We start from the raw sequence: 41,375 nt of genomic DNA on the forward strand, positions 1-41,375 counted from the left end.
TTGCGAACCCATCTTAAACGGTTGACCCGCAAGACTATCTGCTTCTCAAAGTCAGAAGAAATGCACGATAAGATCATCGGATGGTATCTGACGATCAATCATTACCACTAAATCTGCGTCACGACCTTTAATTGAAATAAATGACAGAAAAACTATTAGTGTGATGTGCCTCAAATAAAATCTTTATAACCAAAAAAATCATTAAAATTTTTGACTAACTGGTTTTAACCAACGCTGTTCATTAATCTGGAATAAGTCAAACTTAATATGAAAGACTCTTTCTAATTGTTGAGTTGACATCACTTCTGCTGCCGTACCTGAAGCGATCAGTTGCCCCTGGTATAGTAACCAGACCTCATCGGCATGGTGTAGCGTATGATTTAAATTATGGGCGCTGACAATAGCACTGGCACCCTGTAAACAAAACTGTGAGAGCAAATTATCCAATGTCGCCTGCTGTGCCACATCAAGGCTGTTCATTGGTTCATCAAGCAACAGCAACCTGGCTTCCGGATTCAAAGCTGGCCAAACCTGTAAAAATACCGCAGCCAGTCGCACTCTTTGCCATTCGCCACCAGAGAGCTGGCTTAATGGTCGGCTAAGCTTATCGGTTAATTCCAGCTGTTCCGCTAAAAACATCACGACTGCTTCAGCATCTGTTGATGTTGCCATTTTAGGTTGATGCAGGGCGATATACTGAAAAACCTGCATCATTGCTCTGTTGTCCTGCTGTTGGCTGAGGTAAGCCCGCATGCTGGTCAGTTTTATCGCCGGATAATCATGAATATTTTGTTGCTGCAATTCAACTGTCCCTTGATAAGGCAGTAGTCCTGCAATTGAGGCTAACAGAGAGCTTTTTCCTGCGCCGTTTGGCCCTATTACATGTATCAACTTTCCCGAACCCGCTGAGACGGTTATTCCGGATAAACGGGAATTAATTGAGATATCAGTAAGTTTTAGCATGCCGTAATAACATCCAGATAAAAAGCGGTGCACCAATAGTTGAAGTAATAACGCCAATAGGTAACTCGGCAGATGTCATGGCAACCCTGGATGTTAAATCCGCCATCAACAAAAGCGTTGACCCCGTCAGAGCACAACCTGTTAGCAAGTAACGATGATCGGTAATGCCAGCCAGCCTTAATATATGGGGAACAATTAACCCAATAAATCCAATAATTCCGGCCAGAGCAACACTGGTGCCCACAATCCAGGCGATAATCATGACAAAAATATTACGCCAGACCACTAATGGCACCCCTAACTGACGTGCCTGATCTTCCCCTAAAGAGAGCAAATTAAGTTTATCGCCCTGATAAATCAGCCAAACCAGTGCCGGAACTAACGCCAATATTAACCATTTTTGCTGCCAGCCAATGCCGCCAAAGCTGCCCATCAACCAATACAATAACTGACGTAAATCCATACTGGAGCTGAAATAGACCGCCCAGGTCATAATAGCGCTACAGGCAATTCCTAAAGCAAAGCCAATCAGCAACAGTCTGGCCCCCGGCAGCAGTTTGCGCCGGGATAGCCCTAATAAAATCAATGTAAGTATTAATGCACCCAAAATAGCATTCATACTCAGCAACCAAACGGGTAACAAACCACCACCCAGTAAAATAGTCAGCACCAGCGCAACACCCGCACCGTTAGCAACACCCAGCAATCCGGGTTCTGACAGTGGATTATCAAACAGTGATTGCATGACCGCCCCCGACATTGCCAGCCCCGCCCCTACGGCGACCACCGCCAATGTTCTGGGAAGCCGCAATTGCCAGACAAACAACCGAGCCTGCTCACTAAACCACTGCTGAGGTGGTAGCCAGATATCCCCGGCTGACAGGCTGATAAAAATGGTGATGATTAAAAGCAGCGCAAGCAAACAGAGTTTTATTCTGTCTGTACGCTGTTGTCTTTGCTGAAGCTGAGTAAAACGCAATCCCATGTCGTTACAGGGTTCTCGGATAGTTAATATGAGTTGATGATACAAAAGAAAAAGGCCGCGTGCGCGGCCTTTTTAGGTCTGATGTCTTATTCTTTCGGCGTAGCGTTCTCAACCCGGCTCTTTAACTTCTGACCCGGACGGAAAGTGACTACCCGGCGTGCGGTGATAGGAATATCTTCGCCAGTTTTTGGGTTACGCCCCGGGCGTTGACTCTTATCCCGCAAGTCAAAATTACCGAATCCGGAAAGTTTGACTTGCTCACCATTTTCCAAAGCTTTACGAACTTCTTCAAAAAACAGTTCAACGAGATCTTTTGCATCACGTTTACTCAGGTTAAGCTTTTCGCACAAGTGTTCAGACATTTCAGCTTTAGTAAGCGCCATAGGTTCAATCTCTCAAGGATGCTTGGAATCGCTGTTTCAATGCCTCTACGCATTCTGCAACGGTAGCGGCAATTTCCTCTTCTTCTAGCGTACGCGTGGTATCTTGCAATGTCAGACTGATAGCCAGGCTCTTATACCCCTCAGCGACACCCTTACCTCGATATACGTCAAATAAGTTTACGCCAACCATCTGATTTACGCCAACTTTTTTACATATTTCTAATACATTGGCAGCAGGTATGCTTTCAGCCACAACAATTGCAATATCACGACGGTTTGCCGGGAAGCGGGAAACCTCTCTGGCAAGCGGTATTCGACGCTCTGAAACCTTGTCCCACAACAGTTCGAATACCACTGTACGACCATTGAGATCGAGCTTACGCTCAAGCTCAGGATGCACTACACCAATGTATCCAATGCGTTCGCCACTTAAATAAATAGCCGCACTTTGGCCGGGATGTAGCGCAGGGTTTGCTTCGACTTTAAATTCAATCTCCGACAATTTACCCGTCAATTCTAGCACCGACTCAAGATCGCCTTTTAAATCATAGAAGTCAACTGCTTCACGCGTAAGGTTCCAGTGCTCTTCGTAGCGATTTCCTGCAATAACACCCGCCAGCATAACCTCCTGCCGGACACCAAATTCTGCTGCCGCATCAGGAACAAAGCGCAAACCGCTCTCAAACAGGCGTACACGACCCTGTTGGCGGTTCTGGTTATACACGACGGAAGTCAGTAAACCGCTCCATAAAGAGAGGCGCATAGCAGACATTTCAACCGAAATTGGGTTAGGTAAAATTAACGCATCCTGTTGAGGGTGCAGTAAATTTTGTACCTTAGGATCAACAAAACTATAGGTGATGGCTTCCTGATACCCTTTATCCACCAGTAATGCTTTTACCCGACGTAACGGCAGGTTTGCTTCACGATGGGGAGTCATCTCCAGATTGGCGCGTAGAGGGATATTTGGAATACTGTTGTAACCATAAACCCGGGCAACTTCTTCAATCAGATCTTCTTCGATTTCCATATCGAAACGCCAGCCTGGCGCAACGGCTTTCCAGTTAGCACCTTCACGAGAAACTTCGCAGCCTAAACGACTCAGAATATCGCTTACTTGTTCATCAGAAATAACATGGCCAATCAGTTTATCCAACTTTTCTCGACGCAGTACAATGGTCGCGCGTATCGGAAGCGTGGTTTTATCGGTGGTATCAATAACCGGACCCGGCTGACCACCACAAATATCCAGCAGCAAGCGAGTCGCTCTTTCTAATGCGGTTTGTTGTAACGCCGGATCAACCCCTCTTTCATAACGATGGGAGGCATCGGTGTGTAAGCCAAAACGACGTGCGCGGCCCGCAATAGCTAATGGGTTAAAGTAAGCGCTTTCCAGGAAGACATCTTTGGTCTCCTCGTTAACACCAGAATGCTCACCGCCAAAAATTCCACCCATCGCCAATGGCTTTTGACGATCGGCTATTACTACAATGTCCTGACCCAGTTTCACTTTATTACCATCCAGTAAAACCAGTTCTTCATTCTCTTTTGCCATACGTACAACGATACCGCCGTCAATACGCGCTAAATCGAACGCATGCATTGGATGGCCCAGTTCCAGCAGAACGTAGTTAGTAACATCCACAACCGGATCGATAGAGCGAATACCGCAACGGCGCAGCTTTTCTTTCATCCATAACGGGGTAGCCGCTTTCACGTTAATGCCTTTAACTACCCGGCCTAAATAACGTGGACAAGCTTCACTGGCATCCACCTGAATGGAGATAACATCCTGAATGGTTGGTGCCACAGGAGACATATCAGGCTGGTTTAGCGGTAGCTTATTAATCACTGCCACATCGCGGGCAACACCGATAATGCCTAAACAGTCGGCACGGTTTGGCGTTACGCTGATTTCAATGGTGGCATCATTTAATTTAAGATATTCCCGTACATCCTGACCGATTGGCGCATCTTCCGGCAGTTCAATAATGCCGCTGTGATCGTCACTGATACCCAGCTCAGAGAAAGAGCACAACATGCCTTCAGAAGGCTCTCCGCGCAGTTTGGCGGCTTTAATTTTGAAGTCACCCGGCAGTACGGCACCCACGGTGGCACAGGCTACGGTTAATCCCTTACGGCAGTTAGGTGCACCGCAAACGATATCCAACAGGCGATCGCCACCCACATCCACTTTCGTTACGCGCAGCTTGTCCGCATTTGGATGTTGACCGCACTCTACAACCCGGCCAATCACTACACCGGTAAATTCACCGGCGACCGGTTCCACGCCGTCTACTTCCAGACCGGCCATGGTAATTTGTTCAGACAATTGGTCACGACTAATCGCAGGGTTAACCCATTCACGCAACCAGGATTCACTGAATTTCATGTTTTGGCTCCTGCTATTATTTAAATTGTTTTAAGAAACGAAGATCGTTTTCGAAGAAGGCACGTAAATCGGTGACACCGTAACGAAGCATAGCTAAACGCTCCATACCCATACCGAAGGCAAATCCGGAGTAAACTTCAGGATCAATACCAACGCCGCGCAATACGTTTGGATGCACCATGCCGCAACCCAGTACTTCTAACCATTTGCCATTTTTACCCATCACATCGACTTCAGCTGAAGGCTCTGTAAACGGGAAATAAGATGGGCGGAAACGTACCTGTAAGTCTTCTTCAAAGAAATTCTGCAGGAAGTCGTGAATTGTTCCTTTCAGATTGGTAAAGCTAATGTCTTTATCAACAATCAGCCCTTCCATTTGATGGAACATCGGGGTATGCGTCTGATCGTAATCGTTACGATATACGCGACCCGGAGCAATAATACGAATAGGCGGCTGCTGCTGATTCATGGTACGAATCTGTACGCCAGAAGTCTGGGTACGCAGTAGACGCTTGGCATCAAACCAGAAAGTATCGTGATCCGCACGTGCCGGATGGTGGCCCGGGATATTTAGTGCATCAAAGTTATGGTAGTCATCTTCAATTTCAGGGCCGTTAGCCACGGCAAAGCCCAGCTCACCAAAGAAGTCCGCAATGCGGTCAATGGTACGGGTTACCGGATGTAATCCACCATTCTCCATGCGACGGCCAGGCAGAGAGACATCAATGGTCTCTTCTGCCAGACGGGCATTCAGTGCCGCTGATTCCAGCGTATGCTTACGGGCGTTCAGGGCATCTTGAACTTCCTGCTTGGCCTGATTAATAACCTGCCCTGCGGCAGGGCGATCTTCTGCTGGAACATCGCGCAACGATGTCATTTGCAGCGTCAGGTGACCTTTTTTGCCTAAATATTCCACGCGAACTAAATCTAACGCGGCAACATCATGGGCTTCTTCTATAGCCGCCTTTGCATTGGCAACCAGTTCAGCGAGATGTGGCATTATTTTCCTCTTCTTCCGGCTCTGGAGTTCCGATATCTGGTAATGAAACCCGGTTTATAAAACAACGATACTGTTAATTATCAATATTACTTCAGGCAACAAAAAAGCCTCCATCAGGAGGCTTTTGGCGCTAGTTTCCGTTTCTTCTCTTACGCGCAAGCCTCCCGGAGTCAGGAGCTAAAGTAAAAGAAGAAACGGAAAATAGCAGAATTCATACTTGCGTTACCTTGTTATTATTCTGGTTAGTGTTAAAAATCAAGCTTATAAAAGGCATTGAAACTGACCATACTACGTATGCCGTTTAATTTCACGTATTTAAACAAAAAAAGTAAAAGAGGGAGTTTTCACCCCCTCTTTCATCTGACTTACGCCAGAACTGATTTTGCTTTTTCAACTAAAGCAGCAAATGCCACTTTGTCGAATACGGCGATATCAGCCAGAATCTTACGGTCGATTTCAACAGAAGCCTTTTTCAGGCCATTGATGAAACGGCTGTAAGATAAACCGTTTTGACGGGCAGCAGCGTTAATACGTGCAATCCACAGCTGACGGAACTGACGCTTACGTTGACGACGGTCACGGTAAGCATATTGTCCTGCTTTGATTACTGCCTGGAAGGCAACACGATATACGCGCGAACGGGCACCGTAGTAACCTTTCGCTTGCTTCATTATTTTCTTGTGACGTGCACGTGCGATTACACCACGTTTTACGCGAGCCATATGCTCTCTCCTATCGACTTATTATCTGAATTAAAAGTTATGCGTATGGCAGACATGCCACGACCAGACCCAGATCCCCTTTGGAGACCAGACCTTTCGGACGCAGGTGACGTTTACGCTTAGTAGCTTTTTTAGTCAGAATATGACGTAGGTTGGCATGCTTACGCTTAAAACCACCAGAGGCGGTTTTTTTAAAGCGCTTCGCTGCGCCACGCACAGTTTTGATCTTTGGCATTTTAAATATATCCACTTCGCATTGTTAATAAAACGAACCAGTTGGGCGAATAAAATCCGGATGGGATTAACCACCCGGGCATTATTACTTGTATGCCTTACTGTTTCTTCTTAGGGGCGAGCACCATCACCATCTGACGTCCTTCAATCCTACTTGGGTAGGATTCAACAACGGCCAGTTCGGCGAGATCGTCACGGACGCGGTTAAGCACTTCCATACCGATCTGCTGGTGAGCCATCTCACGACCGCGGAAACGCAGTGTGATTTTAGCTTTATCACCCTCTTCCAGAAAGCGAACCAGGCTGCGGAGTTTTACCTGATAGTCGCCATCATCTGTACCAGGTCGGAATTTAATTTCCTTGATCTGGACAACTTTTTGTTTTTTCTTCTGCTCTTTCGTAGCCTTACTCTTTTCATAGAGGAATTTACCGTAGTCCATGACCCGGCAAACTGGCGGCTCAGCATTTGGGCTGATCTCTACCAGATCAACACCAGCTTCTTCTGCTTTTTGCAGTGCTTCATTCAGACTAACAATTCCCAATTGCTCGCCATCGATGCCTGTTAGTCGCACTTCACGGGCGCGAATCTCGTTGTTAATGCGATTAGGACGCGCTGTTTGAACTCTTTTTCCGCCTTTAATACCTTATTCCTCCAGTTGATTAAGACTACGACTGCGAATTTCTTGTTGCAGTTTTTCAATCACGTAACTTACGTCAAGACTGCCTAAGTCTTTGCCACGGCGGGTACGAACGGCAACTTTGCCGACTTCTACCTCTTTATCGCCGCAGACTAACATATATGGCACACGTCGTAGAGTATGTTCGCGGATTTTAAAGCCTATTTTCTCATTTCTCAAGTCTGCTTTAGCACGAATACCAGCAGCCTGCAGTTTTTTCGTTAATTCTTCGACATATTCGGCCTGACCGTCGGTAATATTCATTACCACTACCTGCTGCGGAGCCAACCATGTCGGGAAGAAACCTGCACATTCTTCAGTCAGAATTCCGATAAAGCGTTCTAATGAACCTAAAATGGCACGGTGAATCATTACCGGCACGTGACGCTCGTTATCTTCACCAACAAAAGAAGCGCTTAAACGCTCTGGTAATGAAAAGTCGAGCTGCACAGTACCACACTGCCATGCACGATCCAAACTATCATGCAAAGTAAATTCAATTTTAGGACCGTAAAACGCCCCTTCGCCCGGCTGATAATCAAATTCCAGACCGTTAGCCGTCAGTGCTTCTGCCAGATCGTGCTCGGCTCTGTCCCACATAACATCAGTACCAATACGCTTTGCAGGACGAGTGGACAGTTTCACACTGATATTTTCGAAACCAAAAGTGCTATACAGATCGTAAACCATTTTAATACAGTTGGTTACTTCCGCCCTCACCTGTTCTTCAGTACAGAAAATATGTGCATCGTCCTGAGTAAAGCCACGAACTCGCATTAAACCATGCAGAGAACCTGAAGGCTCATTACGATGACAGCTACCAAACTCAGCCATTCTCAACGGCAGGTCACGATATGATTTTAGACCCTGATTGAAAATCTGCACGTGTCCCGGACAGTTCATTGGCTTAATGCAATATTCACGGTTTTCTGAGGACGTGGTGAACATGGCTTCTTTATAGTTTTCCCAGTGCCCGGTTTTTTCCCACAGCACGCGGTCCATCATAAATGGCCCTTTCACTTCCTGATAATCATATTCTCTGAGCTTCATGCGTACAAACGCTTCCAGCTCGCGGAAAATCGTCCAACCATCATTGTGCCAGAACACCATACCTGGCGCTTCTTCCTGCATATGGTACAGGTCAAGCTGCTTACCAATACGGCGATGGTCGCGCTTGGCAGCCTCTTCCAGACGCAGCAAATAGGCCGCTAATTGCTTTTTATCGGCCCATGCGGTGCCATAAATACGTTGCAGCATTTTATTATTGCTGTCGCCGCGCCAGTAAGCACCGGAAACTTTTTGCAGCTTGAAGTTATGACAGAAACGCATGTTCGGCACGTGAGGACCACGGCACATGTCGATATATTCTTCATGATGATACAGCGCCGGATGTGCGTCACGGCTGATGTTTTCATCAAGAATACGTAATTTATAAATTTCACCACGGGCTTCGAAAGTATCCCGTGCTTCTTGCCAGCTAACTTTCTTCTTGATGACATCGTAATCTTTCTTAACCAGCTCCATCATTCGCTGTTCAAGCTGATCGATATCTTCCTGATTTAACGTTCTGTCGATATCAACATCATAGTAAAAACCATTGTCGATAGTTGGACCAATTGCCATTTTGGTATCAGGCCAAAGCTGCTTAATCGCATGGCCTAACAGATGCGCACATGAGTGGCGGATAATTTCCAGACCATCGTCGTCTTTGACGGTAATGATTTCCAGATTCGCATCGTTTTCAATCAGATCGCAAGCGTCAATACGCTCACCGTTAATACGACCGGCGATACAGGCTTTAGCCAGGCCGGGACCGATATCACGAGCAATATCCATAACTGAAACGGCATGGTCGTACTGACGTCGACTTCCATCAGGAAGAGTAATAACTGGCATGATAATTCCTTAGTTACAGTGGTGACCCATACGCCAGATCACATGCAAATAATATTTTTTATATTTAAATCAATGGATTGATACCTTTCTCGACTCACAGTTATCGAACGGCCGCCCAATTGTGTACACACATTGATTTGTCGGTTTACGTTTTATAAAAACGAAGGGCGAATTTTAACACCGAGCGCAGTAACTGGATAGTACAAAATGAAAAAAGCCCTGCTGACTCAGTATCAATCGAGCATCACTAATCAACTACTCGGGGTGAGAGATAGATCTCTTCAGGATCCTGTGTCAATTCCACGCTGGCGATCGCCCATTCCGCCTGAGTTTCCATCCGGTATTTGGTATAACAGGCCCGCGTTTCGTCATATTCACAATCAAACGTGACTTTTCCGCTATACCAGAGCAAGTTCCACAATAATCGGGGAACAAACAGCGTTCATGAATCTAATGTTATTTCCAAAAACCAAATGAAGATAATCCTCAAAAAATAGCGGTGTCTGCACTATCGCCCCTGATATTCCGTGCTGGTAAACTAGAATGCCCGCCAAAAAGTTATTTTGACAGGCATTAATTGATAATTACAACTCATCCCCAAACAGTTGTGTTACCGCCTGTTGCGCGACGTTAATATGTTCATCACCAAACAGATTAGCCCGGTTTAACAGGTAATAGAGTTGATATAACGGCTGACGATCGATAAAACTGGCGGGTAATGGCCAAACGCTTTGATAACCGTCGTATATTTGCGGTGGCAAATCAGGATACAGCGGTAACATAGCCAGGTCACACTCACGATCGCCCCAGTAGCATGCCGGGTCAAAAATGATTGGCCCCACGGCGCTAACGCCGCAATTTGTCGGCCATAAATCACCATGAAGCAACGAAGGTTGTGGATGATGGCTTTTCAGGCGATGACTGACAATATCGATAATGGTATCAATATCCCCATAATTCAACCCTTTTTCAGCGGCCAACTGAAGTTGCCACCCGATACGTTGTTCTGCAAAAAACACATTCCAGTAGCGCTGCCAACGATTAGGTTGTGGAGTGGTAGTTAAATCGCTGTCAAAGTCCAGACCAAATTGTGGTTGATCGCTCCACTGGTGCAGTCGGGCCAGTTGCTGCCCCAGACAGTAAGCATGATGGGCATCCAATGGCTTTAACGGTAGGTATTCCAGCAGCAGAAAACTAAAATCACGATCGTAACCAACGCCATAAACCTCTGGCACCCGAACCGTACCACTCTTGGCTAATGCCGTTAGCTGATCGAACTCCGCATTAAAGATAGGCAGAATATCTCTTGTGTCATACTTGATAAAAACCTCTTTTTTGCCGTTGCTTACCCGACGAGCATGATGGATATCACCCCCTGACAACTCCTCCTTTTCAGTAATTGTATAAGTCTCACCCAGATACTCACTTAATAAACGACTGACGGATTGCCACATGACATCACCCCAAGATTATGATCAAGATAGACTCAGGTTAACCTTTTGATTCCAGCGAAACTTCGATCCAATGCACAGCTTTGGTCTAAAAATATCGCTACATGTTGATTTTTATATCGCAGGCCGCGTGAGACCTAAAGGTTAACCTACAGATCCGGTACAATTACCGGTCTGTAGTATTAAGCGTAGAAGGCAATGGGGGATTATTAAAGTCGATTGATCAGATACAGGATGATATAGATAAAAATACCCCAGAAAACCGGGGAAATGTATAGCAACCCGTATTGTGCAAAGATCGAAGTGTTGGGTATAGAGATCAGCTTCTCTAACTCTGCAAATGAGCGAGCTTCATCGCCATTCATCGCTTCCAGTATCGCTCTTTCTCTGATGCCTTCCTTCACGTTATACACGCGTTTAGCTAAACGCGCTCCGGAAGCCTGCAATGCCAAACCGATAAACATTAGCATGAAGATCACAATAAACCACAGGCTGCTACTGGCAGACCAATGGAGAATATCCGGTATCGGGGAATTCGCCCAAAAATACTCAAGGAATGAGGTGTACTGACGAACAATTTTAATAATGACCTGCAGAAAATCCATAATCGTCGCGGTCATCTCTTGCATGTTAGCTTTAGGTACAACCAAATACTTCAGTACAGATATAATTGTTGAAACGAATGCCGGAACAAAAATAATGATCCCCGCAATACGTTTGATCAACGCCACTGCACTGGCCTGTTGGTGAGTCATTCTGCCTCCATGTTGAAACACCGATTTTTCATCAAATCAATCACAAAAAAATTATGCTCCGGTTTAGTGGAACATAATCTGACAATGTCCAAACAGAGTAGTCATTCATTGATCTTTAATACCCTGTCAGAATGTATAAAACTCGATCCATATGATGAATCGAGCTTTTAATATATTAGTGAGTTACTGCAATTAAGCTGTAAGTAACGATAACAAATAAAGCGAAAACTACGGTACTCAGTGACCATCTCAATTCAGCAGACATATCTTTTTCCTTTACATAAACGTGATTAGACTCGGGCTCATTGTAAGGCGCTCAACAAAAATGTATACCCCAAAGCGATTTTTCCATGATATCTCTTGGACTTTTGTATCAAATGCGCCAAAATTCACCGCCTGTTATCACTGAAAGGTATATCAGCCACAAGCAGTGATGGTTAAAGGAATTCTACACCGTTTTGCTTTTAATGTGTAATGCGTTGGTTATAAACAAAGGCAAACGTTAACATATCAGCTTACACTGTATTTGATACCAGTATAAGCTCAGGAGTGCTCTGTTTCATGGCAACTATAAAAGATGTGGCAAAACACGCCGGGGTTTCAACAACTACGGTTTCCCACGTTATTAATAAAACGCGTTTTGTCGCCGAAGATACCAAAGCTGCCGTATGGGCAGCCATTAAAGAGCTTAGTTATTCTCCCAGCGCCGTTGCCCGTAGTCTGAAGGTGAATAACACAAAAACTATTGGTCTGTTGGCAACGGCCAGCGGTTTCCCCTATTTTGCTGAAGTCATTCAGGCCGTTGAAGAAGCCTGTTATAAAAAAGGCTATACGTTAATTTTATGCAACACACAAAATGATTTAGAAAAACAACAGGCCTATCTGGCGATGCTGGCACAGAAGCGTGTTGATGGTCTGTTGGTAATGTGTTCCGAATATCATCCCCCGCTGCTTTCACTGCTGGAAAATTATCACGCTATCCCGATGATGGTAATGGACTGGAACAAACACAGTGGTTTTACCGATAATATCGAAGATAACGGCTTTCATGGTGGCTATTTAGCTGCCCGTTATTTGATAGATCGTGGACACCGGGAAATCGCCACTATCACTGGCCAGTTAAATGAATTTACCGGTCGCGAGCGCCATAAAGGTTTTCTTCATGCATTGAAAGAAGCCAATATCGATATTCTTCCTGAGTGGATTATTGAGGCCGACTTCCAGCCGCAGGAAGGATACGATGGCGTAGTGGAGCTTATGAAGCTGAAAAAGCGTCCTACTGCCTTATTCTGCGGTGGTGATGTCATTGCCATGGGTGCTTTATGCGCTGCCGGAGAGATGGGTTTTCGTGTCCCGGAAGATATTTCGATTATTGGTTATGACAATATTCGCCATACCCGTTTCTATAATCCACCGCTCACCACCATTCAACAGCCAAAAGAGATCCTGGCGGTAATGGCACTGGATATGCTGTTAGACCGGATCATCAATAAACGCGAAACCTCACACTCTATTGAACTGCATCCTGAGCTGGTTGAACGAAAATCCGTAACTGACGGACCTTACTTAAAAAAATAGTCAGCGTCTAATCTTCTTGCTCCAGAATCATTTCTCGCCTGTAGATGGTGGTTTTGGAGCCTGTTCTTCCCTCTTGTTTTCACCCTATTTCCCCCATCCACAATCTGGTTCTATTGCCGTTAGTTTGATTCAGCCTGCGTATAGGCCTATATTTTAATAGCTGTATTAATCAGGTACAGGATATAAATCACCTATTCAGAGTCTGATAAAAGCATATACACAGTCTTTGAATCACAAGTGGTCACATTATGATATTTTCAACATTGTACTATCGCTTTCGCCCCCTGTTTTTCGGGATCCTTTTTACTTCACTCGGACTGACATTATCAGCCTGCTCTTTTATGCCTTCTCACGTTCGTATGAGTTCTGCTCAACTTAGCGTGACGGATAAAGCCAATGATGGAAAACCGCTTAATGTCGATTTTGTTGCTGTGCGCAGCGATAAATTAGTGAAAAAAATTGAGGGGCTCACCGCCAGCCAGTGGTTTGAGCAAAAACAGCAGTTGCTTAAGGAGAATTCCGGCAACTTAATCGTATGGCCAGTAAAAATGCTGCCCGGTTCGCAAATTACCGTTAAAGATGTTCCTATCTCTGGCAAACCGGCTGACTCTCTGATTCTGTTTGCCGGTTATAAGAGCAAAGGCGCTCATCGTTTAGTGCTGAATGAAATTCGTCATCCTAAATTAGAATTTCGCGATGATGATGTATATCTGTTTAACGATTAAAAAATCAGGGAGCCATAAGGCTCCCTGATTGCTTGCTGATATTCAATATTATATTTACTTCAGGTGGGTACCTGCACGTAATGCTTCAATACGTTTGTCTAGCGGAGGATGCGACAAAAACAGTTCACTAAAGGTTTTTGACTTACCGTTAATACAAAAAGCCATCATGGTTGACTCTTCCTGTGGCTCATAGCTGGTTTTCAGGCGTTGCAAAGCAGCAATCATCTTCTCTCGACCGACCAGTTTAGCGGAGCCGGCATCTGCCTTAAATTCACGATGGCGAGAGAACCACATGGTAATAATGCTGGCTAAAATACCAAATACCAACTCCAGTACCATAGACACCGCAAAATAAACCATGGTGTTGCCTGATGAGCTTTCGTTATCACGATTCATAAAACCAGCCGCTACCTGAGCAATCAGGCGTGAGGCAAAAATAACGAAGGTATTTACCACCCCCTGAATCAGAGTCATGGTCACCATATCACCGTTAGCAACATGGCTAATCTCATGAGCCAGAACCGCTTCGGCTTCATCACGGCTCATGTTTTGCAATAATCCGGTACTAACGGCAACCAGAGATGCATTTCGTCTGGCCCCCGTTGCAAATGCGTTAATGTCCGGTGCCTGATAAATAGCTACCTGAGGCATCGCAATACCCGCCTGTTGTGACTGACGTCTGACGGTTTCAACTAACCAACGTTCAACTTCATTGGCGGGCTGTTCAATCACCTGCCCGCCAACAGAACGTAATGCCATCCATTTTGACATCAGCAACGAGACAAATGCACCACCGAAGCCAAACAAACCGGCCATGATCATGAGACCCTGGACACTACGCCCCTGGATGCCGGTCAAACTCAACACTATGCCAAAAACCACCATAACTGCGAGGTTTGTTAATAAAAATAACGCTATACGCATCATAAAATGATAGTTTCCTCAGAGAAATAAAATGATGTTGTTACCTGACAGATCTTATGGGCTAATATCCAAAATTCAAGCCTAAACAACAGTCATATAACAATTAGATCATAACTTTACAATGACGGGTGATTAACTTCACACTTCATCCGTCGTTCACCGGCTTCGGTGGGGATAGAAAAGGCGCTCATTTTGAAGTGAGCGCCTTTTGCTTGTTGTTTTAAATACGTTGCCAGTTAATCTTTCTTCACTGGTTCCACCGCGACGGCTTGTGCAGCATCATTCTTTTCTAAATCGGCTAAATCTACCGCTATCAATACCGTTTCATCCAGATATGGATCGGCTTCTTTATAGTCTTTTGGTAGTTCTTCCAGTGATTTAAGCTTACTTTTACCTTCGCGCTCCAGACGGTCATTGATGCGTTTTAAACGAATAGCATCATCTTCACTGCTCTCTTTTTCACGTTTAGCATAGTTGAGTGAAATAGTAGCGCGTTTATCCTTATTAGCCTTATAACGGGCGATATCCTGCATAATGAACTGAAACTCAGGATCTTTAGCGATCCGCTCCTCATAGTCCTTCTTCAGGGTCGGAATATAGCGTGATTCATCACCTAACAGGGTGTATGTGGCTTTATCTACGCTGTCCCACGGTAGCGCGTTATCTTCAAAGCTCTCACCCGTTTCCACCGGGTCAATACCCGTAGGCATGATGATATCTGGCGTCACCCCTTTACGCTGGGTACTACCACCATTAATACGATAGAATTTTTGAATGGTGTACTGCACTGAGCCCAGCTCAGGCCAGTCGGGACGCAGCATCTGATCGTAAATACGATTTAAAGCACGGTGCTGTTGTACGGTACCTTTACCAAAGGTTGGTTCACCAACGATCAGGGCACGGCCATAATCCTGCATAGCAGCAGCAAAAATTTCCGATGCAGAAGCACTAAAGCGATCGACTAATACCACCAATGGACCTTTATAGTAAACAATGCCATCGGTATCACTGTCTTCACGAATTTTTCCGTTATTATCGCGAACCTGTACTACCGGACCACTTGGAATAAATAATCCGGACAGTGAAACTGCTTCGGTTAATGCCCCACCGCCGTTAGTACGTAAATCGATAATAATGCTGTCGACATTTTGTTTGATCAGTTTCTGCAGTTGCGTTTTAACATCTTCCGTCAGGCCAACGTAGAAACCCGGAATATCCAGTACGCCGACCTTCTTCTTACCGACAGTTTTCAGCGTCATCTTCACTGCCCGGTCTTCAAGGCGAATACGTTCACGGGTTAACACAACCGTCTTCGATTTAGCCCCTTTAGCCGCTGGCAGAATCTCCAGACGAACTTTACTGCCTTTTGGTCCCTTGATTAACGCAACCACATCATCCAAACGCCAGCCAATGACATCCACCATAGGCTTATCTTGCTGACCGACGCCAACAATTTTATCACCAACGGCAATGGATTTACTCTTGGCCGCAGGACCACCGGCAACCAGTGAGTTGATTTGCGTATAGTCATCCTCCATCTGCAATACGGCACCAATACCTTCCAGAGAAAGACTCATTTCCGTATTGAACTGCTCGGTATTCCGAGGAGAGAGGTAACTGGTATGCGGATCGATTTCACGGGCAAAAGCATTAATGAAAGACTGGAAAACGTCTTCACTCTTCGCCTGACTCAAACGCTTAATGGCTGACTGATAACGTTTGGTCAGAATATCTTTAATTTCTGGCCACTCTTTGCCCGCCAGCTTCAGGTTGAGCTCGTCATATTTGACTTTTTCATACCAAAGTTTATCCAGCTCTTCTACGCTGGTTGGCCATGGCGCTTTGCTGCGGTCAACTTCGATAGAATCATCACCGTCAAACGTCATTGGTTTATCCAGTAGCGTTAACGCATAGGTTAAACGCTCAAAGCGACGTTTCTGGGCATAGTTGTACAGATCGTAAGCTGTATTCAACTCACCGGACTTTAGTTCGTCATCCAACCTGGTCTTTCTGTCAGCAAACTTAGCGATATCAGAAGCCAGCAAAACATTGTGGCTAAAATCCAGCACGTTCAGATAACGATTAAAAATTTTCTCTGAAAATGCATCATCGAGGTCAAACTGACGATAGTGCGAACGCGTAAAGCGTGCAGTTACCCGTTCACTGACCGTGGCATGCTGCCCTTCCTGCGTTAAAACAGGAAGTTGATCAACACGGGTTATCGTCGTTTCCTTAGCATAACTTAATCCTGCGAGAAATAAGCTTGCAATGGCCGTTAACCGGATTAAGTTACTCATGCTTTAGCTGACCTCCAACTTAAAACTGTAAATGCTCTGCTCGAACCAGCATAGCTAAACCTGACGCAAGTTGAACCCGAACGCCATCTTTAGCGATTTCGAGAACGGTTGCATCCATGGCGCTCTGACCTGCACGTACTTTGACATTTTGTCCGGCTTTAAGCGCAGCAATATCCGCAGTTGAAGCCGGGCGGAATTTTTCGGTCAGTTTCACCACTGGCGCCGTAGAACGTGTTGGAGCAGGTTTCGCCTTCGCTTTTGGTTGAGCCGATGGCTGAACCACTTTGCTATCCGGCGTAGCTTTTTTAGCCGCCGAACGAGGACGACGCGCCTGAGGTGCTTCTCCTGATTCTTTACGCTGGGCTGCGCGCTGGGCCTGAACCCGGGCTTTCGCCTCTTCCAACTGTTTACGCGCATGTTCTACGTGCTGTTCTTCCAACAGACCGCAATCCACACCGTCTAAATCAACACGCTGAGCATTTAATTTCAGACCGTGCAGATAACGCCAGCTGGAGGTATATAAGCGTAACGCAGTTCGTAGTTGTGTTTTACTGAACAGGATCTCTTCAGGCAGCCGGGTTACGACATCCTGAAAGATTCCAATTTTCAAAGGCCGGGCTTCACCCTCAAGGGTAAAACAAAGCGGGAATTTTTCTGCCAGATAGGCAATAACTTCTTTACTACTGTTCAACTTAGGTTGATTTTCCATGAAATATCCTGATTACAACGAACTCACCCAAAAGCGCAGGCGTAGATTACGCGCCATTATAATCACGCTTTCAGTAAAAGCTACGTTATCCGCACTTCAAGTTTAAACTAATGATGATAACCGTCTGTAAATATTAGCTGATATGCTGAGAAAGCAACGCAGTAATATTTTCCAAACCTCGTTGATCATCACTATCAAAACGACCAAATATCGTACTATCTATATCTAAAACAGCGATAATGCTACTTCCCTGATAAACAGGAAGCACTATCTCCGCATTGCTTGCGCTATCACAGGCAATGTGTCCTTCAAATTGATGAACGTCATCAATACGTTGAATTCTGTTTTCTTTCACTGCTGTACCGCAAACGCCCCGACCAACAGGTATGCGCGTACAGGCAATCTTGCCCTGGAAAGGCCCTAAAACCAGTACATCACCTTGCAACAGGTAAAAACCAACCCAGTTAACCGACGCCAGCCGCTCAAATAAAAGTGCGCTGGTGTTAGCAAATGTGGCTATCAGATCCGGTTCCCCTTCAATCAGAGCGGCCAGATCCCGGTGCAACTCGGTATAAAACGCTTTTTTATTCATTTTATCAACATAAACTATAAAACAGACTGCCAGAAATTTGACCGGGAAAGTGAGATATCATGCCAAAATTCCAGTATTTAAACTCAACCACCGGCCAGTTTAACTTTGAATCCTTTATATTCTAGCAGCACTTTTAACTCGTCGCGTTTATCACCTTGAATTTCAATCAGACCGTCTTTTACTGCACCGCCACACCCGCATTTTTTCTTGAGTTCAGCGGCCAGTTTCTGCAATTCAGTATCATCAAGGTCCAGGCCGCTAATAATACAGACACCCTTACCTTTACGCCCACTGGTTTGCCGTTGAATTCTGACAATACCATCCCCTTTAGGACGCTCAACTTTCACCTCTTCTGGTGCAATTCGCCCAGAATCAGTAGAATAGACTAAACGACTGTTATTATCTGTCATGATAGTGCCATAAAAATTATGCCAGGCTTTGCAGAATATCTTGCAAAGCCTGTGCAGGATTAGCGGATTGAGTGATAGGTCGACCGATAACCATATAATCAACACCCGCATCCAGCGCCTGTGGCGGCGTCATTACCCGACGCTGATCGCCCATATCGCTACCAACAGGGCGAATGCCCGGTGTCACTAACTGGAATGCCGGACCAAACAGTGATTTCAGATGGCGCGCTTCATGTGCTGAACACACCACGCCATCAAGGCCATTATCCTTTGCCAGACGAGCTAATCTTTCTGCATGCTCTTCCAGTGAAGAGGTAATACCAATGCCTCTTAAATCACTCTCATCCATGCTGGTTAATACCGTTACGGCAATTAGCTTAGGCGCTGAATCACCATAAGGCAAAAGCGCTTTTTTTGCTGCTTCCAACATGCGGGCTCCACCACTGGCATGCACATCAACCATCCATACGCCCAACTCGGCCGCCGCTGCGACGCTCTTCGCTACCGTATTGGGAATATCATGAAATTTCAGATCCAGAAAAACATCAAATCCACGCTGATGCAGCTCACGAACTAGTTCAGGGCCACAGAGAGAAAACATCTCTTTACCAATTTTCAGCCGGCAATCTTTTGGTTCTATTTTATCGGCCAGCTCAAGTGCTGAACGTTGATTATCATAATCCAGAGCAACAATTATGGGTGAAGTCGACATCGACATACTGTTTTCCTGTAATGCATTTTTACTAAAAAAGCCCGATCGCTATCAGGCTATCATCTGTTTATTGACCATCTAACCCACGAATAGGTTTTACCGTAGACCATGCACGGCAAGAAGGACAATGCCAATAAAGCGAATTGGCCGTTAGCCCACATTTTTCACAACGGTAGCGCGGGCGGATACGAATTTGTTCACCAACCATTTCTCGCAACACGAGCAGACTCTCTTTAGCGCGCCCTTCTTCTGCCTCTGCCAGTTGGTAATCCATCAGGCGATAGAAACCACGGGTAGTTGGATGAAGTTGCAGTTGGCGGTTAATATAGGTTTGAGCCACGTCCCGACCTTCAGTTTGCTCCAGCATATCTGCCAGTCTTAACTCTGCTTCAGAGCCGGTGTTTTCTGCTACGCAGCGTTTCAGATATTCCACCCAAGGTTCAGGTTGCTGTAAACGTTGATAGCACTCGTACAGCATGGTTATCGTTTCGCTGACAAAGTCTTTGTCCTGCTCGATCACTCGCTCAAGCTCAGTAATCGCTTTGGCATCATCACCGCGGGCAATCCAGATACGACCGGACATAATCGACACCCGGGCGCAGTTTTTATCGGCGGAAGCCGCTTTTTTCAACAACCCCATCGCTTTATCCAGATCGTCAGAGCCCATGGCCTGTAAGGCCAATTCGCAATAAAAATGGGCTATTTCAAGGCGAAACTCATCTTTTCCCGCTTTAACCAATTTTTCAGCCATCTCTATTGCCTGCTGCCAGTCGCTGGTTGCCTGATAAATAATCAGCAACTGCTTCAACGCCGGAACCCGGAAGTCTGCTTCATTGATTAACTGAATAAACATCTGTTCAGCACGATCGTAAAGACCTGCCGCCATATAGTCCCAACCCAATTGCTGGGTAACCAACAAACGTTGTTCAAACGTCAGGGAGGCACTTTCAATTAAAGACTGGTGAATACGAATAGCTCGGTCAACTTCACCCCGAGAACGGAATAAGTTGCCTAAAGTCAGGTGGGCTTCAAAAGCGCCGCCGTCCTCTTTTAACATATCGACAAAGAGATCAACGGCTTTATCTTGTTGGTTAGAAAGCAGGAAGTTCACTCCATCCACATAACCACGGGACAGTTTATTTGCTTCCTGCTGCCGCTCCTGTTGTGCGCCTCTCCGGCCCATATACCAGCCGTATGCGGCAGCCACGGGCAACAACAGAAACAGCAGTTCCAGCATACAGCCTTATTCCTTAATGGATTGCGGCAATGCCACAGGTGCAGGCTCACTGACCGGTGGCGGAGAAGAGGTTTCAGCTTGCTGTAAGCGCTTAATCTGACGTTCTGCCCGGCCCAGGCGCAAGCGTAAACGTAGATAAAACAGACCGCTGACCAGCCACCCCAGAATAAAACCGCCGCCGAATAATATTGCCAGTAAAGTGGATAATGCATAATCCCCTTTGGCAATCAGGAAGTTAAACGTAACGACCTGTTCATTATGTGCGCCTAAAGTTACTGAGATAACCAAAATAACAATGACGATAAGTCCAATTATTAAATATTTCACAATACTATCCAAATATAGAGATAAACGGATGAATTATACCAAGAATACTTGATTAGTGTTCTATAACTTAGCATTTCTACTCACAGATAGAAAATCTCTCTTTTTCTTCATGAGCTGTTTATCACTGACCTAATCTAATAATACTATCACATAATCTTACTGACTCTGACGAGCCGTGGCGAATAGTATTGTTTTGTATTCGTTATTCTTCACATTTTTTACCAACAATGACTATTGCAGGTTTGGGGGAAAATACCCAAAACCTTGCAATTTTACAGGCAAGAAAAGCCAATAAACCACTCAGTAACACTGAAACCATTAAATCTTCTGGCCAGTGCATTCCCAACAACAGTCGGCTACCCGCCACGGTAACCGCCCAGGCCATCAGAACAACAGCGCTGACATAGCGACGGCGTGGCCATAACATTCCTATCCCCAACAGCGCCCAGGTCGCAGTAAACAACGTATGGCCTGATGGAAATGAGTAACCGGTTTCTCGCTCCCAGTGTTTAGATAACCAGGGTGGAACCCGCTCCTCACCTTTAAGATGCTGCTCTACAATACGGGCACGTTCTTTACGAGGTAATGCATAAAACGCATTATCATCAATCTGATATTCATTCTCCATCCAGAGAACAAACGGACGGGATTCTTCTATGGTCTCTTTAATCGCTGATTTGATCCCTTGCCCACCAACAATAGTCACCGCCAGTATCGCTATCAGCAAAACACCCGGCTTAAACGCCAGCCGTAAACGCCAGACAAACCACAACGCCAACACCGCACTGGTGATTGCTCCCCAGGGAGAACTGGCGGTTTCTGTCATCCAGAACAAGGGCTTAAGAATAGGATTATCTTCATCCGGTGTCCATGTCCAGTCAATAAACCAGACAAATACCGGCATCACTAAAAGGAGTAAAACCCCAACAGATATTCGCTTTGCAAGCCCGTTTAACATCTTACTTCTCAGTTCTGGTATAATAACTGCGGTCTATAATCCCACAAAAACGGCAAAAAGAGTAAAAATACCTCCCCTGTCCGCTGATTTTTTCTTAACTATTCAGCAACAAAATTCGTTTGATTAGATTATACTGATACGTTTTATCTGACTGATAAAGTCATAAGCATTAGAATTACTGTTTATTTTCGTTGTTATATTGGCAAGAAACAGGATTCACAACGTAGCAATAGGTTATTGGAGAGTATCATGCAGCTAAAAAGAGTGGCAGAGGCCAAACTACCAACACCATGGGGCGATTTTCTTATGGTCGGTTTTGAAGAGCTGGCCACAGGGCATGACCATGTAGCACTGGTATTTGGTGACATTAGCGATCCAAAACCTGTATTAGCCCGAATTCATTCAGAATGCCTGACTGGCGATGCGTTATTCAGTTTACGCTGTGATTGTGGTTTCCAACTTGAGGCAGCATTGCAGCATATCGCGGAAGAAGGTCGTGGCATCCTGCTCTATCATCGCCAGGAAGGTCGTAATATTGGCCTGTTAAATAAAATTCGCGCCTATGCCCTCCAGGATAAGGGGGCGGATACGGTTGAAGCTAACCATCAGTTGGGTTTTGCCGCTGATGAGCGTGACTTTACGCTATGTGCCGATATGTTCAAATTGCTAAATGTTGAGTCAGTACGCCTGCTAACCAATAACCCGAAAAAAGTTGAGATTCTGTCCGACGCCGGTATCAATATCGTTGAGCGGGTACCGTTACAGGTTGGGCGTAATCCTAAAAACGAAAAGTATCTGGATACTAAAGCTGCCAAAATGGGGCATCTGTTGTCCAAATAACTCGCTTATCAGCAGGCATAAAGCCCGCCAAACTGGCGGGCTTTATCGTTCTGTCATTCTGAGATTATCTCACCGGTAACTCAATATTTTTAAATAGTGCATCAATCTCTTCCTGAGTTCTTGCGGCTACGGCTTTATCAACCACATCGCGGGTTAAATGGGGAGCAAAGCCCTCAATAAAGCTGTACATATAACTGCGCAGGAATGTAGTACGGCGGAAACCAATTTTAGTGGTGCTGTGAGAGAATATATGGCTGGCATCCAACGCAACTAAATCAGGATCTTCAACGGGATCTACCGCCATATTCGCCAGTACACCAACCCCTAAACCTAAACGCACATAAGTTTTAATCACATCGGCATCAGTAGCTGTGAAAACAATTTTCGGCGTGAGCCCGGCCCGGCTAAAGGCAATGTCCAGTTCCGAGCGTCCGGTGAAGCCAAAGGTATATGTCACTAACTGATATTCAGCCAGCTCTTTAATACTGACCTGCTTCTTGTTGGCTAATGGATGATCGGACTTCACAACGATTGCACGATTCCAGTGGTAGCAAGGTAACATAATCAAATCTTCATACAGATGCAGCGCTTCGGTCGCAATAGCAAAATCGGCATTCCCTTTTGATACCGCTTCCGCTATTTGAGTTGGTGACCCCTGATGCATATGTAATGAAACTTTAGGGTAGCGTTCAATAAAGGTTTTAATTGATTTTGGTAGCGCATAACGCGCCTGTGTATGGGTGGTGGCGACATACAGAGAGCCTTGATCGGGATAAGTATGCTCACCGGCAACTGATTTGATAGCGTCTATTTTAGATAACACTTCACGGGCAATACGTACCACTTCCTGTCCGGCAGGTGTCACTTCGGTTAAATGTTTACCACTGCGGGTAAAAATCTGGATGCCCAGTTCATCTTCCAGCATTCGAACTTGCTTGCTGATGCCGGGCTGCGAGGTATAGAGGCGCTCGGCTGTAGAAGAAACGTTAAGATTATGATTCACCACTTCAACAATATAGCGAAGCTGTTGTAATTTCATGCTTTACACCACCACTTAACAAGTATCTCAATACTGAAAATAAAAGGTTATATTCCATTGTCCAGTTCAGTGAAAACATCCCTCTCATCACACCACTGAAGGTTTGTTCGGATATTAAAGACGCTATCAGAAAATCTGACCTGTTTTATCCACCATCCGTCAGAAAAATAAAAACGCCCTGTTGTTAAATGACACACAGGGCGTTATATATCAAGTAATATTCTACTTAATCAGCAACTTTCGTTACTTTTTCGGTGCTTCAGCCCATTTACCGTCGGTGTAGAACACTGACCAACCGGTCGCTTTACCATTCTTTTCAGATGCCACATATTGTTGTTTAGTTTTACGACTAAAACGAACAATGGCTTTGTTACCTTCAGGATCGGCAACCGGCGCATCCGCCAGATAGCGAAGCTTCTCTGGTAAACGATCTTTAAAGCGACGCAATTCTTCTACCGTAGGTGCCCGCGTTTCACGAGATTTCGGAAAAGTGTTGGCCGCCAGGAATACACCTGCCGCACCGTCACGTAACACAAAATAGGCATCTGATTTTTCACAAGGCAATTCCGGTAATGGCACCGGATCTTCCTTCGGTGGCGCAATATCGCCGTTGCGTAAAATCTTACGGGTATTTTTACAGTCCGGATTGGTACAGCCCATGTACTTACCAAAACGCCCTACCTTCAGGTGCATTTCAGAACCGCACTTCTCACATTCAATTACCGGACCGTCATAACCTTTGATGCGGAACTCACCCTCTTCAATTTCATAGCCATCACATTCAGGGTTATTACCACAAACATGAAGTTTACGCTGATTGTCAATAAGGTAGCTGTCCATTGCTGTGCCGCACTTTTTACAACGATGACGAGCACGCAATGCATTGGTTTCTGCATCATCCCCTTCCAGCACGTTCAGCACTTCAGACTCAGGAATCAAGTTGATAGTTTGCTTACAGCGCTCTTTTGGCGGTAATGCATACCCGGAACAACCTAAGAACACACCGGTACTGGCAGTACGAATACCCATCTTACGGCTACAGGTTGGGCAATCAATTGAGGTCAGCACCACCTGATTCGGACGCATTCCCCCTTCTTCCGGTTCTTGCTCGGCCTTCTCCAACCGCTCATTAAATTCGCTAAAGAAATTATTCAGTACCGTTTTCCATGAGGCTTTATTTGTTGCCACACTATCCAGATCGCTTTCCATACGGGCAGTAAAGTCGTAGTCCATCAGGTCACGGAAGTTCTCTTCCAGACGATCGGTTACGATTTCACCCATTTTTTCCGCATAGAAACGACGGTTTTCCGTATGAACATAGCCCCTGTCCTGAATAGTCGAAATAATCGATGCATAGGTGGATGGGCGACCAATACCGCGTTTTTCCAATTCTTTAACCAACGAAGCTTCACTGAAGCGCGCTGGTGGTTTAGTAAAGTGTTGTCCCGGCAGTAACTGTTCCAGCTTCAGTGCCGTACCGACTGCGATTACCGGTAAGGTTTTATCCTCATCATTTTTGCGTAATGCAGGAAGGACTTTAGTCCAACCGTCAAAACGCAGCGTACGTCCTTTGGCTTTCAGCAGGAAGTCGCCCGCTTTGACCGTCAGCGTCGTGGAATCATATTTAGCCGGAGTCATCTGACAGGAGACAAACTGACGCCAGATCAGCTGATACAGGCGCTGGGCGTCTGCTTCCATATCTTTTAGCTGTTCAGCCTGAACATTCACATCAGAAGGACGAATTGCTTCGTGCGCTTCCTGTGAGTTCTCTTTGCTGCTGTATTGATTTGGCTGCTCAGGCAGATATTTATCACCAAAGTTATCGCTGATATAACCGCGTACCATCGCCAATGCATCCTGACTCAGATTGGTTGAGTCGGTACGCATATAGGTGATATGACCCGCTTCATACAGACGCTGGGCCATCATCATGGTTTTCTTCACCCCAAAGCCCAGACGAGTACTGGCAGCCTGTTGCAATGTAGAGGTAATAAATGGCGCGCCTGGTTTACTGCTGGTTGGTTTGTCTTCGCGTTCTAATACCTCATAATGCGCTTTTTCCAGCAGCGCAACCGCAGCATGAGTTTCATCACGGGTAACGGGTTTAAAGGCTTTATCATTAAAGTGAGTCACCTGCATTTGCAGAGGAACATCTTTACCGTGACTTAAATCGGCATGCAGTTCCCAATACTCTTCGGGAACAAAGGCCTTAATTTCACGTTCGCGTTCCACTACCAGACGCACGGCAACAGACTGCACCCGACCGGCCGATAAACCGCGGGCGATTTTTTTCCATAATAAGGGGGAGACCATATACCCTACGACGCGATCCATAAAACGACGCGCCTGTTGGGCATTGACCCTATCAATATTCAGTTCGCCCGGCTCTTCAAACGCCTGACGAATCGCATTCTTGGTAATTTCATTAAACACAACCCGACGATAGCGATTATCGTCACCACCAATAACTTCCCGCAGGTGCCACGCTATAGCTTCCCCTTCGCGGTCAAGGTCGGTTGCGAGATAGATGGTATCAGCTTTTTCAGCTAATGCTTTTAATTCAGCAACGACTTTTTCTTTACCAGGCAAAATTTCATAATGCGCCGCCCAGTCATGATAGGGATCGATTCCCATTCGGTTAACCAACGCCTGTTTAGCATCCTTTTTTACTTTGGTGCCTTTTGTTGCTGCGCTGCTTTTAGTGACCGAACCACTCGTTGGCAAATCCCGGATATGACCAACGCTGGACTTAACCACGTAGTCATTTCCTAAATATTTATTAATCGTTTTGGCCTTAGCCGGGGACTCCACAATGACGAGCGCTTTACCCATAATATTGTTTACCTAAATTAGTCCTTCTAAATGAAACTCAACATTTCAATTTCAGCAAAATGATGAGAAAGCATGGCTTCTATATTGTAGCGAAGATATAGGATCTCAACCTGTAACACCAAATTCAGAGTGATATTGATATTACTTACAATCAGTTAACACCGCTAAACATCATACTGACTCTGCTGTTGAAAGCCCATAACTGTACCTGATAAAAAGCGCTACGCAACAAAATTAGCATATTAATACCGTTTTTATCGGGATTAACTCATCCTGTCAAACCGGAAAAAATGTATTATTACAACCCATTTAACGCATTGCTCCGGCAGGCTCAGGTGACTAAAATAGCTCATTCGTAAAAATTGAATGGAGGTATTCATGCTTAACCAAACATCACCGATTTCTCGTCAGGCATTATTGACTGAAGCTAATGAAATTATTCGCAACCATGAGGATTTTCTTCACGGTATGGAAGCCACAGATGTAGAACAAAAAGGCGATGTGCTGGTTTTTCGGGGAGAGTTTTTCCTGGATAAAGATGGACTACCGACCCCGAAAACTACCGCCGTGTTTAATATGTTTAAACATCTGGCTCATGTGTTGTCCGGCAAATATCATCTGCAAGATTAATCTGATTCTGTTACCAGCAATCCGGCAAATGGGTTGCTGGTTAATCTGGCATCTGTGATATATCCATATACACTAATTCCCAAACATGCCCGTCCGGATCGGTAAAACCATGTCCATACATAAATCCATGATCCTCCGGCTGACGATAGATACTTCCACCGGCACTAACCGCTTTCGCTACCTGACTATCTACCGCTTCCCGGCTCTCACAAGAGAGACAAATCAACACTTCATTTGCTTCCTGACTATTACAAATAGCTTTAGGTGCAAAATCACTAAAACGCGCATGGGTTAGTAACATCACATAAATAGAATCGCTGACAATCATGCAGGTTGCATTCTCATCGGTAAATCGGGGATTAAAACTAAACCCTAACTGAGTAAAGAATTGAACGGAACGGGGTAAATCCCGAACGGCTAAATTGATAAAAATCTGCTGAGTCATAACACCACCTCCACGAGTCCAGTCTTTTCAGTGTAGTTGGTTTATAACGGTTGTGGCGGTTGTCCATCTCACTTTCTTTTTTTAACTAAATTTCTTACCTAAATCAATCAGAGAAAGATTTACAGACTGGCGCCTGCCCTTCGGAGCAACGCAAAACGTTGTCCATTGGGGTTGCCGTAAGGCCAACGATAAACAGGCGAAAGCCTGTTTGAACAGCACTTGCGCTGGCCCAAAAGTGTTTTGTAACAGCCCGTAGGAAATCCAGGTCCGATGCACTCCAATGCTGAGTACCCATGGTTTTCCGGCCGAGAACAAAGGTAATATAAGCTCTTTGTTTTTACGGTCGGAATATCTTCAAAAATCCAAAATAACAACTACACTAACGGCTTCTGCCCTCGCTGCCACCACCTTAGCAACAAGCGGTCGGCCCCTTCAGCAACACTACCCGTCAGACGATCCATCAGTTTTTTACGCTGAGCATAGGTAACACCAATCACATCACGATCTTTCATTTGAGCAATCACTAAATCATCGCTGGTACTAATATCATCAATCAGCCCCTTCTCTTTGGCCTGAATACCAAACCAGTGCTCTCCCGTAGCAACCTGATCGATATCCAGCGACGGACGCTGTTCACGCACAAAATCTTTAAACAGTTGATGGGTTTCATTCAGCTCTTCACGGAACTTCTCACGCCCCTGATCGGTGTTTTCACCAAACAGCGTCAGAGTACGTTTAAACTCCCCGGCGGTATGCAGTTCCACATCAATATCATTCTTCTTCAGCAAACGATGGAAGTTTGGCAACTGAGCAACAACGCCGATAGAACCAATCACCGCAAAAGGTGCAGCCACAATACGATCGGCTACACAGGCCATCATATAACCACCGCTGGCGGCAACCTTATCTACCGCAGCCGTCAGGCGAATACCGGCTTTACGTAAGCGATTCAACTGCGAGGCCGCCAGGCCGTATCCATGCACCATTCCTCCGGGGCTTTCCAGTTTCAATAATACTTCATCACCCGGTTTAGCGACTGCCAGAATAGCGGATACCTCTTCTCTTAAAGACTCCACTTCATGGGCATCAATACTGCCTTTGAACGATAAAACATAAAGGCATGGTTTCAGGGTTTCCTTTTCACCATTTTTGGCCGCCAGTTTGGCTTTTTTAGCCTCAGCTTTATCCTTTTTCTTTTGTTCTTTATGCCATAATTTCTGCTCTGCCGGTTGCAAACGGGCAAACTGCATATCTTCCTGCATATTGCGATACTGCTCGCCTAAATCAACCAGAGTTAACTCCCCTCGAAGTCCGGATTTACGCTGGCTCAGGCTTACCACCAGCAACGCCGCCGCCGCAACGACCACCACAAAAGTCACAATTTTTGCCAAAAAAAGACCATACTGAGAAATCCACTCCACAGACACATTCCTATATAGTTGAATCAAATCCGCAATGAACTAACATGATGAACAATAACTCATTAAGTATAGCTATACACTTTTGCTACTCATGCAAAAGTTTGTTTATACGCTACAATTCTATATTCGTTATGCCTGTCATCTGTTCGTGATACCGACAAATATACCGTAAGGAGAGTCTATGCACTACCAGCCACCGTCTAATTTACTCAATAACAAAATTATTATGATAACCGGTGCCAGTGACGGTATTGGCAAAGAAGCAGCTCTAACCTATGCACGCTATGGCGCTCAGTTACTGTTACTTGGTCGTAGTGAAACCAAACTTAAACAAGTACAGCAAGATATTGCTCATCAGGGTAACCAATCTGTACTGATTTTTCCCTTTGATCTACTAACGGCAAAAATCAGCGACTATCAGAGACTGACAGAAGAGATTGCCAGCAAGGTTAATCGTCTGGATGGATTATTACACAGCGCTGGCCTGCTGGGAGAGATCGCCCCAATTAGCGCACAGGACCCGGAAATCTGGCAACAGGTTATGCAGGTAAACGTCAATGCCGGTTTTATGCTCACGCAGGCACTGTTACCGTTATTGCTAAAATCTCCCAAGGCGTCGCTGGTGTTTAGCAGCTCTGGCGTAGGCCGTAAAGGTCGCCGCGGATGGGGGGCTTACTCAGTATCAAAATTCGCTACCGAAGGCCTGATGCAGGTTCTGGCGGACGAATATCAGGGTACTTCACTGCGGGTTAACTGTATTAACCCGGGAGGAACCCGTACCAGCATGAGGGCCTCTGCTTTTCCACAAGAAGATCCCGGTCTGTTGAAAACACCTGCCGATATTATGCCAACCTATTTATACGTTATGGGCGATGACAGCAGTAATGAGTCTGGCATCAGTTTTGATGCCCAGCCGAATCGAATACCCGGCGCAGCCAAATAGTTCAATCTGTAAACTTAAGAGACAAAAAAGCCGCCCGTAAAGGCGGCTCTTAATGACATCAATACGATGTTTATTTAGCCATCAGTTTTTGCAGACAGCCAATGAACAGATTTACAGCGGTTTCTAGCTGCTTCTCGTCAAAGTCAAACTCTGCCTGATGGTGACCCGCTTTCAGATCCGCACCCACAATAAAGTACAGTGATTTACCGCCGTGACGCTGAACGCGTTTAGCCAGTACGGTAGCATCTTCACTGCCGCCAAAGATGCGCTCAGGCACCACGGTCAGCGCAGGATTTTGCTTCACTACGCTGGTTAACAGATCGACCAGCTCTTTATCGTTTTGTAGATCAACCGCTTCACCCATAACTTCGCTTTCTAAACGTAAGTCAAAACTATGAGCCGCACCGGCAGCCATACGCTCTACCTGCTCTGCCATGAAGGTGTTAATAGATTCATCTTCACCGCGAACTTCAACCTGAAGCTCACCATAAGCCGGTACTACGTTACGGCCTTCACCGGCACGGATAACACCCACGTTAATACGGGACATACCTTTACCGTGACGGGAAATACCTAGCATTTGAGTCGCGGCGTGACAGGCGCCTGCCAGCGCATTACGACCTAAATGAGGCTCGGCACCGGCGTGAGCAGGCGCGCCGTAGAAACGGAAGTCATACTTGGTGGTGCAAAGGAAGCTGTTTGGATTAACAACGATCTCACCGGTTTTAGCAATAAAGCCAAGGTGCATTCCCAGGAAGTAATCAGCATCGTCAACAATACCGCTTTCTGCCATTGGTCTTGCACCGCGAACGCCCTCTTCAGCCGGTTGGAACAACAGCTTCACTTTACCACTCAGTGAACTGCCGTTCTCAACTAACCATTTGGCAATGCCTAAACCGATGGACATATGGCCATCATGACCACATGCGTGCATTAAACCCGCGCTTTTCGATGAAAAGCCCTCTTTATTAGGAACGTGCTCACCAACCGCACACTCCTGCACGTTAACGCAGTCAATATCAAAACGCAGAGCAACTGTCGGACCAGGTTTACCGCTGTCAAATGTTGCCATACAGCCGGTTAATTCATCCATCTCAGCTAACAGTGCTTCGTCAACACCTCTTTCTCTGGCCAGCTCCAACCCACGCATTACTACGTCAGCTTTACGACCACGAACAAACTCAGGGTTAATCACTTTTGGACCAGCGATAACGTCCAGCCCCATCTTGCGTAATTCAGTAATTAAACGTGCCGTAGTAGTAAATTCGGACCAACCGATTTCAGGAAAACGGTGAAGTTCACGACGCCATGTTACTAATTGGTTTAAATCAATAGTCGACATTACTCTTCCTTCCTTATTATCTGATAGTTACTGCATAACGGTTTACAACATAAACAGAGCCACGAAACATACTGCAATAAGCATACCCGGAGCTGTACGTTTGATTAACTCAACCGGGTTTGCCGCAGCTAAACCAGCACAAACGATAGTTACACCAGCAATTGGTGACATAGTACGACCTAATGCACCGGCGATAGCCGCCGCCATACCCAGGTCAGGAATGGTATATCCCAGATCGGCGGCATGACGGGTAACGGTTTCGTTAAAGGCTAATGCTGCAGCATCACCCGAACCGGTAATGATACCCATCAGGAATGGACCAATAGTACCGCCCCAGCGAGCCAGTTCAGGATGGTTAGTCAGGAAGAAAATGAAGCTGTCAATTAAACCAGACACTTTCAGACCGGCAGCAAACACGGCTGCTGCAATGATGATACCCAGAACATCACCGTATGCATTCCCCATACCGCTGAAGAATTGTTTGGTCATGGTTGTTGGATTGCAACGAGTAATCACCAGCGCATAAATAGCACCGATAACCATCGCTGATGGAACCGTTATTTTAACTGCGCCGAACCAGTTAGTTAAACCAGCAATCAACAGCAGCACTAATGGAACAAATGGCGCGGTAGCATACAGGTAGTTAGCTTTTGGCTTCTCTTTAACTTCAGCGCCTTGTTCTACGCCTTCAGCCAGCTCAACGCGGAACTCTTTACGTACCAGCGCCACAATTGACAGAGAAACAGCACCGATAACACCCACAGCAATACTGGTTGGCGCATGGTGTTTAATCAGATCGATAACTTCCATCTTGGTGAAACCTTCAGTACCCACCATCACTTCATTGTACAGGTTAGATACAAAGGCGTTATGGGACATACCCGGGCTTAAGAAAGAACCGATAGTACCACTCAGTACCGCAGCACCGGCAATGGCCGGGTGGATACGAGCACCAATCAGTAATGGAATTAACGTCGCCCCTACCGCTGCCGCACAGCCCGCTGCTGAAGGGATAGCGATGTTGATAAAATAGGTTACAACAACCGTCATTGGGATCAGGAAGAAACCCATGCGGCTCATCATTCCGGTTAAAGTACGTACCAGGTGCGTATCACACTCGGTGTACTTCATCACGTAAGCAAAACCCATACTCGCACAGATTGCCTGTATCAGACTACCTGAGGTCATACGTTCACTGAATGCGTCCAAACCCGCCATTGGTGTCAGTGCTAACAGGCACATTACCAAGCCGGAACCGATTAACACCATCCGCGTTTCATACTGTTTTATCAGTAAATAAATAGTGATTGCGACAACCACCAGGGAAATTATTTGTAGCATATTATACTCACCATCTGCTTTATTAAAATTACAATCACTTGATTGCTTCCACACTTAATTACAAATATATCAGAACTATAATTACCTAATACTTGGTACAAATAAACTATAATCTCAAATTTCTATTTCCGCACTACTGCACTATAACAATTGGCCCGCTGATATCGTTGATGAATGTCAAAAAAAAGAAATTCAATAACTAAAAAAAGTATGTGTATCAAAGATGTAAACGATTAACTCATTTCGAATAATGTAAGCGTGGTTATCATTTATTATTAACCACCTGTAATTTAATATTAAAAGAATAAATATACGGTGGTGTTTTCATGATGGAGGGCTACAACATGCCTATAACATTTCGATTTTTGCTGCCTGAGAAGTATGGGTATTAGTGATGTTCTGCACAATTTAGCAGAATAATTTATTTTTCATATTGAAAAAAGACAAACATGAATGTAGTGCAGTAATAAATAACCTTAATTCTCTTATGCCTTACTGATAAAAGTTATTAATTCCATTCATATTTCTATTAGCTTTTTCTGCCGGAGTTATAACGCGGATAGACAAAATACAACGAATTTGTATTACTCCCTATTATTTTTCCCACAGATTCATTAATAAATAGTAACGCTATGCACTTCGACCAAGGCTATCTTTTGCAATCACCTGAAAATCATTAAAACTCTTACTATTCAGTAGTCTTTTGGTGGCTTTTTCCCGCACGAAGGTAACAAATAGATCGTAAATTGCCATTGCCTCTTCATACTCAGCTTTACTGATCGCCAACAGAAATATCACATTAGCAGTCTCTTTCTTATCCTTACCCCACTCAATACCATTAGGAGCCAGTATGGTGACGACTACTGTTTTGTTCGCCAGCAGGCCCAGCGAATGCGGTAATGCAATGCCTTCACCCAACAGCGTTGAAACGATAGATTCCCGTTCAACCAAGGAAGGATAGAATTCCCTGGTGATATAACCATCGGCCTCCAGCTTTTTACACACGCGTTTAAATAAAGCTTCCTGAGTCATTTTCTCTTTTACGATCATAAAGTGTCGTTCATCAAAGAAACGCTCGAGAATATAAGGCTTGGTTCTGTCTATCATTGCCAGTCGCCCTACCTGTTCCAATTGATATGGCGTTGGGAATGGGGCTATTTTTACAATTGGTTTATCTTTTTCTGTTAGCCTGACCGTGGTGATAACAAAGTCCTCATCCACTGATGACAGCTCTTCGTACTCTTGCAGGTCGATCACCCGACTTAATTTAAGCTGAGGAAATTCCCGCACTATTTTCGCTTCGATCATTCGGATAGTTGAATTACCTGAATCTGTCACCACTAAGGCGTGAGGATGGCGGGTATATCCCACGCTGTAATTACGCTCCAGAGCAACACCAATGTGTACTGCCAAATATCCCAGCTCATCTTCGCTGATAGGATAAGGTAGTTTATGTTCAACATTGGCCATTGCACTTAGCGTAACGTCATAGGCAAAGGGATAATATTGCTTAATATCTGACAATAGCGGGTTCTTGCTATTAATTTGATAACGCACCCGGGTTAACATTGCCGCCAGATGGGTTGAGAGATCGGTTTTTAGCTTGATATCGTTACGCAAATCGTAATTGTAGGAATCATTGATATAGGTGAGAATATAATCCACCAGCTCATCGCTGTTACCTTCACTCTCTGGTTCTGTTGAGGCTACATTATTCGGAATACGGCGGGCGGAAATCTGTACGCTCAGGTACTCCTCTTCAGCAAACGAAACATCATTTCCCAAAAAGTAGACAAAACCTTTGGAGATTTCACTGGCAGTACTCTTAATTACGCTATCAATACCTTCGGCATCATAACTAACAATTTCATGACCGCGAGTAATGCGTAAAATAGAGACGGCACAGTTGATAATCAGATACTGACGCCCTTCATTAGTCAGGCGAATATCAAAGCGATTAACGCTGTTTTGTAGCACTTTTTCGATATAGTTAAGATCGATATTAGCCAGAATTTCCTGCTTAAAGTTATTCAGCGAGCGTTCGTTTTCCATAGAAAACTGATGCCATAAAATATCAGTAATACAGGCACGAATAGCCGACTCACCGCCCGTCAGCTTGATCCCCTGACGAGGAACCGTATCCAGCGTTAGCTGATATTTGCTTAACTGCTCTCTTACCGAGGTCATATCATGTTGCAGGGTTCCCCGACTGACGAACCATTCTTCGGCAATGTCATCCAGCTTAATCGGTAATGAAGCCATTAAAAACTTTAATAGCAAAGCATCTACCCGCTCTTTTGCCGTGCGGGGTATGCTTTTTACCTGATATTTCTGCATTGGTAAGGCAGCAAAGGCCTGTGGATCGTCCACTTTCAGGCGATAGCCCAATCTCCGTTCATAAGTCACGCTTGCACCATAGCCAGCCAGAACGTCATTCAATGCTGTAACATCAGTACGAATGGTTCGGGTTGATACATCAAAACGTTTAGCCAGCTCCTCCTGTGGCAGCGTTTCTGACTGTATGGCATCGAATAGATAAGCAAGTCGCTGATAGGGAAATAACGTCACGAATAGACCTTTTGCTTGAAATGAACTTCGTAGTTAAAAATAAAAAATCAGTCGTCAATAACTTTTGAAATCCGCGCCAGTGAATATTTGTATCTTAAACAGTGAGATGACAAGCTCCGACCGTAATAACAATATACCAATATTACCTTCGAACCCGGCCGGAAGACCGCTTGTACTTAAGCACGGAGAGCATTAGACCTAGTCTGCCTGCCCACGGCGGCCTCTCCCAACGATTAACTCTTAATGCATAAGAGCAAACGATCAGCCTATAAGCTTCTTAACCATCGCCAGTAATGTTTTCACATCGTCCGGACGGGTGTTGCCGGTTTCAGAATCGATGATGGAACTATAAATGTGTGGGATAATTTTTTCCACACCAGCGTCCAGTGCAATTTGCATAATCTCTTCAAAGTTTTCCAAATCAATTCCACCTGTTGGTTCCAGATAGAAGTGATTTTCAGCACAGGCTTTAGCGACATAGACAAACTCATCTTTATAAGTCAGGCCGCGCATATTGAAGAACTTAATCGAGCTGGCACCCATATCTTTCAGCATAGCGATTGCCGTTTCAACCGGCACGATCGCATCCGGGAAGGTGGAGCTTAATGGACCCGTAGAGATCTTAACCCAACCCACTTTACCCGTAGGAGAAACCAGCGCATTCACTACAGTTTCATTTTGTCCCAACAGCGCACGGCTAACTGGCGCACCGGTAAATACCTGATTGACATGCTGTGGCTGAATAACTTTTGAAATTTGAGAAACCATTTCTGACTGATTTGGATCTCCTGCGCCTAAACCAACGGAGATAGCATTTTCAATATCATTGGCATACTTCGTCATATCTGTAATGGCGCTGGCCAAATCAGGATAGCTTTTTGACAGTACGCCAACGACCACATGCTTTTCTGCCGCGGCATACACTTCACGGGCATTTTCTCTGGAACCTGCCAGAACGTTAAGACAAACGCGATCTTTATAATAATTAGGACTTAATTTCATTACTTATGCTCCGGTAACCAATTTACGAATAGAAGAAGAGATCACATTTAGTTGAGGAGCAGATACGCTACGTACATCCGCCTCAACTTTTCCTTCATTCGCTTTGTATTCGCGGAAATAAATGGCTGTATCACCCTGTTTTAGCAGTTTCATTATTTCAAATGTATTTTTGCCGATGGCTTTCTCATCAAAGGAGATTTCGGTTCTGGCAATATCACGTCCGGCAGCATCCCATACTACTTTGGCAGAAATACCCGGTATCGCATTCAGGTCATTAATAAACGGCGTCATTTTTTCCACCATTTCCTGACCGGTCTCTTTTTTCGCTGTCAGATAAAGCTCAATCGCCAGCGTCAGGCCAAGGATGCCCTCTTTCCCTACTTTCATCGCACGGCCAATACCGCTGCTTTGCTGTTTGACCCACTCAACATATTGCTGTTTGCCAATCACCAGGCCGCTGGTTGGTCCTTCAATCGCTTTCGCTCCGCTATAGATAACCAAATCAGCACCCATGTCGTAATAAATATTGAGTTCTTCTTCTGCCGCCGCGTCCACAATTAAAGGCAAGTTATGCTTTTTGGCTACGGCAGCAGCTTCAGCCACATTCAGCATACTTTTCTGTACCGTATGATGAGATTTGATATACAGAATAGCGGCAGTTTGCGGCGTAATTTTCGCTTCTACCTGTGCAGCACTACACTCATTAGCAAAACCAGCTTCAATCACTTTACCACCACCGAGAGAAATCATGGTGTCAACCGGTGCACCAAAGTTTACGTTGTGCCCTTTAGGGACAATGATTTCTCGAGGTACAACTTTGTCTGAACTATGCAGATTTAACAGCAGGTCACAATCATCTTTCACAATAACGGCGGCAACAGACTGGGCAATACCGGCAGAAGCGCAGGACACCACCACGGCATTTTCAACACCTAACAGTTTGGCAATATATTCGCCGGTCTTATTGACCAGATCTTTAATTTCAAAATATTGGTTAAGCCCGTAAGAAACCACATCAACCACTTCGGGTTTCGGGGTAGATACCCCCAATGCGGTCATTCTGCCTGAAGCGTTAATCACATTTTTTAAGTGATATTTCTCATAAATTGATTGCATATTCTGACTCACCTTCTTTAGTTGCAATACTTTCCCCCGCGACAATCGCCGCGATAGGAATAAATTTTTGAGTGCCGATTCTTACCTGACCTTCTGCATCAGAAAGTTCGATCCGCTCATCTTTAATATCGAAAATCGTTACATCACCGTCATAACCCACTTCCAGATGCCCTTTTCCTTCCAGATGGAGCAAATCTGCGGCTTTAACCGTGACGCAATCAAGAACCTGTTTCAAACTAAAGCCCATGCACAAAAATTTAGTCATTACGGCCGCCAGACTATAAACCGGCCCGTTAATACGATTTTTGTGATAGATATCTGAACTGATAATGTCAGGATAGGTACCAATTCTCATTGCCTGCTCGGCAACGGAAAAACTGAAGCTTTCACCGCCATGCCCCACATCGAGGATCACCCCGCGTGCTAATGCGCGTTGAATCGCGGGCTTAAGGTTACCGTCCTGATCGAGAATTCGGTTTGGTTTGCCGTTAAAGCAATGGGTGATAATGTCACCTTTCGTGAGTAAATCGGCAATTTCATCCAGATTAGGCGGGTTATTACCGATATGAACCATTAGTGGTAAACCGCTCTCTTTTTGCATTTCTTTAGCGCGAATCAACGGCAGAATGCCGTTCTCACCGACCACGCTCTTACTCATTCGGGCTTTGATACCCACCACGAAATCAGGATGACGCTTAATCGCCTTCTGCAAGCTTTCGTCGTCGATTTTGCTCATGTCCGAGAGTTCGTTTTGAGCGATGATGCCAATTCTGGCAATGTTCAAAAACGAATAGACGTTGGTCTTGGCCTTTTGCACCAGAGAATAGAAATGGTCAACATCATCAGCACCAACGCTGCCTGCATCAATCATGGTGGTAACACCACAGGCAGCACCGGCTAAATCCGGCTCATCAAAATAGATGGGGGAAGCCGGATAACAATGGGTGTGAGCATCAATCCAGCCAGCACTAATATAGTATTTTCCGTCGAGATCGATCTGTTTCTTTGCCGTCAGTCCATTACCTACTGACGCACCAATTTCACGGATTTTCCCCTCATTAATCACCACGTCCACCACGTCGCCATTAATAAGTTTTGCCTGCTTAATGATTAAATCGTTCATGATATCTGCTCACTTATTAAAACTATGACTTATGCTGCTACCAGCGGGAAGAAATAACCGAACACCATGGCACCCAGAATCGCACCACCGGCAACCGGCTTTTTCCATACGTAGAAGATCAGCGCACCAATCAGAGAACCAATACCAATTGGAATAGATGCAGCCATGGCAGCAAGAATAATCAAAGGGCCAAGGAAACGACCTGAAGTGTTACCTGCGCCCATCATTACATCAGCACCAAAGGTTGAATTACCTTGTCCTACGGTAAATTTACGCGCCAGAATAATCAGCAAACCTACCATCACCCCTAACACCATGCCGGTCACCAGCGAAGCGTAGAAGTTAGTGACCAGAAAGTCGAAACCACCGGCCAGCAACAGAGCAGGAACCCCTAAACCTAAGCCGGTCTGAATTGCACCGCCGATATCCAGAATGCCGACCAGAGAACCTTCGATAATCCGCGCAAACAGGAAGCTGGCACCAAACGCCGCTACCGCACCATAAACTCCGGTATCAATACCTGAACGTAACATGGCAACGAATGCCACTTCGTTAAAAGCACCAAAGCCGTGTACTACGTACATATGTGTACCGGCGAATACCCCGGCAGACAACAATCCTACAAACAGAGGGAATGTCCACTCTGCGTACCAAAAATCACTTTTCAATTCTGTATTCATCATCAAGTCCTGGTAATTACATTTACTGTCGTTGATTTATATGATGACCGAGAGAGCCAGTTCCTCATTGCCACACGCACCGAGGAGCTCATTCGACTTAATTATTTTCCACTTAATACGTTATGGATGTGCTGTAACCAGTCTGGTACGCCTAAGGCGAAAGACTGCAGCAACTTAACGTCGAAACCACGGAAGAAACCACTCAGGACGAACAGTAGAATCACTGCAATCATCATAGTACGAGTGATTTTGTTCCAGCCGTTGTCATCAACACCTTTACCAATCAGGATACCAAGCACTAAACCAGGAATAGCGTTACCCATGATTAACTGAGCACAACCACCAAACAGGGTGGCCCAGAAACCAGAACGACGACCCGCATCCATTGCCGCCAACCAGAAAATAACTGGCATCACGGTGTTAACCAGCAGGTTAGCCGCAGGAACCAGTACGTTAGTCGCTGTAGTTTGCAAAGAAGCCGGAACCGCAGATGCGGTGGTATTCAGGAAGGCAACCACCAGCGCACCGATAATTCCACAGGCAATCGCCATTTTTCTTGGGTTATGCAGTGTTTCAGTGACGTTACGATTTTTGATCATCAGAGCAGCAGCACCCCAGTTAGGGATGATGCGGTGATCAACGTCTTGAGTAAACGCACCGGCAGCAACAGAAGATGCCCAGGCGTTAAAGAAAAAGCCTAAACCAAAAGAGAAGTGAGAAGCCGGATCCCCTTCACAAGAGTTCAACTCCCCCAGGGTACGGAATGCACCCATTCCTTGAACCGTTGGAGCATGGAACATACGAGCAGCACCGGCACCCAGGCCGAAACCGCAGAGACCACCGATAATCAGGGACTTTATCAGTATCTCAAAAATAGAAACAGTGGTATTTGCATCCATTTGTTTTTCCTCTAAAACATTTCTGCCGATAATTAAACCGGATCGAAATGTATCTCTTGAACATTCAGCAAGGTCACATCTAAAGCAACATCTAAAACAACAGAGTAGAATTCACGTTTACGCGGCAGAAAGAAAAACAGGAACTTTTCGTTACTCACTTTCACCGTGGCGTTAACGATTTCGACATCTTGAGGTTCGATGCGCAGGATGATGTTGGTGCTCTCTTTCAGGACCTTATGTTGTACGGAGTTCAATGCGTCAGCGATGGCTTTTTGTTTCGTATCCCCCCGACCACTAACGCGAACTGATGTTTTAAGATGTTCTTTCATTATGCGTTGCCGTATTTTTTATTAAATGCTTTAACTAAACGCTCACCCAGCTCTTCTTTATCCATAAAACCAAAGCCCAGTACAGTGCAACCATCAGCAATAGCGGTTTCACCCTCTTCTACAGAGCGCATACCGTGACGCACTTTGTAGCCATATTTGTTTTGAGCAGTAATTGCACCTGCACCACCGCTTCCGCAGAAAGAGATCCCGATATCCCCCTGCTCTGCATTCATCACATCCCCCAGCTTCATATCCGCGGCGACACCAGGAATCACAATAGCTTTACCACCGGCCGCTTCAACGCCAGCAGCAACTTTTTGTCCTTTACCTAAACGGTCACCAATCACGACTACGATTTGTTTCATCTGTTCTATCTCCAATAGGATTAAGCGTTTGAACGCGCAATTTCAAAATGAACCGACAGCAGATAAGCTTCTTCAATCGGCAGGCCCGGCAGTGCATTTACTGCGCGCTCGGCCAGTGCCATTGATTCCGCAGAAATCTCATCAAACAGGGATTTATCTACTTCCGGCAGGGGTTCACCCGTTTTAGCCCTCAGGACCATTGCCTTGACGTGTGACTCCAGCATTTGCTGCTGAACGTCTGTGGTGTAAGCCCCTTCCTGTTTTAACCAACCATCAATCACCGTCAGAAGTTCACTGGTAACAACTTCAGGTTCCAGATTATCTTCCACCATGTTGAAACGAATATGACTCTCACTCATGCAACTTTATCTCTAATATTCAAGCTCATTAATTATGGACGAATATCGGGTCGTGACGCATATTTAGTGTTGTGGTATTCTTCGCCCTTTGGATGATTGATGGCAAAGATTGATGTAGTTTGTCCCCGCTGTTCTGAAACGAGTGATGTGATCCGAAACGGTCATTCCACCTCC

The 41,375-nt window shown here is 45.4% G+C and carries 44 protein-coding genes and 1 other annotated feature; of the genes, 7 read left to right on the forward strand and 37 right to left on the reverse strand.

The window, feature by feature from the left end:
• Positions 1–111 (forward strand): IS1 family transposase (locus LPW36_RS12130; protein WP_230607651.1); only part of this gene is annotated, 111 nt, incomplete at its 5' end.
• A 90-nt stretch (positions 112–201) separates the two neighbouring features.
• Here the strand turns inward: LPW36_RS12130 and btuD are convergent.
• The 13 genes from btuD to cydH form a co-directional block, all read right to left on the reverse strand.
• Positions 202–963, reverse strand: a complete 762-nt coding sequence (gene btuD, locus LPW36_RS12135; protein ID WP_230609954.1) for a vitamin B12 ABC transporter ATP-binding protein BtuD — start codon at positions 961–963, stop codon at positions 202–204.
• A complete protein-coding gene (btuC, locus tag LPW36_RS12140) occupies positions 947–1,948 on the reverse strand; it encodes a vitamin B12 ABC transporter permease BtuC (protein WP_230609956.1) in 1,002 nt (333 codons plus the stop codon). Before btuC ends, btuD begins: the two co-directional genes overlap by 17 nt.
• Before the next feature lie 86 nt (positions 1,949–2,034).
• Positions 2,035–2,331, reverse strand: a complete 297-nt coding sequence (gene ihfA / locus LPW36_RS12145) for an integration host factor subunit alpha (protein WP_029095030.1) — start codon at positions 2,329–2,331, stop codon at positions 2,035–2,037.
• A 4-nt stretch (positions 2,332–2,335) separates the two neighbouring features.
• Positions 2,336–4,723, reverse strand: a complete 2,388-nt coding sequence (pheT, locus tag LPW36_RS12150; RefSeq protein WP_230609958.1) for a phenylalanine--tRNA ligase subunit beta — start codon at positions 4,721–4,723, stop codon at positions 2,336–2,338.
• Between the two features lie 16 nt (positions 4,724–4,739).
• The gene (gene pheS / locus LPW36_RS12155; RefSeq protein WP_230609961.1) at positions 4,740–5,723 is read right to left on the reverse strand and encodes a phenylalanine--tRNA ligase subunit alpha; all 984 of its coding nucleotides are present in this window, start codon (positions 5,721–5,723) and stop codon (positions 4,740–4,742) included.
• A 97-nt stretch (positions 5,724–5,820) separates the two neighbouring features.
• Positions 5,821–5,943, reverse strand: a sequence feature (Phe leader region).
• On the reverse strand, positions 5,894–5,938 hold the full coding sequence (gene pheM, locus LPW36_RS12160; protein ID WP_157953066.1) for a pheST operon leader peptide PheM: 45 nt from the start codon (positions 5,936–5,938) through the stop codon (positions 5,894–5,896). It overlaps the preceding feature by 45 nt.
• A 145-nt stretch (positions 5,944–6,088) precedes the next feature.
• Entirely contained in the window at positions 6,089–6,445 is a 357-nt protein-coding gene (rplT, locus tag LPW36_RS12165; protein WP_027273088.1) for a 50S ribosomal protein L20, read from the reverse strand.
• Between the two features lie 37 nt (positions 6,446–6,482).
• Entirely contained in the window at positions 6,483–6,680 is a 198-nt protein-coding gene (gene rpmI / locus LPW36_RS12170; protein WP_029095034.1) for a 50S ribosomal protein L35, read from the reverse strand.
• 97 nt (positions 6,681–6,777) lie between these two features.
• Positions 6,778–7,320 carry a translation initiation factor IF-3 gene (infC, locus tag LPW36_RS12175; RefSeq protein WP_230610018.1) on the reverse strand — a complete coding sequence of 181 codons (543 nt, stop codon included), beginning with the start codon at positions 7,318–7,320 and terminating at the stop codon, positions 6,778–6,780.
• Between the two features lie 3 nt (positions 7,321–7,323).
• Positions 7,324–9,252, reverse strand: coding sequence for a threonine--tRNA ligase (gene thrS, locus LPW36_RS12180; protein ID WP_230609963.1), 1,929 nt, complete (start codon positions 9,250–9,252; stop codon positions 7,324–7,326).
• 584 nt (positions 9,253–9,836) lie between these two features.
• On the reverse strand, positions 9,837–10,706 hold the full coding sequence (locus LPW36_RS12185) for a fructosamine kinase family protein (RefSeq protein WP_230609965.1): 870 nt from the start codon (positions 10,704–10,706) through the stop codon (positions 9,837–9,839).
• Between the two features lie 206 nt (positions 10,707–10,912).
• Positions 10,913–11,458, reverse strand: a complete 546-nt coding sequence (locus LPW36_RS12190; protein WP_230609966.1) for a YniB family protein — start codon at positions 11,456–11,458, stop codon at positions 10,913–10,915.
• Between the two features lie 175 nt (positions 11,459–11,633).
• Positions 11,634–11,723, reverse strand: a complete 90-nt coding sequence (gene cydH / locus LPW36_RS17985; RefSeq protein WP_168189621.1) for a cytochrome bd-I oxidase subunit CydH — start codon at positions 11,721–11,723, stop codon at positions 11,634–11,636.
• Between the two features lie 296 nt (positions 11,724–12,019).
• Here cydH and purR point away from each other — a divergent pair, with 296 nt between their 5' ends.
• Both purR and LPW36_RS12200 read left to right on the forward strand, forming a co-directional pair.
• Positions 12,020–13,036: an HTH-type transcriptional repressor PurR gene (purR, locus tag LPW36_RS12195; RefSeq protein WP_230609967.1), complete on the forward strand. Its 1,017-nt coding sequence runs from the start codon at positions 12,020–12,022 to the stop codon at positions 13,034–13,036.
• A gap of 341 nt (positions 13,037–13,377) precedes the next feature.
• Positions 13,378–13,761: a hypothetical protein gene (locus LPW36_RS12200; RefSeq protein WP_230609968.1), complete on the forward strand. Its 384-nt coding sequence runs from the start codon at positions 13,378–13,380 to the stop codon at positions 13,759–13,761.
• A gap of 54 nt (positions 13,762–13,815) precedes the next feature.
• Here the strand turns inward: LPW36_RS12200 and htpX are convergent, their stop codons facing one another.
• The 9 genes from htpX to pgpB form a co-directional block, all read right to left on the reverse strand.
• Complete coding sequence (gene htpX, locus LPW36_RS12205) at positions 13,816–14,688, reverse strand: protease HtpX (protein WP_230609969.1); 873 nt, start codon at positions 14,686–14,688, stop codon at positions 13,816–13,818.
• Between the two features lie 233 nt (positions 14,689–14,921).
• Positions 14,922–16,982 (reverse strand): carboxy terminal-processing peptidase, encoded by a 2,061-nt coding sequence (gene prc / locus LPW36_RS12210; protein ID WP_230609971.1) that lies wholly within the window; start codon positions 16,980–16,982, stop codon positions 14,922–14,924.
• Positions 16,983–17,001: 19 nt separating this feature from the next.
• Positions 17,002–17,691 carry an RNA chaperone ProQ gene (proQ, locus tag LPW36_RS12215; protein ID WP_230609973.1) on the reverse strand — a complete coding sequence of 230 codons (690 nt, stop codon included), beginning with the start codon at positions 17,689–17,691 and terminating at the stop codon, positions 17,002–17,004.
• 133 nt (positions 17,692–17,824) lie between these two features.
• Entirely contained in the window at positions 17,825–18,283 is a 459-nt protein-coding gene (locus LPW36_RS12220) for a GAF domain-containing protein (RefSeq protein WP_230609975.1), read from the reverse strand.
• Between the two features lie 83 nt (positions 18,284–18,366).
• Positions 18,367–18,693 (reverse strand): stress response translation initiation inhibitor YciH, encoded by a 327-nt coding sequence (yciH, locus tag LPW36_RS12225; protein ID WP_230609977.1) that lies wholly within the window; start codon positions 18,691–18,693, stop codon positions 18,367–18,369.
• A gap of 16 nt (positions 18,694–18,709) precedes the next feature.
• Positions 18,710–19,411, reverse strand: a complete 702-nt coding sequence (pyrF, locus tag LPW36_RS12230) for an orotidine-5'-phosphate decarboxylase (protein WP_230609978.1) — start codon at positions 19,409–19,411, stop codon at positions 18,710–18,712.
• A 61-nt stretch (positions 19,412–19,472) separates the two neighbouring features.
• Positions 19,473–20,642, reverse strand: a complete 1,170-nt coding sequence (gene lapB, locus LPW36_RS12235) for a lipopolysaccharide assembly protein LapB (RefSeq protein ID WP_230609980.1) — start codon at positions 20,640–20,642, stop codon at positions 19,473–19,475.
• A gap of 6 nt (positions 20,643–20,648) precedes the next feature.
• Positions 20,649–20,969: a LapA family protein gene (locus LPW36_RS12240; RefSeq protein WP_230609983.1), complete on the reverse strand. Its 321-nt coding sequence runs from the start codon at positions 20,967–20,969 to the stop codon at positions 20,649–20,651.
• Between the two features lie 202 nt (positions 20,970–21,171).
• Positions 21,172–21,927, reverse strand: coding sequence for a phosphatidylglycerophosphatase B (gene pgpB, locus LPW36_RS12245; RefSeq protein ID WP_230609985.1), 756 nt, complete (start codon positions 21,925–21,927; stop codon positions 21,172–21,174).
• 249 nt (positions 21,928–22,176) lie between these two features.
• On the opposite strand from pgpB, the gene ribA reads away from it, so the two are divergent.
• On the forward strand, positions 22,177–22,767 hold the full coding sequence (gene ribA / locus LPW36_RS12250) for a GTP cyclohydrolase II (protein ID WP_230609987.1): 591 nt from the start codon (positions 22,177–22,179) through the stop codon (positions 22,765–22,767).
• Positions 22,768–22,831: 64 nt separating this feature from the next.
• On the opposite strand, the gene cysB is transcribed toward ribA, so the two are convergent.
• Positions 22,832–23,806, reverse strand: coding sequence for an HTH-type transcriptional regulator CysB (gene cysB / locus LPW36_RS12255; RefSeq protein ID WP_230609989.1), 975 nt, complete (start codon positions 23,804–23,806; stop codon positions 22,832–22,834).
• A gap of 243 nt (positions 23,807–24,049) precedes the next feature.
• A complete protein-coding gene (gene topA / locus LPW36_RS12260; RefSeq protein ID WP_230609991.1) occupies positions 24,050–26,638 on the reverse strand; it encodes a type I DNA topoisomerase in 2,589 nt (862 codons plus the stop codon).
• A gap of 378 nt (positions 26,639–27,016) precedes the next feature.
• Between topA and LPW36_RS12265 the strand changes: the two genes are divergently transcribed.
• The gene (locus LPW36_RS12265; RefSeq protein ID WP_230609993.1) at positions 27,017–27,268 is read left to right on the forward strand and encodes a YciN family protein; all 252 of its coding nucleotides are present in this window, start codon (positions 27,017–27,019) and stop codon (positions 27,266–27,268) included.
• 40 nt (positions 27,269–27,308) lie between these two features.
• Here LPW36_RS12265 and LPW36_RS12270 read toward each other — a convergent pair whose 3' ends face one another.
• Both LPW36_RS12270 and sohB read right to left on the reverse strand, forming a co-directional pair.
• Complete coding sequence (locus tag LPW36_RS12270; RefSeq protein WP_230609995.1) at positions 27,309–27,713, reverse strand: VOC family protein; 405 nt, start codon at positions 27,711–27,713, stop codon at positions 27,309–27,311.
• Between the two features lie 374 nt (positions 27,714–28,087).
• Positions 28,088–29,134, reverse strand: coding sequence for a protease SohB (sohB, locus tag LPW36_RS12275; protein WP_230609997.1), 1,047 nt, complete (start codon positions 29,132–29,134; stop codon positions 28,088–28,090).
• A 181-nt stretch (positions 29,135–29,315) separates the two neighbouring features.
• On the opposite strand from sohB, the gene LPW36_RS12280 reads away from it, so the two are divergent.
• On the forward strand, positions 29,316–30,077 hold the full coding sequence (locus LPW36_RS12280) for a YciK family oxidoreductase (protein WP_230609999.1): 762 nt from the start codon (positions 29,316–29,318) through the stop codon (positions 30,075–30,077).
• 70 nt (positions 30,078–30,147) lie between these two features.
• Here the strand turns inward: LPW36_RS12280 and LPW36_RS12285 are convergent, their stop codons facing one another.
• The 11 genes from LPW36_RS12285 to LPW36_RS12335 form a co-directional block, all read right to left on the reverse strand.
• Positions 30,148–31,419, reverse strand: a complete 1,272-nt coding sequence (locus tag LPW36_RS12285) for an amidohydrolase (RefSeq protein WP_230610001.1) — start codon at positions 31,417–31,419, stop codon at positions 30,148–30,150.
• A 42-nt stretch (positions 31,420–31,461) separates the two neighbouring features.
• On the reverse strand, positions 31,462–32,760 hold the full coding sequence (gene dcuC / locus LPW36_RS12290; protein WP_230610002.1) for a C4-dicarboxylate transporter DcuC: 1,299 nt from the start codon (positions 32,758–32,760) through the stop codon (positions 31,462–31,464).
• A gap of 630 nt (positions 32,761–33,390) precedes the next feature.
• Positions 33,391–35,328, reverse strand: coding sequence for a BglG family transcription antiterminator (locus tag LPW36_RS12295; RefSeq protein WP_230610004.1), 1,938 nt, complete (start codon positions 35,326–35,328; stop codon positions 33,391–33,393).
• Positions 35,329–35,589: 261 nt separating this feature from the next.
• Positions 35,590–36,330, reverse strand: coding sequence for a 2-dehydro-3-deoxy-phosphogluconate aldolase (dagF, locus tag LPW36_RS12300; RefSeq protein ID WP_230610006.1), 741 nt, complete (start codon positions 36,328–36,330; stop codon positions 35,590–35,592).
• Positions 36,331–36,333: 3 nt separating this feature from the next.
• Positions 36,334–37,446, reverse strand: a complete 1,113-nt coding sequence (locus LPW36_RS12305) for a DgaE family pyridoxal phosphate-dependent ammonia lyase (protein WP_230610008.1) — start codon at positions 37,444–37,446, stop codon at positions 36,334–36,336.
• Positions 37,430–38,569 carry an amidohydrolase/deacetylase family metallohydrolase gene (locus LPW36_RS12310; RefSeq protein WP_230610010.1) on the reverse strand — a complete coding sequence of 380 codons (1,140 nt, stop codon included), beginning with the start codon at positions 38,567–38,569 and terminating at the stop codon, positions 37,430–37,432. The genes LPW36_RS12305 and LPW36_RS12310 overlap by 17 nt, the downstream gene beginning before the upstream one ends.
• Positions 38,570–38,598: 29 nt before the next feature.
• Positions 38,599–39,249 carry a DUF4310 family protein gene (locus LPW36_RS12315; protein WP_130593627.1) on the reverse strand — a complete coding sequence of 217 codons (651 nt, stop codon included), beginning with the start codon at positions 39,247–39,249 and terminating at the stop codon, positions 38,599–38,601.
• A gap of 101 nt (positions 39,250–39,350) precedes the next feature.
• Positions 39,351–40,148, reverse strand: coding sequence for a DUF4311 domain-containing protein (locus LPW36_RS12320; protein ID WP_230610013.1), 798 nt, complete (start codon positions 40,146–40,148; stop codon positions 39,351–39,353).
• A gap of 32 nt (positions 40,149–40,180) precedes the next feature.
• Entirely contained in the window at positions 40,181–40,477 is a 297-nt protein-coding gene (locus LPW36_RS12325; protein ID WP_230610015.1) for a DUF4312 family protein, read from the reverse strand.
• Positions 40,477–40,842, reverse strand: a complete 366-nt coding sequence (locus tag LPW36_RS12330) for an SFCGS family glycine-rich protein (RefSeq protein ID WP_130591121.1) — start codon at positions 40,840–40,842, stop codon at positions 40,477–40,479. Before LPW36_RS12330 ends, LPW36_RS12325 begins: the two co-directional genes overlap by 1 nt.
• Before the next feature lie 20 nt (positions 40,843–40,862).
• Positions 40,863–41,201, reverse strand: coding sequence for a transcriptional antiterminator (locus tag LPW36_RS12335; RefSeq protein ID WP_130591120.1), 339 nt, complete (start codon positions 41,199–41,201; stop codon positions 40,863–40,865).
• Between the two features lie 99 nt (positions 41,202–41,300).
• Here LPW36_RS12335 and LPW36_RS12340 point away from each other — a divergent pair.
• Positions 41,301–41,375: IS1 family transposase (locus LPW36_RS12340; protein WP_338085967.1), on the forward strand; the 75-nt coding region annotated here is incomplete at its 3' end.

It is taken from the genome of Limnobaculum eriocheiris (assembly GCF_021010575.1).
Classification (GTDB): Bacteria; Pseudomonadota; Gammaproteobacteria; order Enterobacterales; family Enterobacteriaceae; genus Limnobaculum; species Limnobaculum eriocheiris.

What these genes read in the sequence shown, in the direction of transcription:
- btuD (WP_230609954.1), bottom strand. Translation starts at nt 963, where the DNA reads ATGCTAAAACTTACTGATATCTCAATTAATTCCCGTTTATCCGGAATA.
- btuC (WP_230609956.1), bottom strand. Translation starts at nt 1,948, where the DNA reads ATGGGATTGCGTTTTACTCAGCTTCAGCAAAGACAACAGCGTACAGAC.
- ihfA (WP_029095030.1), bottom strand. Translation starts at nt 2,331, where the DNA reads ATGGCGCTTACTAAAGCTGAAATGTCTGAACACTTGTGCGAAAAGCTT.
- pheT (WP_230609958.1), bottom strand. Translation starts at nt 4,723, where the DNA reads ATGAAATTCAGTGAATCCTGGTTGCGTGAATGGGTTAACCCTGCGATT.
- pheS (WP_230609961.1), bottom strand. Translation starts at nt 5,723, where the DNA reads ATGCCACATCTCGCTGAACTGGTTGCCAATGCAAAGGCGGCTATAGAA.
- rplT (WP_027273088.1), bottom strand. Translation starts at nt 6,445, where the DNA reads ATGGCTCGCGTAAAACGTGGTGTAATCGCACGTGCACGTCACAAGAAA.
- rpmI (WP_029095034.1), bottom strand. Translation starts at nt 6,680, where the DNA reads ATGCCAAAGATCAAAACTGTGCGTGGCGCAGCGAAGCGCTTTAAAAAA.
- thrS (WP_230609963.1), bottom strand. Translation starts at nt 9,252, where the DNA reads ATGCCAGTTATTACTCTTCCTGATGGAAGTCGACGTCAGTACGACCAT.
- LPW36_RS12185 (WP_230609965.1), bottom strand. Translation starts at nt 10,706, where the DNA reads ATGTGGCAATCCGTCAGTCGTTTATTAAGTGAGTATCTGGGTGAGACT.
- LPW36_RS12190 (WP_230609966.1), bottom strand. Translation starts at nt 11,458, where the DNA reads ATGACTCACCAACAGGCCAGTGCAGTGGCGTTGATCAAACGTATTGCG.
- cydH (WP_168189621.1), bottom strand. Translation starts at nt 11,723, where the DNA reads ATGTCTGCTGAATTGAGATGGTCACTGAGTACCGTAGTTTTCGCTTTA.
- purR (WP_230609967.1), top strand. Translation starts at nt 12,020, where the DNA reads ATGGCAACTATAAAAGATGTGGCAAAACACGCCGGGGTTTCAACAACT.
- LPW36_RS12200 (WP_230609968.1), top strand. Translation starts at nt 13,378, where the DNA reads ATGCCTTCTCACGTTCGTATGAGTTCTGCTCAACTTAGCGTGACGGAT.
- htpX (WP_230609969.1), bottom strand. Translation starts at nt 14,688, where the DNA reads ATGATGCGTATAGCGTTATTTTTATTAACAAACCTCGCAGTTATGGTG.
- prc (WP_230609971.1), bottom strand. Translation starts at nt 16,982, where the DNA reads ATGAGTAACTTAATCCGGTTAACGGCCATTGCAAGCTTATTTCTCGCA.
- proQ (WP_230609973.1), bottom strand. Translation starts at nt 17,691, where the DNA reads ATGGAAAATCAACCTAAGTTGAACAGTAGTAAAGAAGTTATTGCCTAT.
- LPW36_RS12220 (WP_230609975.1), bottom strand. Translation starts at nt 18,283, where the DNA reads ATGAATAAAAAAGCGTTTTATACCGAGTTGCACCGGGATCTGGCCGCT.
- yciH (WP_230609977.1), bottom strand. Translation starts at nt 18,693, where the DNA reads ATGACAGATAATAACAGTCGTTTAGTCTATTCTACTGATTCTGGGCGA.
- pyrF (WP_230609978.1), bottom strand. Translation starts at nt 19,411, where the DNA reads ATGTCGATGTCGACTTCACCCATAATTGTTGCTCTGGATTATGATAAT.
- lapB (WP_230609980.1), bottom strand. Translation starts at nt 20,642, where the DNA reads ATGCTGGAACTGCTGTTTCTGTTGTTGCCCGTGGCTGCCGCATACGGC.
- pgpB (WP_230609985.1), bottom strand. Translation starts at nt 21,927, where the DNA reads ATGTTAAACGGGCTTGCAAAGCGAATATCTGTTGGGGTTTTACTCCTT.
- ribA (WP_230609987.1), top strand. Translation starts at nt 22,177, where the DNA reads ATGCAGCTAAAAAGAGTGGCAGAGGCCAAACTACCAACACCATGGGGC.
- cysB (WP_230609989.1), bottom strand. Translation starts at nt 23,806, where the DNA reads ATGAAATTACAACAGCTTCGCTATATTGTTGAAGTGGTGAATCATAAT.
- topA (WP_230609991.1), bottom strand. Translation starts at nt 26,638, where the DNA reads ATGGGTAAAGCGCTCGTCATTGTGGAGTCCCCGGCTAAGGCCAAAACG.
- LPW36_RS12265 (WP_230609993.1), top strand. Translation starts at nt 27,017, where the DNA reads ATGCTTAACCAAACATCACCGATTTCTCGTCAGGCATTATTGACTGAA.
- LPW36_RS12270 (WP_230609995.1), bottom strand. Translation starts at nt 27,713, where the DNA reads ATGACTCAGCAGATTTTTATCAATTTAGCCGTTCGGGATTTACCCCGT.
- LPW36_RS12280 (WP_230609999.1), top strand. Translation starts at nt 29,316, where the DNA reads ATGCACTACCAGCCACCGTCTAATTTACTCAATAACAAAATTATTATG.
- LPW36_RS12285 (WP_230610001.1), bottom strand. Translation starts at nt 31,419, where the DNA reads ATGTCGACTATTGATTTAAACCAATTAGTAACATGGCGTCGTGAACTT.
- dcuC (WP_230610002.1), bottom strand. Translation starts at nt 32,760, where the DNA reads ATGCTACAAATAATTTCCCTGGTGGTTGTCGCAATCACTATTTATTTA.
- dagF (WP_230610006.1), bottom strand. Translation starts at nt 36,330, where the DNA reads ATGAAATTAAGTCCTAATTATTATAAAGATCGCGTTTGTCTTAACGTT.
- LPW36_RS12305 (WP_230610008.1), bottom strand. Translation starts at nt 37,446, where the DNA reads ATGCAATCAATTTATGAGAAATATCACTTAAAAAATGTGATTAACGCT.
- LPW36_RS12310 (WP_230610010.1), bottom strand. Translation starts at nt 38,569, where the DNA reads ATGAACGATTTAATCATTAAGCAGGCAAAACTTATTAATGGCGACGTG.
- LPW36_RS12315 (WP_130593627.1), bottom strand. Translation starts at nt 39,249, where the DNA reads ATGAATACAGAATTGAAAAGTGATTTTTGGTACGCAGAGTGGACATTC.
- LPW36_RS12320 (WP_230610013.1), bottom strand. Translation starts at nt 40,148, where the DNA reads ATGGATGCAAATACCACTGTTTCTATTTTTGAGATACTGATAAAGTCC.
- LPW36_RS12325 (WP_230610015.1), bottom strand. Translation starts at nt 40,477, where the DNA reads ATGAAAGAACATCTTAAAACATCAGTTCGCGTTAGTGGTCGGGGGGAT.
- LPW36_RS12330 (WP_130591121.1), bottom strand. Translation starts at nt 40,842, where the DNA reads ATGAAACAAATCGTAGTCGTGATTGGTGACCGTTTAGGTAAAGGACAA.
- LPW36_RS12335 (WP_130591120.1), bottom strand. Translation starts at nt 41,201, where the DNA reads ATGAGTGAGAGTCATATTCGTTTCAACATGGTGGAAGATAATCTGGAA.